The organism is Streptomyces aquilus (assembly GCF_003955715.1).
Lineage (GTDB): Bacteria > Actinomycetota > Actinomycetes > Streptomycetales > Streptomycetaceae > Streptomyces > Streptomyces aquilus.
In genome coordinates this window covers 1-55822 of sequence record NZ_CP034463.1, presented here as the reverse complement: position 1 = coordinate 55822, position 55822 = coordinate 1, and the positions used below count along the sequence as shown (strand labels likewise).

Genomic DNA, 55822 nt, shown 5'->3' with positions numbered 1-55822 from the left:
GGGTCGGGGCCGCCGGGGCCGGTATGACCGCCTTGCTGACCGTTACCGCCGAAGCAGGCCAGGCGACAGGAAGCATCTTCATTCCTTTGGTGCTGGGCGTGCTGGGTATGGGAGGCGGCGTTGCCGTCCTCGCGCTCAGAGGCACAGCCCATGCCGCGTCGAGGGGAGGTCAGCAGATGTCGAAGGTGACGGACTACCTTTTCCACCGAGCCGGATCCATTGGAGCGGAGCCTGAACGACTGTTTGAGGAACAAGTCCGCCCGGCATTGGCGGCTCTCTTCGAGAAGCACGGCCGAGCCGACGCCGCCTTGGCTGGGCCGGCTCCCGTGGTGCCCAGGCTGCGCAACATGGCTGAGACGAGTCTGGTTCTGGCCATTGGCCTTCTTGTTGTCAGCGCGATCGTTTTCGCGGTCGGGTTCGGGGATGCCTGGCATAAGAACACCTGTGTGCCCAGCGCTGTGCAGTACTGCCCGTAGGAAGGTGCTTCTGGTGTCGGCAGATGCCCTTCGGGATCGCCGCGCTCAGCCGCGGGTGCTGGTGTAGCGCACGGCGGGGCCCCATTTGTCCTGTACGGGTGCCATGCACCACTGGCACATCGGGTTCTCTCAGGCTGATGGTGTGGCGCAGGTCGGTGATGGACGCGTCAGCACAGCTCAGCACCGGTGTCTCTGACGCTATCTGGTGCAACAGGTGTGGCGCCATCACTGAATCGAGCGAAGGGAAGCCGCGAGGAAATTTCCGTGGAACCGTCGTGGTCCTGGCTGCCGGGGCGGCGTGGCAGCCAGACGCGGCTCGTAGGTGTGTCGATGCCTCTGATGTGGACGACGCAGGAGTTGCCGCGTAGCCACCCCGCGACGGCCGACGCCCGCCTCTCACCCTTGGCGCTGACAGCACCCGAAGCCCTACAAGTCGCGAATCGCCTCGTGGAGGTGCCGCTGCTGGCGGTACAGGAAGGCGTCGCTGGTTGTCAGCTCCCACCAGCCTTCGCAAACCTCAGGGCGGCAGTGGTTGCGTGGAGTCTGCAGCGGGACGCTGGCGAGCGGCGAGCCGGCAGCAGTCAGGTGACCTTCCTCGTCGACGGTGACGTCGTGCTGGGTGCCGTCGGAGGTGATGACGGAGTACGGAAACCCAGCGCGGATATCCCGTGTGACTTGCATGCCTGGCTCGACGAAGGCCGTGCGGATGTCGTGGCGGATCGTGTTCCCGCAGTAGACCTCCTGACCGTCGCGGTTGAAGCTGTGGAGAATCTCCCGGCCGGTGCCGTAGGGCGGGGTCTCTTGGGTGAGCCGGCGGATCTCAGCGTCGAGCTGCGGCCGGCTGGGCTGATCGGGGTGGAGCCGGTCGTAGTCGTGCGTGGTGTAGTCGTGCAGCGGAAAGTACTCAAGGTCGTCAGTTCCCCGGACCCGGCGCGCCAAGGTGGGGTCGCATCGGTCGATGAAGGCGAAGGCGTCGAGGAGGGTGTCCATGACGAGCTGGCCACCGACCGCGTCCTTGTATGCCTGGACGGCGCCGGGGTTGTTCTTGGGGTTGTTGCGGATGGCGTCCGGCAGATCGTCGAACGAGAGCCATCGGGGCATGACGCGGTAGCCGAGGCCGACACCGCCGACAACACGGTCCGCCGGGACTTCGATTGTGGCGGGCACGTGGGTGTCGGCGTTGCGCAGGATCAGAAGGCCGCGGACCGCGCGTCCCTGCGGATCGTCTTTCTGGAAGTCGAGGTACCGGGTCTGTTCGGCCGCTGTCTGGCTGAGACAGATGACGTCTCGATCTAGGGTGCGGATGGCAGCGAGCGCCGGGGCGACCTCAAGGGCGATGCGCTCGGTGTCCACCTCCATGCCGTGAACACGGCACAGGGATGTGTCGGTCGTCGCAGCGGCTTCCCAGACGTGGGTGATGTACAGGGCGAGGCCGTGCATCTTCTGTTTGCCCTTGCCATGACGATCCGCGTCGTGGGCGGGGAAAAGGCCGAGTGGATGTGAGGCCATGGAGTGCTCCTACGGGACTCCGCCCGTCGGCGAAGAGATCAACGTACCGCAAGCTCCGCGCGATGCCCCGGTTTTCCCGGATGGGGCGTCAGCAGCGCGCCCAACCCTGGTTGGGTGACGGATGACCCGAAGCCCGGCGACGAAGAGCCGTTGCACCTGGTCCAGTTGAACACCGACGAGGGTTACGAGGCCGTGATCTACGATCCCGGCCCGGAGCACACCGTGGTCGGCACGTGTTCGTGCTGGCAAGGTGCAGACCGAGGGAGTCGTAGCCCTGAGGCCCCCCATTCGGTGATCAGAACTTGAGAGGGTGTGACCGTACGACTCGGATTCGAGGGAGACGGAGCACCCCACCTTGATCATCTTGGACACGAACATCCTGAGGGGCTTCGAGCTGCAGAGTCCCAAGGCCGAACTCCTTCGGGCCATCAAAACAGCGGACGTAGGAGGGGTGTCAGTCCCTTGGGCTGCTCTGGAGGAGCTGGCGGGGCAGCGCGCTCGGACTTACCACCTGGCTCATGAGAAAGCCGAAGCGGCCTTGCGGGCCCTCGCCAAGAGCGCACCGACCGGCAACTCCGGCGTCGTTGCACCCCTGGATCACGATCGGGTCCTTCAGTACTGGAGGCAGAGGTACCTGGAGATCGTCGACGTCATCCCGACGAGCGCAAACGCTCTCGAGCAGGCCACGACACGCGAAGCAGCCGTGCTTCCGCCATGCAAAGCGGTCGACATCGTGAACGAGGAAGGCAAGGTCATCAAGACGATCAAGACTGGTGGCCGTGACACCGCGATCTGGCTGTCGGCCGTGGAATACGCCACGGAGCATCCACAGGAGACGGTCTACTTCGTCAGCGAGAACATCAAGGATTTCGGCCGTGGCGAAACCTACAAGTACCCGATGGACAGGGATGTTGAGAAGCTCGGCGACCGCTTCGTACATCTGCTGAAGCTGGAGGACATCCTCCCGCAGTTCTCGGAAGAGATCGACGTTCCTGAGAGCGATCTCGATTCCGCTCTCAGGGGGCAAGGGAACCTGGAGACGATCGCCTTCGAGACGCGCTTCGGCGCGCCTCTGCGCCCCAGCCGCCACCAGACCGGGTGGCGTCGGTTCAGAAGCACTCAACTGGAAGAGCCGACGGGGGCGGAGCTTCCTGAGGGCATCGCGGAGGTGTGGCTCGGGAACCCGAACGTCTCGTTTGCCTCGGTCCGTGATGCGAAGGCATATCGCATTGGTGACCACGTCTGGTGCACAGCATGGGTCACGTGGTTGCTCAGCGGGCACGCTCTTCTCAACCGAACGCTCGACATCGCAGAAGTTGGGTGCGCCTGGGAGACACGAGTACTCGTCTCCCTGACGGACTCAACTTCGAAGCTCGACATCTTGCGGAGCAGCACACCACGAGCCGCGACCGCCCAGGAAGCCGACAACCTCCCCGAGGTGGACCCCCTCATCCTGCCGGACTACATCGCGGAGTTGGATGACCGGATCAGGCGAAACCGCATGAGTCGGAATATGCGGCACTACCTTGGCCAGGCCAGCACCGCGGAGGAAGCACTCGACATGATGCTGGGCTTCGCGCGTCCTAGCCCGCTGCCGCTGCCGACCGCAGAGGTCGAGGTCTGGGTCGAGCCCGACGAGGACTAGGGCCGGATAACCAGCACCGGGCCGGCCCGGGCACGTCAGCCGCGTTGGTTCAGGGCTCGGGTCAGCTCGCGGTTCGCGGCGCGAGCCGCTTCAAGTTCGGCCTGTCGCTCCTCCAGGTCGCGGCTGAGTTCGACGGTGCGTTGTTCGAGGTGGGTGACCGCGGCATGCAGTTCGGCGATGTCGGCCGGAGCACTGAGTCCGGACTCATGCCAGGCCCGTTCGCCGAGCTGACGGGACAGGTGCTCTTCCAGGTGCCGGACGCGGGCGGCCAGACGAGTCGCTCGAGCGTTGGCGTTGGCGAGGTCCGCTTGGAGCGAGGCCGTGGTGACCGTCGGGGCGGATCCGGGGGACGGGCTGGTCGAGCGGCTGCTCGCGGTGTGCAGGTTGTCCAGGAGGTCGCGGTGGCGGTAGAGGAAGGTGCGGTCGACTCGGGCCGCATGGGCGATCGCCGAGGCGGTCAGAGCGGTGCCGTCGCGTACGGCGGCGGCGATCGCGTCCTGGACTCGTTGCCGGCGTCGTTCGGTGCCGGCGTGTCGGCCGTCCTGCATCGGGCTGGTCACGTCGGGGTCCTTGCCGGTCGGACGTCGGGGAGGGGCTGGCGGACTCGGGGCATGCCGAGCATCACGGTGCGGCTACGGCGCACGACGGTGACGGCCTGTTCGATCTGGGCGCGGTCTTCGGGGGTGAGGTCGTCGAGGTCGGTCTGGACGCGTTCGATCAGGCGGCGAATCCGGCGGATCTCTTCTTCGGAGGGCATGGCCTGGGTCCGGGCCCAGTCGTCGGCTTCGAAGGCGGACATGAGGCGTTCGCGGCTGCGGAGCAGGTCGGCGAGGTGGGCCTGGAGGTCGGGGAGGTAGGAGACGTCGGTGGAGAAGTGTTCGCAGCCCAGGCAGCGGAAGCGCAATGGGCAGGCGTGGCCGCCGGCGGCGACGTTGGTGGGTTCGCGGCACACGCCGTAGGGGACGGCGACCTCGCCGATCGCGCGGCGGACGTGTTCGGAGTCGAGCAGGCTCTTCGCCGTGCGCCACACCCGGTCGCCGTGGCGGTCGAACTGCAGCGCGGTGACGCGGTCGACGGCTTCGCGGCGGCGTTCGTCGCCGACGCGGTAGTAGCCCATGGTGGTGCTGACCAGGCGGTGGTCCATCAGCTCTTTCAGGACGTCGACCGGGACGCCGGCGTCGGCGTGCCGCTGGGCGTAGCAGTGCCTGTAGGCGTAGGGGAAGATCCGCTTCTTGTCGAACGGCACCAGCCGCGTGACTCGGGTGTCTGCGTCGGCGGCGACGACGGGGACGAGGATGTCGGGCAGGGACTTCACCCAAGCCCGGTGGTGGCCGGAGACGTCGACGAGTGGCTTGGTGCCCTCCGGGTTGGACTTGGGGCGCGGCAGGAGCCGCAGCCGGGCCGGGGCGGTGGTGGGGAAGCGTTCGCGGACGCGCTGCTGCTGGCGGCGGATGACCGCGGCGGTCTCGGCCCCGATCGGCAGCCGTCGGCCGAGCCGGTAGGCCTTGTGGTTGTCGTAGACCAGGACGTCGGAGCCGTCCGGGTCCTGTTCCAGGCAGTTGAACGGCAGAGTGTTGATCTCGTCGGGGCGCCGCCCGGTGTCGATGAGCAGCTCGGTGGCGACGCGGACCTCGGTGCTGCTCTGGGCCTCCAGCTCGTCGAGGTGGGCGCACAGTTCGCGCAGCACCTCGTCGGGCAGGTCGCGGCCGGCCTCGGTGTCCTCGGGCTCGTCGGGCATGTCCTCCGGCCCGACCGCGAAGTCGGCCGGCATGCCCTCCAGCAGCTGCCCGCGAGCGGTGAGGCCGAGGGTGCGGAAGCGGAGCAGGACCCTGCGGACGAACCGCGTGAAGGCCAGGCGCCGCGCTGGGCTGATCTTCCCGGTCGAGGTGAAGTAGCCCATGCGGTTGGTGAAGGCGACGATGTCGCCGCGCCCCCACGCCGCAGGCACTGCGCCGCGGTCCTCACGCTGCAGGCACAAGCTCTCCGAGAGCATGCCGATGGCCGCGATGATCGCGCGGGCGTGCTGGACGGCGTTCTTGTTCCGGCGCCGGGGAAGGTCGTCGTACACCCAGACCTTCATCGCCTCCCGCAGCGGCACCTGCAGCACGGGCGCGAACGAGATGCGGCCGGTGTAGCCGAAGACCGCCATGTCCCAGACGTCCTTCACGCGCTCGGCTTCCGGCGTCATGTTCAGCAGGCGCAGCGCCCGCTGCCAGGCCCGGATCATCGTGACCTGCTCGCTGCTGTGCCCGTGACCGGCCGGGTCCGTCACCTCCTGCAGCTCCTGCACCTGATGGGCGCGCAGCCGGTCGTAGAGCGGGCGCAGGCACTCGGGCCGTGCCTTCATTCCTTCCTGGGTACGGGCCCACAGCCCGTAGAGGAGCTCGGCGACCAGGCGGTCCGGCAAGCCGCGCAGACTGACCTCGCGGGTGGTGCAGATCGCCTTGTCCGTCCGGCGCCAGTGCGCCTCGTCGAACCCGGGCGCCGACCGTGCCCGGTAGAGGCGGCGCACGTGTGCTTTGCAGTACGGGTCCTGGCGACCGGCTCGGTCGAGGTAGCAGGCGACCACCTCGCACGGCCCGAACGAGGCGTACCCCGTCACGCAAGGATGGGTAAGGAACTCCTCCAGGCTCAAGGCGCTCAAGCTCGTGTTCGTGTGCTGGGCGTGGTGGGCCTGGCACAGCCGGCCGGCGACTGTGTCGCGGGGCCGCTCGCAGCCTCCGACCACGCACAGGCTCTCGCCGACTCCGCGGCTCGTCTCCTTCGGCACGAGCAGAAACTCGTCGAGCGGGAGGCTGGAACCGCGCCACCGCTCCATGCAGCCCCCACACATCGGTCGCGTCAGCACGGTGATCGCCAAGGGGCAGCCCGGCACCGGGCAGTCCGGCAGCCCGATCACCGGATGCCGGCGCGGCCAGGTGATCACGCGACGGTTCCAGTCCCACCCCAACAGGGCCAGGAAATCGGCATCGAGGGCGCGCAGGAGCTCCCCCACCCGCTGGTCTTCGTCCGGCGCCTCGGCCTCGGACAGGGCTGGGGCGCTGGCGGCCGTCACCGGCTGTCCTCCGGGCCGGCCATGCCACGCGGCGATGGCACCCGCTCGATCGCCGCCCGCACCCGCTTCGGATCCGGGAACAGGTACGGCGCCTGTGAGTCGAGGCTCTTCTGCCCGAGCACCGCCTGCACCTCGTCCGGCTGGCCTCCGGCGTCGGTGACGTTGGAGGCGAACGCCCGGCGCGCCATGTGCGCGCCCACCCGCCGGTCCAGTCCGGCCCGGCCGCTGAGCCGTTCCAGGAGCTCGCCGATCGCCTCCGGCGACATTGGCTCTCCCAGCGGCGCCCGGAAGAGGTTCACGAGCAGGAAGTCGCTCCCGCCCATCCCGAGCAGCCGGTGCCGCTCGTCGTAGTACAGGTCGAACGCGGACACCACGAGGAAGTCCAGCGGCGCCACCCACGCGGGCCGCGACTTCGACCAGGCCCCGTTCACGTTCTCCCGCCGCCGCACATGAACGTGAGCGCCCGGGTAGTCGCAGCCCAGCGCCCGGGAGTCCGGCAGCAGATGGACATCGCTGCGCCGCAGGCCCGCCACCTGACCGCGACGAAGCCCGACCCGGCCGACCAGCAGGACGATCAGCCGGTCACGCGCGTTACGGCAGGCGACGAACATCGCCACCAGCGCGGCGTCCGCGGCCCGGTCCACCGTCGTCTCCGGCTCGCGCAGCGAGTGCACCGGACGCAGCCGGTAGAACAGGCCGCCGTCTTCCCCCTGTGCCTCCGCGGGAAGATCCCGGCTGTCGGCAAGCTCGTAGATCTGCCCGAGCACCGACCTCGGTGCCTCACTGACTGACACCGCGTACGACAGCAGACCCCGCACCGCGACCAGCACCCGGTTGATCCGCCGCTCACCGCGCACCGGGACGGCACCGGGCCCGGCCCGCACCACCGGCACCACCCCGTCCCGCGGGGCCGGGGTGTACTTCAACCAGACCATGAACAATCCGAGGTCTCGCCCGGCCTCCGCCCACGCCCGCCCCGTCGATCCGCTCCAGCGCAGGTAGAGCGCGACACTGCCGGCGTAAGCCTTGGTCGTCAGCTCCGCCCGGTCTCGGCCGAACCTCAGATGCCGAAGCCACTGATCAGCTAGAGAGACGACCTCCAAATGGTCATCAAGGACCGTCCAGTACCTCTGCCCGGACGGCATCACCACGGGAAACGCTCGCATCCCAAACTCCTGCCACGAGTCGTGCAACAACCCGCCGCAGAGCCACACCCCCCGAGAACGAGTCCCCGAGGGTCAACGAACCCGCCTCACCCCACGTCACACCACAGCCGGTCCACCCCGAGAGAAATCGGGCAGCCGCCGTTGCCGTAGCGGTGTGTCTTGCGCTGGCATCCGGCACACAGGCCGACCTGGTCGCCGGGGCAGGTCAGCGCGGACGGGTCCGGTTCGGAGGCCGGGGGAGGGGGAGTCGACATCGTGCGTCCTGTTCTGGGCGGCGAAGACCAGCCGCCTTCCCGCAGGATAACCGGCCGAATGACACGACTGTTCGAGCCACGCCGGTGTCAGAATGCCCCAAACCGTGCGTCGGTGTTGCTGCGCCCGGCCCGGCGGGCGGCGGGCGGCTAAGTCGATGATGTGGAGCTGGACGTCGGGCTGGCAGTGGGTGCAGCCGGGCAGGCCCGTGGCGAGCAGGCGGCGGGCTTCGTCGCGGTCGACAGGGCGGCGGCGTTTGCCTGCCGCGTAGCAGTCGCCGGCGTGGACCTGGACGGGCGGGTGGCCCGCGCCGATGCCGAGTCCGACGATCCACTCCGGCGGGGCGGGCCGGTTGCGGCGGCCGCGTTCCTGCTCGCGTTCCCGCTGCCGGAGGGCTTCGATCTTGCGGTCGATGCGCTCGATCCACAGGGCATGCCAGACCCGCAGGGTGTGAAGGCGCTCCAGGTCGGGCGGCAGATCATCGAACACATTGCCGATTCTAGGCCCATGATCCTTCCCCGTGCCCTCGCGTGTTCGATTTTGCGTTCGATAACGTGGGGTGTGGGAGGTGACGGTGATGACCACGAGCGCGGTGACACCGGACCAGGTGTCGACGATCATGCATGTGCGGTGCCCGGACGGGCTGCCAGAGCCCGCCTACCGGCAGCTACTGGAACTGATGGCGGAACTCTCGCCGATCGTCCAAGCCCTGCCGCCGAGCGCGGCTGTGGTGGAGTTGAAGGGGGCTTTGCGCTATCACGGCACCGATGCCCGCCGTCTGGGGGAGATCCTGCGGATCCGCTCCCTGTCCCGCCTCGGCGTCGACGTCCGTGTCGGTATCGGCCCCACGATCACGGTGGCGGCCACCGCCTCCGCCCAGGTCCCGTCTCCGGGCGGCATCCTCGCCGTCGCCCCGGGCGAGGCGGACGACTGGCTGGGGCCGCTGCCGGTGGAGGCCCTGCACGGCATCGGCCCGCGGCAGGCGGCGGTGCTGCGTGACTACGGCATCCACTGTGTCGGCCTGCTCGCGGCCGTCCCGCCCGCCACCGTGCACCGTCTGCTGGGCGGCCGCGCTGGCCGCATCGCCGCGGACCGTGCCCGCGGCATCGACCCGCGCCCCGTCGTCCCCCGCGCCCTGCCTCCGGCCGCCTCCGTGCGGTGTCGCTTCGAGCGGCACGTCCTGGACGGTGCCACCGTGCGTGCCGCCCTGCTCGAACTCGTCGTCCGGCTCGGACGCCAGCTGCGCCGTCGCGACCAGGTGGCCCGCGCCCTGACCCTCACCCTCACCTTCGCCGGCAACACCCGATGGGAGAAGACCCGGCGCCTGGTGGAGCCGTCCGCCCACGACGACGACCTGCGCACCCTCGCCTACCAGCTGATGGACGCCGCCGGCCTGCAACGCGGCAGGCTGACCGGACTGTCGCTCAGGGGTGAGGACCTCATCGGCGCGGACCAGGCCGCCGAGCAGATCAGCCTGGACGACGCCCGTGAAGCCCGCCTGGTCGCCGAAACCGTGGTCGACCGGGTTCGGGACAAGTTCGGTGCGGGCGTCATCGGCCCGGCCGCCGTCTTCCGCCGCGCCTCATGACCCGCACGCCGTCCGCTCCCGATGCTTGTGGGGGTGAGGTCCGTGCTGCTTGAGCCGCCCGGATGGCCAGGCCGACCCGAAGGACTGCCGCACTGGCCCTATGTGCGGGCCGTCGACGACGCGCTCGCTGCACGCGGCATCCCGCCCGGCTCGGTACACGCCGACTGCACCACCCGCGAGTACGGCGGCCTGACCACCTACATGTGGCTGACCTGGGACGCCAGCCGCACCCGCTACCGAAGCAGCGGCATCCGCCTGCACTGGCAGGAACGCCGCGGCTGGTTCTACGCCCTCACCTGCCTCAACACCCGGGAGATCCTTCTCTACGCGCCGCTCGCCCCGCTGCGCACCGTCGTCCCCGACCCGGAGCACGTCACGGACGTCGCCGAACAGCTGGTCCGCTTCCGCCAGATCCCCGACATGGAGTACCGCACGGAGTGGGAGCGAGGAGAGGAACTCCGGGCCGCCGCCCGCGACTTCCGCCGCGCCGTGCTTGGCCTGCCGCCACTCGCACACCCCGAGACGCCCACCGGCCCCGGCGGCAGACCGGACGCGGAGCAGGAGCAGGGCATGCGGCTGACGATCGACACCCTCACCGACACCTACGAACAGGCACTCGCCGCCGTGCAGGCCATCTACGGACACAACGAGGACGCCCCGCACCGCCGCTCACCGACCGACCTCGGGCAAGCACTCCGGCCGACCATGGAAGAACATGAGCGGTGACAGCTCAAGGAAGAAGGGCCCGCCGAGGAACTGACGGGCCCCTACTGCTGCGCCGAAGTACGGGTGAGGGTCTCCTACTTGGGGTTTTGCCCGCAGCAGGCCACGGTGTCGGACTGGCCGGCGGTGGTGAGGGGGGTTACGGCGAGCACTGCTGCCAGTGCTACGAACAAGCCGATTGCTGCTTTGCGCATCGCGTCTCCTTGTCGATCTCGTTACTGCCAGGCCCACCTGAACTGCGCACTCCCGAAGTGACCAAGGGCCTGTCGAAGAGCTGACGGGCCCCTACTGCTGCGCCGAAGTACGGGTGAGCGTCTCCTACTTGGGGGTTTGACCGCAGCAGGCGACGGTGTCGGTGTGGCCGGCGGTGGTGAGGGGGGTTACGGCGAGCACGGCCGCCAGCGCCACGAACAAGCTGATTACTGCTTTGCGCATCGCGTCTCCCTGTCGATCTCGTTCAGCACGTCCGCCGACGACAGCTCTTTACGGCTGTCTGGCGGTTTACCGCAGCCGCGCCCACGTGGTGGCGCGGGAAGGCGGTGTTGCCCACGGCGTCGACCCTAGGGAGAGGGGCCATATGCGACAAGCGAATGTCTCGCATGGCTGCCATCCGGAAACCGCATGAGCCGAGGCTGTCGGGCCCTCAAACCCGCGCAGGTTGGTCGCCTTTGATGGTGACCTGTTAGGGAGCCGCCCCGAACAGTGGCACGTCGCCTAGTGTCATGTCGGCTCGAATGCGGGTGAACCTGACCGGGTGGCGCCAGCGCCCGGGGCTGTCCCGGGCGACGTCCACGGCGACTTCGGCAACTGCTTCGGGTACGACCAGGCGCACCGACAGGTGCTCCCTTGAACTCCACCCAGCGCTGAAGGTGCGGCCTGTCCAGGGATAGTCGGCGCCACCGGTGCGCAGCTGCCCGGCGAGAGTCTGGCGCGCGGTCGTGCTGAGGGTGGTGGTGCGGCCTGCGTACCGGAGCCGGCCGGCGTCGTCGTAGCGGCCGAGCAGGGCGGTCGTGGGGGCAGTGAGGCTGCCGGTGACCGCGCCGACGACTGCCTCCGTGGTGTGGCGCATCTTGTACTTGGTCCAGCCGCGCCCGCCCGGCACGTACCTGCTCGCCAGAGGCCGGAACACCAGGCCTTCGATGCCGACGGCCGGGTAGTCGGCCAGCCAGGCGGCCGCCTGCACCGGGTCGGTCGTGGTCGCACACAGCGACCACGGCGCGGCCAGATGATGCTTGAGGAACAGCTCCTGCAGCGCGGCATAGCGGTCGCTGAAGGGCCAGCCGGTGAGGCCCTGGCCGTTCAGGCGCAGGAGGTCGAACGCAACCAGATGCGCGGGGAGCTCGCCGGCCGCGCGGGTCGCGGCCGCGCCGCGGCGGTGCATGCGCTGCTGCAGCCGCTCGAACGCGAGCCGTCCGCCCTCCCACACGACCAGCTCGCCATCAACCGCCGTGTCGTCGGGAAGCAGGCGAACGGCCTCCTCAATCTCGGGGAACGATGCGGTCAGATCGCCGCCGTTACGGCTGCGCACCGCGACCCGGCCATCAGCCCACCGGCCAACCAGTGCACGGTAGCCGTCCCACTTGAGTTGCGCCGCCCACCCGGCCGGGAGCGCCGGGTCGGTGACGGGCACGGCGCGCATGGGCTCCGGCAGCGACCAGCCGGGTGAGGAAGCAGGCATGCTCAACCCCTTCCACCCTGGGCGGCATCTCCTGCACACCGCCCACCAACGGCCGCGCCGACAGGCTGCGCAATCAGCTGCGCAATCACGCAGACGGCCGGTGCGCAGCGAGTGCGCACCAGGCCGGTCCTGCTGCGCAAGCGGCCGGGAGCTTCGCACGTCTGCGCACTCAAGGGGGCGGTGGGCGGCTATGGCTGGTGCACAACGCCCCATCTGATTGCGCAGGCCTATGACCTGCATGGTCAGCCCTGTGGCTGGGGGCGGGGAGACCGTGGTCGGGCCCATGGTCGGGGTGTGGTCAGGCCCATGGTCGGGCTTGCCGTCCGGTCGACGCCGCACCAAAGCCAGCCCTTGGCAGCCTGTCAGCCTGCCAAGGGCGCAACCCAGGAACGCACTGCCCGGCCTCGGTCATCGGCTGCCAGACGGGTGCAGAGGGCCCCGCACGGAGCAGCTCCGTCAGCGGGGCCGCGAGGATGGGTACCTGTCGCGCGAAATCGGCGCCGGCCAGCCGGGCGGCCGCGCGCAGTGCACTCAGCCGGTTCTCCACCCCGGCGGGGCCGGTGCCGTCCAGGACGAACAACAGACGCGGGAAGAGCGGATACCGCCGCCACTCTTCCTCGAGAACAGCGCTCCCGCGCGGCCGGCCGACAGGAGTCGGTACATACCGATACAGCCGCTCATAGGCCCGGATCTTCGCCGCCACACGCTCGGGCCTCATGGTGGCCCGGTCCACCTCCACGAACGCCCGCAACATCGACCAGTCCCGCTCACCCTCACCGCCGCGCCGGTAGTAGAGCAGGGCGTCGGGAATGACGGCCTCGCCACCCCCCAAGGGGTGGTGCACTTCAGGGATCCAGTCCAAGGGCCGGCACACATCCCCGCAGCGGCAGGCGTCCTGCACGAACGCCAGCGCGGTCTCCGTCACCGTCAACACGTGCCCCGCCCGCAGACGGACCGCCGTACGGTCGGCTCCCAGCCGGGACGGCCGCCAGCCCCGCAACTCCGCGAACCCACCAACAACCTCCGCCCCGTACTCGGTGACGAACCAGGCCCGCATCCGGCCCGCCTGAGGCAACGTCACACGATCAACCAACCCACCCCTCACCCCGCAGCTTCACCAGCCGCCGCCTCGTCTGCTCGATCCGCACCCCCGGCCCGATCATCAGATGCATCTGCTCAGTGGTAGCCATCCGGTGCTGCGCCAGGACCGTCAACGCCAACCGGTCCCCGCCACCCGCATCCCTCTTCACCATGACCCGCCGCCTCCCGTACGGGGCGGCACCACCACCGGCGCCGCGCCTACGGGACAGGCCAGCAGCCGGCCCTGACCAGACCACCGACCATGAAGGCCCGACCAGCATCACGATGCGATAACCCCACCCCCGACCACGCCGTACAACCCCACCCGCGAACGGAATTGAGGGCGTGGCGGCTACCGGCAATGCGACGCCCCGAGTTTCAGGGAAGGTCCGCTGGTTGGGGGTGCTGGCGGAGCCAGTGCTGGAGTTCGCGGTGGCGGTACTGATAGGCGGGTCCGCTGTAGCGCATGAGTCCTGCGGTGACAGCCCAGTCCAGGAAGAGGCCGAGCCGGAACGGCAGACGGCGGCGCGAGCAGAGCAGGAACACCGCATACCGCCGCGAAGCCCGGGCACCGCCCGCGAGTCCGGCCGAAAGTCCGGCCGCGAGCCCCATTGCGAGTCCGGCTGCGAGCCCGGCCGCGAGCCCGATTTCGAGGCCGCCTGCTAGCCCGACTGCGAGCCCGAACGTGAGTCCGAACATGAGTCCGGCCATGGCGTCACTCCTGATGACGGCCCGGGCTCCGAGATTTGTACCCGGCTCACGCGTGAGTCCGACCGTGAGTGCGGTCGCGAATCCGGCTGCGAGCCCGACTGTGGGTCCGGCTGCGAGCCCGATCGCGAGCCAGATCGCGAGCCCGATCGCGAGCCCGAGTACGAGCCCGCCTGCAAGCCAGAACGCGAACTCCCTGCGTCCTTGACGGGTCCTGAGCGGGTTCGCCGTACTTGTGGGCTGGCCGGTTGTGATGGCGAGGGCTCCGGACATGACGGCAAGCGCAGTGATCAGGGCGGCGAGCCCTGTCGGCTTTAGGGGGGCTGTCCAGGCGGACGGGAGGACGGCGAGAGTGGTGAGGACGGCGTCGGTAGTGCGGACGCGGGTGCGTCCGGCGAGGGGCCACAGTTCGTGCAGGAGCAGATCGGTGGCCTCCACAGATGTAGGGGCCGTGGCGGGGAGGGCGCCGGTTGGGTCGAGGTGGGTGGTGAGGTGGTGGAGCCAGCGGTGGACGTCCTTGGGCGCGTACCCGTGAGGGTTGGGCGCGATGCGGGTGGCCGCGGGGATGTACCGGGCCAGTAGATGGTCGTCCAGGGTGCTCGCGTCGAGGAGAGTGCGGAGTTCCCCGGGGTCACCGTCGCGGTGGTAGACGGTGGCAGTCAGACACAGTCGCCAGGGGGTGGAAAGTACCGTCGCCAGGAGTCCGCTGGGGTGGGCAGCCAGGTGGTCGAGTAGGGGCTGCCAGCGGTCCGTTGTGAGGGCGCGGTCGGTGAGGTAGGTGCGGGCGTCGGTGGCGTCAACGGGGGCGATGGTGATGCGGGCGGCATCCAGCACCTCAGCATGTGTGGCTAGAGCGTCGTAGTGCCGGGTGCGGCACGTCAGGATGAGAGGCCCGGCGTCACGGCCCTGCTGGTAGGCGTTGAGCGCGCGGACGACGGCGGTGGCGCGGGGCGCGGCAGGATCGGGGGAGCCATCGACCAGGGGGTCCATTTCGTCCAGGCCGTCTAACACCGGCAGCACCAGATGCTGCCGCACTAAGCCGGCCGCCAGGTCGGTGGGCCAGTCATAGGCCTCCACCAACCGCTGCCGCAGCAGGTCGGGCAGCAACTGGCGTTCAGTGTCCCATCGGGACAGCGGGATACGCACGGGAACGGGATCGTCCTCGGCCCGGCCGTCCAGGAGGGCCAAGAGTAGTTCCAGGGCGAGGACGGTCTTGCCGGCCCCGGCAGCGCCGGTGATGACCAAGCGCAGAGGCTGGGTGGCTCGGTAATAAGAGACGATATCCGGCACCGTCGCCGAATTTGCTCCGTCGGCGGTCAACCGTCCGGCCGCCAACGCCACGGCGGGGCGGGAGACAGCAGGTTGCAGGTCATAGGCAAGGTTGATGCGCCGGGTGTCGTCACCCAGCAACTGCCGCCACACCCCGCTTTCCCCATCCTCAACCTGTTTGGCCAGCGTCGCGGCCCAACCACGGGAACGCTCAGCATCGTTGCCCTCGACCGGATTGCGCAATGCGACCACGGAGACCACGAGCCCGATTACCCCCAGGGGCAGACCCAGCAGCCCGGCGGTGTCACCCGGTTCCAGACCACCGTGCAACAACTGTCGCATCGCATACGCGACACTCGCCACGACCGCCAGGGCACCCAGAGCCCCGAACATCTGCCACCTGCGCCGCCAGCGGCGCCCCCCGAGTCCTGCCACCCCCCGATCATCACCACCGCGAGCTCCCCACAACGGCGACTTCTCCCACTCGTGACCAGGCGGACGGACAACCCGACAGCCCGAGTCTGTCGGTGTGCAACTGACGATCACCGGTTACGCCTGAGTCGTGGTCTTCTGCTTGAGGCGTTCGTAAGGTGTCTGGCCGCCAAGGCCGCCGTGCGGGCGATGGTAGTTGTAGTAGTCCTCCCACTCACGCAGCTTGTCGTTGAAGACCTCGGCGTCGTCGATGATGACGCCCTCGAGGAGCCGGTAGAACTCCTCGGCGTCGATGCGGTGAGAGCGCTCAACCTTGCCGTTCAGGCGCGGTGTTCGCGGCTTGATGTAGGTGTGGGCAATGCCCTTGTCCAATACGTGCCAGTGGAACGCAGACTGGAACTCGGCGCCGTTGTCCGTCTGGATGACCTCGACCTGGAACGGCAGGCGCTGGATGACGTAGTCGAGGAACTGGATCGCGGTCGCTTGGTTCAGCGTTGGGTAGATCCGCAGGACTCGCAGCCGGGTGCAGTCGTCGATCGCGGTGAACTGGAAGTACTTGTTGCGCCCACCGCGGCGGCCCTGAGGCATCGAGGCAAGTGGTTCGATGAACTTCACGTCGATCTGCACCCGATGGCCGGGCAGCTTCTTCTCGTACCGCTTCCATCGGCGGTCGTGGCGTTTGTACCGCTGAGAGGCCGGCAGACGGCCCATGTCCAGGCGGTTCAGGATCCGCCACACGCCCGACTTGCTGATCGTGACGTCGTGATACCGCTTGAGGTACATCGCGATCTTCTCTGGCCCGAAGTGGTAGTTCTGCCGGAGGTAGATGATCTTCCCGACTACCTCAACGTGGGTGGCGTTCGGGCTGTGCTTGGGGGCCTTCGAGCGCGTGCGCAGCCCCTCGATGCCCTCGGCTTGGTAACGGCGGTACCAGATGTAGTAGGCCTGCCGACTGATGCCGAAGTACCGGCAACTCATAGCAACGTTGCCGGTGACCTCTTCGACATGGCGTATGACGGCCAGGCGCCGCTTGGCCTCGCGATCGAGCGGGGTTGTCTTCGACATGTGGATCTCCGTAGGCGTCGGGAGACCCAGGTGTCAACGATGGTCGTCAGTTTTAGACCGACAAGGCACGCCCGCGAGCAACCCCCGCGGGCGCGGGGACGACAGGGCGGGGTGGCTCCGGCCCCCGAGGACTGCCCGAGCAACCCCGCGGGCGCGGGGACGACACTTTGTGACCTGCGGTGATGCTAGTAAGGGGGCTGGTTTTCCTTTGCCTGCATGCCGCTTCTGTGTCTTTGTTGGGGGGTGTTGTCAGTGGCGCGGTCTAGTGTGCCAGGGCGCTTGGGCGGAGGGGTGGTTTCCATGGTGGAGCGTGGGGGTTCTGTCGTCGGGCCGATGGAGGCGACGGGGTTGTCGGCCGGGGGCTGTGAACGGATGTCGCAGCTTTGGGGGAAGTCGGTGGCGAAGACCTGTGGCCGCATGCATTAGTTGCAGGGGCATCTGTTCGACACGGCAGCGGTGGAAGGGCTGATGGGGGATCAGTATCTGTTGCGGGCGTGTTAACCACGCTCCCAGAACCTGACCCCCTCAGATCATCATGTGGGGCCACTTCACGTTCCTGCGGCCAGGCAGGAGGTCTGGCACCTCTTCCATCAGCTACCAGGTGGGCTCGCCCACCATGTTCAGGGCATGTGGGTAGTGCATGGGGTCAGCGGCTTGGAGCGAGCGCGGGTCCGTGCACGCCCCGAGCGTTTGTTCGGCGGGTGTCGCGTCTCGAAGCGAGGTCGGCGGCGGCTTGATGAACGAGAGCCTGGTCGATCAGGCCGAGCCTGGTCTGCAGGTCCTGCGGGGGCCCCATGACTTCGGTCAAGGGGCAGCTGGGGTTGGTGGTTGGTAGAAGGTGCCGTTGCGGAGCATCGCGAAGAGCACGTCGGCTCGGTGTCGGGCGAGGCAGAGGATGGCCTGGGTGTGGTGCTTTCCCTGGGTGATCTTCTTGTCGTAGTAGGTGCGGGAGGCCGGGTCGGCCAGTGCGGCGAACGCGGAGAGGGGTTTCCTCTCCGTGAGGGCTGTTCGCCGCGGATGGACGACCCGGAGGTGCGGGTCGCCGGGGCGAGGCCGGCGTAGGCGGCAAGGTGGGCGGCGGACGGAAACGCGGTGCCGTCGCCGCCGTCGATGAGGATGCGGGCTCCGATCCTGACGCCGATGCCGGGCATGGACATCAGGACTTTGGAAAGAGGGTGGGCCTCCAGGAGTTCCTCGATCCGGTGGGCCAGCAGTTTGCGCTGGTCGAGCACGGCCTGGAGCGAGGAGGCGAGGCTGGGAACGATCAGCGCGGCCGCATCCGTGCCCGGGACGACAACGGTCTGCTCGTCGAGCGCGGTGAACACGTCGTCTATCAGCCGCTCCGCCATGCGGGGCGCTTTCGGCCGGATCAGGGCGACGAGTCGTCGGCGTCCGGCCTTGCGGATCTGGTCCGGCGAGCCGAACTGGTCCAGCAGCCTGAGCACGGCCGGGTGCTGCATGCGCGGGCCCAGGACCCTTTCCAGGTGCGGATGAATGTGCGTGAACAGGCCCCGCAGCCGGTTGGACAGGCGAGTTGCCTCGGACGCCAGGTCGTCGTCGAACCCCACGATCATCTGCAGCTCGGCGATCGTCTCGTCGTCGAGGTCGACCGACCGCAGCGTGTGGGGCCTCGTCCTGGCTGCGTCGGCGATGATGAATGCGTCCTTCGCATCGGTCTTGGCCTCGCCTGGGTAGAGGTCGGCGATCCGCCGCATGGCCAGGCCGGGCAGATAGGCGACATGGCAGCCGAGCTCGCCGGCGACGGCCAGGGGCAGGGCGCCGATGGAGGCGACCTGGTCGAAGATGACGAGGACGGAGCCGTGTTTGGCCTGCAGTTTGGCGAAGACCTCGCGGAGTTTGGGCTCGCTGTTGGGCAGTCTGCGGTCGAGGGTCTTCTTCCCGGCCGGAGTGAGTGCGGTGGCGTGGTGTTCGCCTTTGCCGACGTCCAGGCCGAGGTAGATGTTGATGTCGCCGGTGTCGATCACGTGGGGTGTCCTCCGGTCGTACTCGTCCGGCCCTGCCACGGCACTGATCGCCACATCCACATTACGAAGAGCCTCCCAACCTGCGGAAAGGTCGGTGGTCATGCCCCTAATCAGCGGTCTGTCAGTGCCGCCGGAGTTGGTGACACCCCCCCCAGGCCATGCACTCGACAAGGGGAGGTAGTCATGCCAACTCCGAAGGCCGGTAACCCCGTTGCGGGGCTACGAAGACGGTAATGGGGGGCCTTCGACGCTCGGGGAACCGGTGCACTCTACGAGGGCGAAGGGGACGGGGCGGTTGTCCCGTGGCTGGTTGGGAGGGTTGTCGTCTCTGGTTGTGGGAGGCTCGAGTGTCAAGGCCCTCAGCCGCGGTGAAGGTGCGGGCCTTGGCAGCGGGCCGATTCTGGAACAACTGGAGCAGCATGTACAACGATCACCGCCGGTATTTTCGTTTGATGGTGACGGGTGGCGGTACGGGTGGTCATACCTACCCTGCTTTGACCGCGGTGCGCACGCTGCAGTCCCGTCTCGCGGCACAGGGCGCCGGGCTGGATGTGGTGTGGGTGGGCGAGGCAGACAGTCTGGAGTCTCGGGTCGCGGTGGGGGAGGGGATCCGCTTCGAGTCGGTTGCGGTGGGCAAGATCCGCCGATCGAAGAACCCCATCAAACTGGTGTCCCCGGCGAACATTGCTGACATGAGCCGGGTGCCGCTGGGCGTGTTGCAGGCGAGGAAGGCGATCACCGGGTTCGGTCCGGATGTGGTGCTGGCGACGGGCGGCTATGTGGCGGTGCCGGTCGGTGTGGCGGCGACGCGGCTGTGCCGGGTTCCGTTGGTGGTGCATGAGCAGACGGTGCGGCTGGGCCTGGCGAATCGGACGCTGGCCGGAGCCGCGACGCGGGTGGCGGTGTCCTCTCCGTCCACGCTGCCGCTGTTGCCCGAGAGCGTGCGCGCTGCTGCGGTGGTCACCGGTAACCCGGTGCGGCCGGAGGTGTTCACCGGTCAGGCGCAGAAGGCCATTCATGCGCTGGGCCTGCACGGGTTCGACGCACGGCTGCCGACGGTGTACGTCACCGGCGGCGCGCAGGGTTCACAGCAGGTCAACCATCTGGTGCGGGATGTGCTGCCCTGGCTGCTGGAGCACGCCAACGTGATCCACCAGTGCGGTCCCGGCAACGTCGACGAACTGCGCCGGCAGACCGCTCAGCTGCCCGCTGCGAGTGCGGGGCGCTATCACCTGGCCGGCTACATGGGCGCGGAGTTGCCGGATGTGTTCGCGCTGGCCGATGTGGTGATCTCCCGCAGCGGGGCGGGCACGATCGCGGAGCTGACCGCGCTGGGCAAGCCGGCCGTGTTCGTGCCGCTGGCCACCTCGGCCGGCAACGAGCAGGTCCACAACGCCCGGCATCTCGCTGATGCCGGGGCGGCTGTCGCGCTGACCGGCGAGGTGACGCCCGGACAGCTGCGGGCTGCAGTGGCGCCGCTGCTGACGGATCCCGAGCGGCGGGCGGCGATGGCCGAGCGGGCGCGTGCGCATGGGCGGCCGGATGCTGCGGAGCGTCTGGTGGATGTGGTGCTGGCCGCGGCCGGCAGGTAGCCGGGCCGCGGCCCGCGGTCACGGCAGGTGCCGGTGGGCGCCCTGCTGGATGAGGTCGGCGGCGCGCGCGAAATCGTCCGTGGTGCCGTCGTAGGGGTCGGGGACGTCTTGGTCGTCGAGGTAAAAGGTGATCTTGCCGAAGACGGTGGGGTCGGCCTGCCTCCGGAGTTCGTCGAGGACCTTGTAGTCCATGGCCAGGACGACGTCGGCCCACTCCAACAGCTCCGGCGTGACCTGCGTGGCGCGGTGGCCGGCGAGGTCGAAGCCACGGGCGGCGGCGAGTTCGAGCATCTCCTCGTGGGCGGGCTGACCGGTCCACTTGTCGCTCAGGCCTGCCGACCGGGCGTCGACGGCCCAGCTTCCACGATGCTGGAGGACGCTCGCGGCGTAGGGGGAGCGGCAGATGTTGCCGAGGCAGACGGTCAGGATGTTCCTCACGGCGTCTCCGTTGCGAGGGAGCGTGCGAGGGCCGAGAGGACGTACTGGACGTCGTCTCGGTTCATGGAGGGGTGGAAGGGCAGGCTCATGAGCTGGCGTGCGGACCTCTCGGTGACGGGCAGGGGCCGGTGCCAATGTTTGAACGCCGGCTGGTGGTGGTTGGGCGGGTAGTGCACGCCGACTCCGAGGCCGCTGGCGCGGAGTGCCGCGAACACGCGGTCGCGGTCGGTGAGGTGGATGACGCAGTTGAAGGGGACGGTGTGGTCGATGTCGACGTCGACCAGGCGGACGCCGTCGAGGGCGTGCAGGCCGTCCGCGTAGGTGCGCCACAGCTCCTGCCGTTTGGCGGCGACCTTCTCGAAGTGCTCCAGCTGGGCGAGGCCGATGGCGGCGTTGAGGGCGGACATGGTGGCCCGCAGCCCGAACTCCTGGACGGTGTAGGAGGTGGTGGCGGCGCGCTGTGTCTGGCTTTGGACGATTCCCAGGGCGCGCAGGGTGCGTAGTTCCTGGGCTTCTGGCGGGGTGCGGGGGATGATGCCGCCGCCGGTACCGCAGGTCAGGTTCTTGATGGGGCCGAAGGAGAAGCAGGTCAGGACGCCTGGTCGTGCCCCGACGAAGGTGTCTTTGCAGTGGGAGCCGAAGGCGTGGGCGGCGTCTTCGACGATTGTGATGCGCTGCCGCGTGAGTTCGTCGTGAAGAGTGGAGAGATCAACCGCGCGGCCTCCGTAGAGGACGGGAACGATGGCGCGGGTTTTGGGGGTTAACGCGTCGCGGACATTCGCGGCGTCCGTGCACAGGGTGTCCGGATTGATCTCGACGAACCGGGGGTGTGCGCCGGTGGCGAGGATCGCGTGGATGGACGCGCAGAAGGTCTGCGAGGGGACGATCACCTCGTGGCCGGGGGCAACCCCTGCGGTCGTGAGGGCCAGTTGCAGTGCGGCGGTTCCGGAGGCGACCGCGACCATGTCGGGAACGCCGAGGTAGTCGGCGATGGCCTGCTCGAACCGGTCGACGATGGCGCTGTGTCCGTATTGGCCCGCCTGGAGAGCTTCGGTCAGCGCCTCGGCTTCTGGACCGTGCAGGTACGGACGGGCGTTCATGGTTACCTGGAGCGGCACGGCACCCATCAGGATGCTCCTTCAGCAGGTTCGGTGAGGCCGTGTAGGGGCGGGGGCGGCCAGGCGCCGGTAGCGACGGTCTCGAAGCATTTGGTGAGGCACACATCCGGCGTGTAGGCGAGCCGGGTGTGGTCGACCGGGAGTTCGAGGAGCCCGTTGAGGGTCTGCTCGACGAGGGCGGCGCCTGCCGCGACGGCGAGAGGGAAGCCGCCGGCGAAGCGTGCGTTGACCTCTGTCACCGTCACGCCGCCGTACGCGCACTGGAAGCCCTGGACGCAGCACGGGCCGATCATGCCGACGGCATCCAGGGTGCGTTTGACCAGGTCGGCGGCCTCGTCGTCGTGGAAGGTGCGCCCTACTACGGACAGTCCGGCCTTCACCAGGAGGCGGTGGCGCAGGATGACGGAGGCGTTGCCCGTACGGTCGACGAGGCAGTCGGCCGTGAACTCCTGCCCGAGGATGTGTTCTTGGACGACGGGGTCGGGGACGAGTTCACACAGCACGGCTGCTTGCGCGCGGGTGCGGCACACGTGCACGTTCTGGGTGCCGTGGCCCCGTCGCGGCTTGACGACGAACGGGCCGGGCACTGCGGCAGTGTCGAGCTGGTGCGGCAGCCACGTGGCGGGGGTGGGGATGCCGCGCGCGGTGAGCGCGGAGTGGAAAGCGGCCTTGTCCCCGGTCACGGTCACTGTGCCGGCATCCGGAAGCCACGTCCGCACCCCCAGGGCGGCCAGTGCCTCGCGCTGCGCGATCAGCACCGGCAGTTCCCACTCGATCGTCGATATCAACGCCTCGGGCCGCAGGCGCCGGCACACGTCCAAGAGGCGCGCCCCGAAGTCCGGGTCATCGCTGGACGGCAGGAGGCAAGGCGTCACGCCGGCCAGCACCAGGCCGCAGGCCAGTGGGTTGGCATCGGCGGCGATCACCTGGCAGCCGAGCCGGATCAGGTGACGGGCGAGGTCGAAGCCCGGCGCTCCGCCCGTTCCGGTCACCAGAACGCGCATGTTGGAGATCATCGTCACTTCTTCTCCCCGGTGTCGGTGATGCTGAGCGCAGCCATCGGCGCATCTGTGTTGCGGGATGCGGGCGCCCAGCGCTCGGGGTGAGCCCGGTACCAGTCGACGGTCTGCGCAAGACCGTCCATCAGCGACCAGACAGGCCGGTAGCCGAGGTCGTCACGCGCCTTGGACCAGTCCATGGCGTAGCGAACGTCGTTGCACTTGCGGTCCGGGACGTACGTCACCGCATTCCAGTCGGCTCCGCACAGCCGAAGGAGATGACCGGTCAGTTCCCGGCTGGTCTGGTCGGTGCCGCCCCCGATGTTGTAGACCTCGCCGGGGATGCCCCGCCGCAGGACAAGTTCGATGCCCGAGCAGTTGTCCTGGACGTGCAGCCAGTTCCGCACGTGCTGGCCCTGACCGTGGAGGGTGACCTGCTGGCCCTTGAGCAGATTCGTGATGAACAGCGGGATGATCTTCTCGGGGTGCTGCTGCGGCCCGTACTGGTTGGAGGAGCGGGTCACGCACACCGGAACGCCGTCGGTGAGGAAGGCGGAGAGGGCCAAGAGGTCGCTGGCGGCCTTCGACGAGGCGTAGGGCACGGTTGGGTTGAGCGCGCACTGTTCCGTGGCGCACCCCGTCGGCATCGGCCCGTACACCTCGTCGGTGGAAACGTGCACGAACTTGGTCACGCCGTGGCGGCGGGCGGCATCAAGGAGCGTGTGCGTGCCAAGGATGTTGGTGGTCAGGAAGGTGCCCGCTTCCAGGAACGAGCGATCGACGTGCGATTCGGCCGCGAAATGCACCACCGCGTCGTGTCGCTGCACCAGTTCGTCCACCAGGTGCTGGTCAAGGATGTTGCCGCGCACGAAGCTGAGTTTGGGCGAGGTGAGCACGGCTGCCAGGTTCTCCTTGTGCCCGGCGTAGGTAAGCGCATCAATGACGGTCAACTTGGCGACGTCCTCACACGCCAGCATCCGCGCGGCGAAATGCGAACCGATGAAACCGGCGCCGCCGGTAACCAGGATCTTTTCCATAAGCCTGACCAATCTCGGTCGAGTGATGGCCGGAGCAGGGAGGGGGCGGAGGGCTCTGGGAGGAAGGGAGCCCGCTCCGCACGGGGCACACGGGCAGCCTGCGGACAATGCCCGAGGGGACACTGAGGTCGTGCCGCGGGCTCACGTGCGCGAGCCTCGCAGGGGACGAGCCCCCGTTGGAACGCGGCCCCCTGAAGATCGCGGGCAGGGTGAGCGGGACGATCTGACATCCATGACCCGCCGGAGGAGGGCGACCTCGCGCGGTCAGGGGGCGATGAGGTTCTCGGTTCGTCGAAGCCGAGGGTGACGCCGAGACCCTTGGCGTGGACCGCTTCTGCCGCGCGCGGCTGGGCCGGGCAGTTGCGGCGGGGCCGGCGACCCTCATCGCGGCGGCCTCGGCGCACTCGGTGCCGCCTTATGTGAGCACGGTGCGGCTGAACCCGATGGTGGTGCTGAGCCAGGCGGAGCGTCGTCTCCCCGGGGCCGCGATGTCCTGGTGCCAAGAGATAACGCCTCGGCGAACTGATGCTCCGCGGTTGGTGGCACCTCCAACTCGGCCCAGACGACTTTGCCCAAGGGGTCGCGGTCGTAGCCCCATCTGGAGCTGAGGGCATCGACCAGGAGCAGGCCGCGTCCGCCCTCAGCGTCGCCGTCGGGTCTGCCCATCTCTGGTGTCTCGCGGCAGGTGTCGGCGACGGCGATACGCACCCTGCGCTCAGTCGTGCGCGTGACCAGTACGCGAACGCTGCGGCACCGGGTGTGCTCGACGGCGTTGTTGACGAGCTCAGCCACGATCTGCATGCCCGCCTCGGACATCTCGCTTATGCCCCAGGCGTTCACAGCGGCTGAGACGAGCAGGCGGGCTCGGCGAGCGGATGCCGGTTCGCACGCAAGCGTCTCGGTGTACCTGCGGGCGCCGGACGGGGTAAGTCGGGCAGCGATCATGGTCGCGGTATCCCTCCGGGGTAGGCGCCCGGCCCGACGACGGGGACGTCGGGCCGGGCTCTCCTCTGTGCCGTCGAGGAAGGGGAGCCCGGACCTCGAACAGCTGATACCGAGTCAACGACCCGGGGCTCATGAGGAACAGGAAAAGTCGTGCTCTCACTAACCGCCTTGAACCGGAAGACTTTGCGGTCGCGTGACCTGGAGTCTGGTTCGGCCAGTGCCTGCCGGTTTACCGTCGGTGCCATGGCAGCGAACGCCGTGCTCAAGCGCCGGATGGAGGAACTCGGGCTCACGCAGGACGAATTGGCTGGTCGGATGAACACCGCGCTGGCAGAGATCACCGGCAGGCCCGGCGATGTCTCGGCCCGCACGGTCCGCAACCTGCTCAACGGTACGTCCCGCCGCCCCATCGGCCGTACCTGTGCTGCCCTGGAGCGGGTGTTCGGCTGCTCTGTCCAGGACTTAGGGTTCAGCGCACCACGCACCATGCAGCATCCGCAGGAGGATCCCGTGCGGCGTCGCACTTTCATCGCCTCGGCCACCGGGACCGCATCCGCCGCGGTTCCCCTGCTCGCTCAGCGCCGCACGGTCGGGATGTCGGACGTAGCGCGGGCTGCGAAAGGAATGAACGCCCTCGTCACGGCCGATCAGCATCAAGGTGGACACACCAACCTTGAAATGGCCGCCCTCCGTGGCCGCAACCGAGTGCTGGAACTGCAGCAGCGCAACGCGAGCGAACGTGTCCGTCGGGCCCTGTACGCACTGGCCGCCGAGTACACCGACGCGGCGGCCTGGTCTTGCATCGACGCCCGCAACCTCGACCAGGCACAGAAATATCTGAACGAATCCTCCACGTACGCCGGCCTCTCCCAGGACGGACCCACCCAGATGAGTGTGTGGGTCAGCATGGCGATCTTCGCCGCCCAGCGCCGCAACTGGCCAGAGGCACTCTCAGCAGCACAGGCCGCACAAGCTTCCCCAGCGGCCCGCGCAGACCTGTTCTTCGCTTCCCTGGGGCGCATTCGCGCAGCACTCGCCTACGCGGCACTCGGCGACAGCCGCGCCGCCCTCCGCTCCCTCGGCTCCGCCCAGGAAGCCCTCGCCGCAGCCCCCGAGCGCGAACGCCCGCGCTGGACAACCTTTTACTGCCAAGCCGAACTCGACCACCTCGGGGCCATCGTCAACCACCGCAGCGGCCGCTACACCCACGCCGAAGCCATGGCCCACCGCGCCCTGGCCAAGATCCCGCCGTCCTTCCGCCGCAACCGGGCGCTGGCAACCGCCCAGCTCGCCCTCGCGCAACTCCACCAAGGAGACAGCGAACAGGCCACGGCCACAGCTGCTGACGTCTTCACTGTCATGGCCGGTACGCCGCTCCCCGGCCGGATGCGCACCCTCATCGGCGACTTCCACCGGGCTCTGTTCACTATGGCCCCCTCCGCCACGTACGCACGCGACTGGGCAGACCGTCTGCGAACAGAATGGAGCTGAATGTGATCGAGATGCGCCACTTCCGGCACGGACACCTTCCCGAAGGATTCCGGCAGCTACTTATCGATGTTCATGCCGACGCCTATGCCGACCAGATGGACGACCCGTTCAACCAGCGCTTTGACTGGTTCGTGGAGCACTGGTCGAGTGCCGAGGGATTCACGTGCGTCGTGGCGTACGACGGAGACCAACCTGCAGGCTTCGCCTACGGCGCTCCGGCCACGCCCGGCCGGGAGTGGTGGCGAGATGCCAAGTACGAGCCGAAGGCCGGTCGAACTTCCACGTACTCGGTGTCCGAACTCATGGTGCGCCCCAAGTGGCGCAAGCAGGGCATCTCCGAACGACTTCATGAAGCCCTGCTGAAGGAGCGCACTGAAGACCTAGCTGTCCTCCTGGTCGAGGTGGACCACCCCAAAGTTCAGGCGCTGTACGAGTCATGGGGCTACGTGAAGGTCGGGGAACGACAGCCCTTTGCCGACTCCCCACTGTTCGCCGTCATGGTTAAGGACCTGCCAGGCTGAGGCAGTCCAGCGGGCGTGCGCGAGGGGCTTCGAGGCGGCTGGCGAAGGGGGAGTGGAGAGCGGCGGTTCGCGGCCGGTGAAGATGCCGCACAGGGTCAGTTCGTGGCGGCAGTAATCGGTGAGGCAGCTGGTGAGCACGGTGTGAAACTCAAGCCGTTCCCCAGGATCGTGGATGAAGGGCCGAAGGATCAGCCAGGCAGATTCCGGCTGAACATGGAGGCATGTCCCACGGTCTTGGTCCGCATGGTCTTCACAGGTCGGTCCACGGGCGCGGGTCGCCTCCGGTCAGTGGTGTCCAGACCGGTGTGGTCGGGCCGTGGTGTTCGATGTCTTCGAGGATGGCGGCGCCGAGGGGTACTTCGCGGGCGAGGGTGGCGACGAGCGGGTGTTGTGCGGCCATGGCCTGCAGGTCGTTGATGCGGTCTTCCAGTCTTGCTCTGGAGGCGCCGGTGAGGATGAACAGGACGCGGGGGAAGACGGGGTACCAGCGCAGCCATGCGGGGCCGGTTGCGGGGGTTCGGCGGCGTCCGACGGGTTGTGCTTCGTAGTGGAACAGTCTGGCGTAGTCGATGAGTTTGATGGCCAGGCGTTCGCTGCTCATGGTGGTGCGGTCGACTTCGACGAACGCGCGCAGTTTCCGCCGGTGTTGGCCGTCGATGGCGGTGTAGTGCAGGACGGCGTCGGCGACGAGGCGTTCGCCTTCGCCGATGGAGTGGGCGACTTCGGGGGTCCAGTCCCATGGTCCGTGTTCGTGTCCGTGCCGGCGGGCGTCGGTGGCGAAGGGGAGGTGGGCGCGGACTACGCACAGGGTGTGCGGCGTCTTCAGGGAGGCTGCGGTGCTGGAGGTGATGGGGTAGGGCGGTCGGCCGCGCAGGAGGGGGAGGTCGCGGGTGAGTCGTACCCCGCCCGGGGTGAGGTACCAGGCGTGCGTGCGCGAGCGGTCTGGTTACTGCAGCGGGGTGAGGTCGACCAGGCGTGCGGAGCGCAGTTTGTTGAGGACGCGGGAGATGAGCTGGCGGGGGCTGTCGGGCCGCAGCATCTGCCGGAGCTGGCCGGTGGTGGCGATGCGGTGCAGGGCGAGCGCGGTCAGGACTTGCAGGCGCAGGGGTTCAGCCGGGCTGGGGGCCGGTTCAGCGGCATGAACACCTGAATGGGAACGGGTCATAGAGGCAGCCAACCTCCGTGCCCGGACCATGACCCCGACCGTGGAGGCCTGACCAAGGTCACGGCTGAGCAACGGCCGCGTGGTCGGGGCATGGTCAGGGTTGTGGTCGGGGCGACCGGCTGTGAGCCGTCGGTGCCGACGGGGCGGAAGAAGAAGATGGCGGGTCCGCAGCAGCGGGATCTGCTAGTGCGGCGCGTGGTGGCGTAGTCACGCCATGTCGGACACCGTGCGACAGACGGCCCGCAAGAGACCAACCTCAACCGGGGGCCGCGTTCACGGGGCGGTGCGCCCAGTGCCGCTCACCGCTGGGGCCCATCTCCTGGAGCGCTGGGCGGCCTGTTCGAGGATGCGCCGCCGTGTCCAGCGTCGGCGTCCGTTTTGGCGGCCGGCGTTCTCGGCGATGCCGTCGGTGGTCTTGAGCAGCGGCAGGTTGCCTTGGGAGAGGCTGCTGGAGAAGGAGCTGAGGCTTTTGTAGCCGAGGAGGGCGGCGGCCTCGCTGGCGCCCAGGAGTTCGTCCGGGTCGCCGTCGACGGGAACGTCAGGCAGGGGCGGTGCCGGTTTGGTGCCGGCGCGTCGTCCGCGGCCGGGCCGGCTCTCCAGCCAGTTCAGCAGTGTCTGGACGCGCCACTGCTGGCGGCGGTAGGGGTTGTCGGGGGTGCCGAGTTCTTCGACGACGTCCGGGTCGGGGAAGTAGCCGGGGTGGTCGCGGACGAAGGTGGTGACCTGGTTGGGGTTCTTGTAGCCGAGGAACCTGGAGGCTTCTGCCGCGTTGAGCAGCTCCTGCGGGTCACGGGCGGGCGGCTTGTACCCCTTAAGGCGGGTCGGTGTGCGGTGGGCGAACCACTCGGTGACCTCGGCGTGGTCCCACAGCCGGGCACGGCCGCGGGTGGCGACGGGTTCGGGAAAGGTCTGGCCGGCCGTGTTGTGCTCGCGGCTGGTGTACAGGCTGCTGATCCGGGCGGGTGTCAGGTCGTGTTCGGCTGCGATCTGGGCGGCGTCGGCCAGGCGGGGCTCACGGCGCGAGGTCATGGCATAACCGTCCTTCCTGTCAGCAGTGTGCCGGCCAGCCCGGCGCACAATGCAAATAATGGCAGAAGTCTAGGGAGGGGTCCAGCCCGCGACTTGAGATTCTTCCCAGTGGCCGCGCTGGCGGCGCCCCTCCTATTCCTCGGGGAGCAGGTAGATGCCGCGGCACGCGGCAGCCTCGGCCATCTGCGTGTACGCGATGGCAGCCGGCGTCATCTCCCACTCGGCCAAGGCCAACAGCAAGATCACTTCGGTGCGGTCCTGGGTGGTATCGCAGGGCATACCGGAGGCATCCGCGGCGACCATCAGCTCCGCAGTGGCCAGCCCCTCGAGATGCACTGCCACCTCCCAATGCAGCTCCCGCAGGCCCTGCTGGTACAGCTCGTTCGCCTCGCCCAGGAGCAGCAGCAGGTCCTCGCCGTGGCTGGACGGTGCTGCTGCAGTGAGATCGAGGATGCGCTGGGTGGTCGTCGTCATCATGAGAAGTATCCCTCCAAGGGTCGGTGAGCGGTGTGGTGGTGGGTGGTGTGGTGGTCAGTGGCAGCCGTCGCACCCGGCGGCGCTGTGCAGGATCTCGCCCGGCCCGGTGCGGGCCCCTGAGTCCCATGTGGGCGGCTTGAGCAGGGCGGCGTGGACGTCGCGTTCCATCCGCTCGAAGTCCAGCGGGGGTCGAAAACACTGCGCCTGCCCCCTGCTCGAACCGGGAGGTCCCCTCCAAGGATGGGCCGGCACGGGCACTCCGGACGAAACATTCGAGTACTTCAACCTGCTTCCAAATCCCCAAGCGACTGAATTCCGGGGCGAGTTGCCGCTACGCTGAGTATCTATCTCGCTACTCACCGAAAGGGTGGTCATAGGGGTATGGGGGGAAGCGTGCAGGACGCGGGACGCATGGACGGCTCGGACGAGCGTCTGGTCCTGCTCGACGTGGACGGGCAGCGCGTCTACATGGCCGTACAAGAGCTGGACAGCAGGTACGGCGACGAGCGGGAGGTCTCGGGGCGGGTTCGGCGGCGACTGGACGAGGCCCTGGAAGGGCTGACAAGCACTGCACGGGCCGTGGTGACCCAGCTGCGGCAGAGCGAAGCCACGCGCGTGCGGGTCCAGTTCGGCTGCGAGTTCGCGCTCGAATCTGGATCTGTCGTCGCCGTGGTCGGCAAGGCGCGCACCTCCTCGGCCTTCACGGTGGAGCTGGAATGGGAGCAGCCGCCGACTCCGTGATCCCGGCCGAACTGACCGGCTGGGAGGGACTCCTCAAGGCGGCGACCTTACGGCTCGAACCGCCCTCTGGTGACGTCGGCACCGGATTTGTCATCGCCGACGGCTTGGTGGCGACCTGCGCACACGTCGTCGCCAAGAACGAGCGCACGCTGCCCAAGCGGATACGCGGCAAAGTCGTCGCCCTCGACCGAGAACTCATCCTGGAGCCCGTGCCCGGCTCGTATGTCCGGGACCGGGACGGCGGTCTCGACCTCGTATTGCTGCGCATCGTCGAACCCTCCGGCAGCCCTGCCCCACCCCTTCAGCCGGTTCTCACGTCGAACAAGGTCGAGATCGGCGACGATCTGTGGACGTACGGCCATCCGGTCCGCGGCTTCTTGGGCCAGACCGCCACCCTGCGCTACCAGGGCACGGATCGGCGCAGCGACCGGCCGGGCGGGCCCTGGCTGCCGCACGCGGAGGGGCTCGTGGGCGAGGGATGCAGCGGCAGCGCCGTGATCAACCTCCGTACCGGCGCGGTGTGCGGCATGGTGAGCACCTCCAACCTCAGCACCAGCGTCCATCTGGTGCCGGTGGCGGAGATCCTGGCGCGCTGCCCCGCGGGAGCCGACCGGACGGCCGTCAAAGGCGAATGGCCGTGGCGGCTGAACCCCGGCCAACTGGAAGCCGGTGGCTGGCGGCAGCCGACCGCTCTGTTGCTGGACTATCTGAAGGGCGCCAGGAAGGCGGCCGACGGACAGCACCCGTATCCGATGATCGAGGGAGAGCCGCCCAGGACCCTGTCCATGGTCTACGTCAGTCCGAGCGTCGGCTCGGAGGAGTCCGCCGAGGAACCGGGCCCCTCGGGGAACGAGCGGATCCCGGCCGAGGATCTGTTCCAGCTCGACCAGGACATCCTGCTGATCGGTGCCCCCGGCGCGGGCAAATCGAGCCTGCTCCGGCACGCTGTCACCGAGTTAGCTGCCCGGTGGAAGCCCCCGGACTGGCACGACCTGGTTCCCGTCCGAGTGGACGCCCGGGACTTGGACAAGGACTTTCCGCTGGCCGCGATCGCCGAAGCCGTGGACACTGAGATCCTGCCACCCTCTGCTAGCGGCTGGCCTCGCGAGTGGTTCAAAGGACCCCCGGTACCGGCCACGCGCTGGCTGATCCTTGTCGACGGGCTCGACGAGGTCGGTGGCCCGCAGGCCCGCGAGAGGGTCATCCAGAGGATCACCGCACTGCGCGAGCTGAGTGTGGGCGACAATTATCGCTTCCTGGTGACGACGCGGCCCCTGCCGACCGAGGAGCTGCCCCCCAATCTGCGCCGGTTCGACCTGCTGCCACTGGACCCGCGTCAGCTGTCCGACTTCGCCACCCGCTGGCTGACGGCTCTGAAGGTTCGCCAGCCAGTGGACGCGGCGGCTCTCTTCCTGGAGCGTCTCGAAGCCTCCGGGATGACGGAGCCGGCCAGGACGCCGCTGATGGCGTCCATGCTGTGCCAGCTGTTCAAGGCAGACCAGGACTTGCCGCTGCCGCGCGGTCGCAGCGCCGTATATCGGAAGTTCGTCACAGCGGTCCAGGGCCGGAAACGCTGGAAGCGGAGCGACAGCCCGTGGCCCCAACTGCGACAAGCCGCCATCGAGGAGTACAAAGACGTCGGTGACGCGGCACTGACCGGTCTTCGCGATGCGTTGCCCGATCTGGTCCAGCGTCTCGCCTACGAACGCCACTACGGCAGCAAGGAATCGGCCGTGCAGCTCCTGACCAAGTGGTCGGCCGAACTCGGCCACAAGGGACTGTCGGAGGAGGAATGGGCCGACCTGCGCGGCGTCGCCCTGCCCGAACTCCTCCGTGCCGGCGGGCTCCTGCGCCAGCGGCGCGACGACTTCGTCTTCATCCACCAGACCTTCGCCGAGTACCTCACAGCGCGATGGATCGCCAAGGACACCCAACGCAGCACCAAGGAGTTCCGCCGGGTCTTTGGCCACGACCCACGATGGCCCGCCTGGGCCCTGGGCCTCGCGCGCGACTCCGATCCGGCAGCGACCTCCGTGGTCCGCTTCCTGGTCGACGCCTGGGGGCAGGAGGAGCAACGCGGACTCCAGTCGACGCTCCGCCGACTTGCGGTGCGGAACGGAGGCGCGACCCTCATCGCCACCCTCGTCGCCGACGGCTCGAAGGTCGACGAGGAAGCTCGGGACACAGCCGTATCCGTGCTCCACGACGCTGCCCTTGACCTGGACCACGAGGCAGCGGTGGCCCTGGCCCGGATGGGGGACGAGCGGGGCGTCAAGATCCTCGCCGAAACGGCGGAACAGCACCGCAGCCTGGACTATCGTCTGAACGCCGCACGTGGTCTCGCCGACCTCGGCGACCCGCGTGGCATTAAGGCGCTGCGGGCCATGGCGGCCGACTCCACCGGACGGGGCACCATCGCGGCCGCCGAAGAACTGGTGCGACGAGGCGACCCGTACGGGACCAGTGTCCTCGTCAGGATCGCGAGGGGCCCCGAGGACGCTGCGGCGCTCTGGCTCGAAGCCGCCAGGACCATGCTCCGGCTTCAGCTCTCGAAAGGCACCGAAGTTCTGCTGGCCCGGCTCACCGACACCGGCGCATCGAGCAGCGCGCGGATCCAGGCGGCCCAGCACTTGGACGGACGACATGCCGGGACGATCGCGGAGACGCTGACGGAACTGATCCGTGGCGGACCGCCGCCGGACGACTCCCTCAGGGCCCTCAGCCTGCTGCCGTCGCTCTTTCACCGCAATCCGCAGGGGGACGCCGTGCTCGGCGGCCTGGCCGAGGATCCGCGGCTGCCCGTGCGGGTGCGGATCGAGGCGGCACGGTCCGTCCACGACGCCGAGCGGCGCGAGCGGCTGCTGATGGCCGCAGTTGCGGATCCCGACGCGACTTCCGCACTGAAGTTGCAAGCCCTGGAACACCTACCGGCCGTGAAGGGCCGCCACATCACGGACATGCTGCTGTCGATCGTCAACGATCACTCCGTCTCGATCGACGTCCGGTGCTCCGCCGCGCACCGGCTGCCGTCGTCCCCCGAACCCCGGGCCAGGATCCAAGAGGCTCTGACGGCCCTGCTGACCCACCCTGAACTGCCTCAGCGCCGACGCAGCGCGCTGCTGGAATACACGGCTTCCTGGTGGCTTCCCCCAGCCGCCGGAGGACTCCACGCACCGGACACATCGCCCTGGTGGTCCGTCACGGTCAGCACGATGATCACCGATGGCCCACGGGACGAGGGCGAGTGCCGGGAACTCATCACGCAGTTGGGCCACGCCGGGGCCTGGTCCCAGCTGACGCTGCTGGCCGAGACCCAGCCCCTCTCCGGCAGGCTGCGTCTGCTCGCCGCACGCCGGGCCACGGCCATCACCGCCCGGCAGGGCCCCCGGGGCGATGTGAGACTCGCCCTCGCACGGAGTCTGAGCCTTGATCCGCGCTATCGCCTTCTGGCTTTCGGTGAGGTCGCGTGGGACGTGAGCGTGCGCATGGCCGTCCGCTCGGCCGACCTCACGCGGGTCGTCGCAGACGGCCTGACCGAGTTCGCGCGGGTCGTCGTGGACGCGGTGCGCACTGCGGTCGACTGGGTGCTGACCGCGCTGATCCGGCTGCCCTTCATCGCCCTTCTCGCCGTCCTGCCGTTCGCCGTGGCGGTGGCGGCCAACGCGTTCGGGACCGCCTGCATGGCCCCGGACCCGCCCGAGGACTGGAAGTTGCGGGTGTACTTCGGGGTGACCGCCCTCCTGGTCACCACGCTGTATCTCGGGGCTAGCGGGACCTGCGGAATGAGGCGAAAGGGACGCAAGGTCATTCTGTACGGCCTGCTGGCGGGGGCCGGATTCGGTCTGCTACGGCTGCCGGAACCGGCGATCCTCAACGACATGGGCACGTATCTCGCGGCGGTGATTCCCTGGGACAGACCCTGGCAGATCTGATGCCTCCTGATCACCAGATACGACGCGAGTCCTCCGCCTCCCTCTCCCGCGCATCATGGCCAGCCTGTACAACCTCGCCATCGGCGTCCACCGTCAGGACGGCCACACCAACATCGCGGCCGCCCTACGTCACGCGACTGGCGAAGGCCCCTGACCGCCCTCGGCCTCACCGGATGAATCCGGACAGACCTCGATCATGCAAGGGACCCTGCGCCCAGATCTACGCCGAATACGCTGAACCGCAGCTGGCCGTCAGCACCCCGGGTTCGTGTCAGCTCCATCCCCAAGTCAACGGTGATTTCACCGATTTCGAACCGCACACCCTTATCGCCCGCCCCTTGCGGATCATCGATCCGCGCCTGTGCTTCGGCTATCTGGCTCCGCAACAACGCCACCGCATCCGCCAGGTCCAACCAGTCCTCACCTGCACCGCCCGAACTCATTGTCACCGCCCCTGCGTTTTGCTCCGCAAGCACTTGCAGACACTTTGCTTCCGCCTCCGGCATCGGCCCCGCGCAGGCGCCGCCGTTGTTTACGACTACCAAAACCTGTTTGCCCATAGGGCGGATTCGCAAAGACACCACGACGTGAGGCTGCCTAAGGGCTGTCCCGTAAATGATCTATGGCATGCCGACTGACCAGCGGTGCTGCCCCTCACCCTGTGAGGGTGAGGTTGTGGAGGCGAGCGATGCCGAGCATGGCGTGGTGGACGCCCTCGTCCTTGAGGCGGCAGTCGCGGAGGATCTTCCACGTCTTCATGTGTGCGAAGGCATGCTCGACGCGGGCGCGGACCTTGCGGTGGGAGGCGTTGTGCTCCTCTTTCCATGTCGGTAGTTCGGCCTGGTCGCGTTCCCGGCGGTGAGGGATGACCAGGCCGGTGCCGCGGTAGCCGCCGTCAGCGATCACGGTTGTCCTGCCGACGGCGGCCTTCGCCCCGGACAGTTCCCATGCCTTGCAGTCGTTGCGGTTACCCGGCAGGGGCCGGCCGACGGCGACGACGCGCCGGGTGTCGGCGTCGATGACGATCTGGTGGTTGGTGGAGTATCGGTAGTTCTTCGATCGCTCGGCGATGTTGTGGTCGCGGGTGGGGACCAAGGTGCTGTCCACGATCAGCACGGCATCCTTGCGGAACCGCCGGCGCTGGCGCAGTGCGAGGGCGGGCCCGAGGTGGTCGATGACGCGGTCGGCGGCCGACTTCTCCCGAACAGGAGGGCGAGCTGTCGCAGTGTCATGTTGGTCCGCCAGTACGCGATGACCAGTAGCACGCGGTCCTCCAGCGGGAGACCCCACGGCCGTCCCTTGCGTACCGGGACCGCGCCTTCCTTGCGTAGAGCGGTGATGAGCGTGCCGAACTGCTGCGGGCTCAGCCCGGTGAACGGTCTTATCCAGCGGGGCTCCGATGCCGTGATCACGGCGAGATCATCTCCCGGCCCCGAGGAGCCGTGCTGAGCTACGGGATGTCGGGGTACTGAGGGCGCTTCCGTTTGAGCTTGGCCAGGTCACTGAGATCGATGCCCGTGGCCTTGGCATACTGCCTGGACCAGTCGGCGACGGCCTGTCGGAACAGGTAGTCGGGGCGGCGAGCCACCGGCTCCTCGCCGCGGTTCCGCAACTTAGCGACAGCGGCCCGCTCCAGATCCTGATCACCGCACTGACGAGCCAGAAGGATGGCTTTCGCAAGTCGTGACGGCTCGTTGTTGGCTGGCGCGAACGACCAGAGCCCGTCCCGGTGAACATGGGTGTCCGCCAGGAGCAGCAGTCCCAGGTCGTGGGAGTCGCGGACGAAGCGCAGGGACGGCGGCCCGTAGTAAGTGACGTTGGCGGAGACTTCAGAGGCGAGCGGAGCACTGCCCGCCGGCCAGGGATAGCAGGCAGCGGGAGGAATGTCAGTCGGACCTGCGTCGCCGGACGGCGACTGGTGGTCGATCCGGATGCCCACTCCGCCAAAGCCGTCCATCCGGTCACCGAGACCGCAGTGGTCCGTGTGCACCATCCAGCCGAAGAGCGACCGGTCGTAACGGTCCTTCCAGATCGAAAGCGTGGTGCACAGGCTTCCCCGGACGAACTCCAACTCGCCGCCGTCGATGCTGGTAGGGGCCATCCCGAGCAGCTCAACAAACTGCTCGGCCATCCTTCGTACCGTCCACGGTCGCGTCACGAGGGCATGGTAGGTGCTGCCCACGACGCGCTGACCGACCGGAGCACCAGCGCTCCTGGCAGCTCACCCGCAACTCGAAGATCGATTACGGGACAGCCCTTAGCGTTCGATTTGGTAACGGCTTTGGGAGATGACGGCCTGGCGGAGTTTGGCGGTGAAGTCTGGTGTGCGCGCGATGCGGTCGACACCGCCGGCCTTGCTCTGCCGCAGGGCGCTCTTGAAGTTTTGTTCCAGAGTGCCCGCCATACGGGACATGAGGTCATCGGTGAGATGTAGAAGATCGATGTTGAGCAGGTCCCGCAGGGTGGGCTGCCTCAGCCGAGTGAGCGTGTGGGCGGACATGGCTGCCAGCGGGTAGAGCCAGTTCTCCAGAGTTTCTCCCAGCAGCGGGCGGTCTTCGGCGTACGGAGCAAGGAAGGCTCGTAGGCGGGTGTGGACGTCCAGACAGAGGCGGTAGATGTCCAGGTCGTGGCGAGAGGAGAAGATCTGAGAGTAGTGCTGGTCGTCCAGCAGCAGTGCGTCCGAGTGTCGCAGCGCGGTGTGCGGCTCGCGCTGGACGAAGGCGGTGAACTCCCGAGCCAGCCGGGTCATGCTGACGACCCGATCGAGAGGGAAGCCGAGGTTGCGGTAGTAGCTGGCCCGGCGTTCGTAGTAGTAGCCACCAGCGTGGCCCAGGCTCTCTTCGATATCTTTCTGGATTGCCTCGGTGGCTCGCAGGGCGCCCGCCGGCAGCTGTGTCTGGCTGTTCGTAGCCCGGATGATGCGGTCGCGGGCGGTGCCGGACTCGGGTGCGACCACGATCTTGACCAGCAGAGAGCGATCGCGGTGCTGGCCGCCGCTTTGGAAGTAGCTGTAGATCTCATGACTGGTCTGCAGGCCGTTGACGATCTGCGGCTCTTTGACGACGATCCTTTTGCCTGCGATCTGGGCGGCGTCGGCGACGACGGTGACGCCGTTGTTGAACCACCAGAAGTCCTCGCCCGTGCCGGACTTGAGTGTCTCGCCGATGGCGTTGTTCACCGCGGTGGACCCGGCGTAGTCACGCACGTTTGATTCGAACAACTCCAGGCGCAGGGCTTCGTTGTCCGAGGTGATGAAGCGGTAGTACTCGTCCAGACGGGCCAGACATACGTATCCCTCGCCGAGGGAGGTGCTCATCGGGGTTTCGGTGAACACCAACTGAGCGACGGCCTTGGCGCCTCGGGCGGTGCGTTCGCGGAGATCAGCGGCGTTGAGGTACTCCAGATCTGCCTTGGTGTCCGAAGTGATTTTTGAGAGCTCGCGCCGCAGCCGGTCTCCCTTGGCCTTCACATTGGGGTGCGGCGTCTCGGCGGCCTTGTTCGCGTAGATCACCTTGATGCGTACCTGCGGGAAGGATGACGCCAGCTCTTCGAGGATGTGCAGGAAGCGCCGTGTACGGTCTAGAAGCTTGGCGTTAGTGTGTGCGACCAGGTCATCTTCATCCCGGCTCATGTCCAGCAGAGTGGGCAGGTGGAAGTGGAGCTTCTCGACCACGGTCTCCTGGTAGCCCGTCGAGGTCTTGGCTTGCAGGATCACTAATTCGATCTTGCCGGCGCGCGACGGCAGGAACTGATGGGCGTCAGCAGTGACGTAGCGCTCGTCAACGAAGGTCCAGATGCCGTCGATGCCGCAGTCGTGGGCACCGTCAACGATGCCGTCCATGATTTCGTCGTTGTCGAGGTCCCAGTCCTGCAGAGCCTTGTCGGCAGCGAAGAAGGTGAAGAAGTCGTCCCTGCTCTTGTCCGGTGCCAACTTCCGGTGCTGGTCCTCCAGGATGCGGTCGAGCAGTCGCTGGTCGTTGTTCTGTACGGATGTCATACAGCACCGCCCCCCACCAATGCGTCAAACCCGGACAACGATGTTGGCAGGCTCATGCGGTTGTGAACAGCCCGCGTACTGCGGAGAGTTATGGAGAACCGAACCGCTGTTCTTGCGTGCTAAGGGCGGTCCCGTAAATGATCTCCGAGACACCGCGGGGTGGGTCACCGTGCGGCCCTTGCCTATCCGACGAGGGCAAGGTTGTGCATGCGGGCGATGCCGAGCATCGCGTGGTGGACACCGTCCCCCTTGAGGCGGCAGTCGCGGAGGATCTTCCAGGTCTTCATGCGGGCGAAGACGTGCTCGACCCGGGCCCGGATCTGCTTGTGGGAGATGCTGATCAGCCGCCGGGCGAGCTGGTGGGGGCGGCCGATGTCGACGCGCTCGGTGGAGCGCTTGACCGGTCGGCGCCTGCCGTCTTCTGCCAGCAGGAACAGGCGCCGCACGTGGTAGAGCGCCCAGGGCATGTCGAGTTCGCGCTCGAACGCCTTCAGACATGCCCGGTCGCGGGGCTGGGTCGGGTCGAAGAGCTCCAGGAGGGTCTTGCGGCCGTAGAGCTTGGCGTTCGGGTTGAGGCTCATCGCCGTGTACTCCAGGCGCAGCACCTCGCCGGCGATGTCGGGGTGGGAGCGCATGCGCTCCATGTGGGCGGGCAGCGCGCCCATGGAGGCGGAGAAGCAGCAGAACGTGCAGTACGACTTCGGCCAGTGCACGCCGAACCGCTCCAGCAGGTAGGCCTCGCACTGCTGACGGTGCCAGCCCCAGTCGATGAGCGGGAACTGTCCGGTACGCCCGGGCATCTTCGAGGTGACCTGGTCGCCGAGGCGGCGGCCTTCCTCGTCGGCGTTGAAGCCCATGATCTGCCGGAACGGACGCCCGCCGAAGACCTGCTTGAGCCACCAGTCACCGACGTCGCCCTTGGCCCACAGGGAGCATTTGCGGGTGCCGGCGACCTGGGGCACCGTGCCGACGGACTCCTGGTCGTCCCACAGCGTCCACGGGCCGCGGGCGAAGAGCTTTTCGGGGCGGTGGGAGTCGTCCAGGATGGTGAACCCGTCGGACTGGAGGTGCCCGTTGCGCGCCAGTTGGACGAAGCGCATGCCGTTCTCGCGCAGCAGCGGGAGCATGAACTCGTCGGCCAGGAGCCGGGTTTCGGGCCACTCGCTGCCGGTGGCCATGTAGAGGACGGCGGTGCGGTCGAGGTCGATGCCGTGCGCGTCCGGGGCGGTGAGCATCTTGGCGAGGTAGGCGGTGGAGTCGGCGCCCAGGCCCCAGTTGATGATGGTGTCGAGGTCGTCGTCGGCGGCGCTGAGGCCTGGCAGTGCAGGGGCGTACGTCGTACGGGACATGGCGGCTCTCACTCCTCGAGGGGCCGGTCGGTCAGCCGCTGGGCGGAGACGATGAGAAGGCGGTCATCGGCGGGCCACGGGTCGCAGGACTCCCAGGGGTCGCCCTGGGACAGCACCACCACCTCGCCGGGCGCCGTGACGAGGCAGCACACGCCGCAGCCGCACGATGGGTCGAAGGGCTCGGGGTGGGCGATGTAGGGGGTGGTGAAGTAGTCGGCTCTCTCCTCGCCGACCGCGGCCAGGAGCAGGTCGCCGTGCGCGACGTCGCGGGCGCGGGCCACGCGCGCGTGCGGCAGAGCGAGCGGGAGACGGGGGTCAAGGCTGCTGACGGCGAGCTGCTTGTCGATGAGGCGGGCGTTGCCGCTGGAGCGGACGTCGCCGGTGGCGGGCGCGGCGAGCAGGGGCCGGTGGAGGCCGACCGCGGTCTCGGCTGTGTACATCGCCACGACGTGGTCCAGGGCCTCGACGAGGATCACCGCCCGGGCGAGCGCGGCCAGCAGGACGGCGCTGGCCTTCAGCGTCGCGCCGCTGGCTTCGGTGCCGGGCCGGTAGAGGCTGACGGCCGCACCGCCGCTGTCGAGGACGGAGCGCAGCAGCGGGGCGTGCGTGTGTGGGTGGGCGCCGTCCAGGCCGCGCGGCAGGACGGCGAGGGACGCGGCGCCCGTCTCGGCGGCGGCCTGGTGGGCGGTGGAGTCGATGCCGTAGGCGAGCGTGGCGGTGACTGTGTGATCGGCCTCGGCGAGGGCGGTGGCGAAATCGTGCGCGCGGGTCACGGCCTGCTCGGTGGGGACCCGGTTGCCGGTCACGGCGACGGCACTGCCGGTCAGCCGCGGCAGGTGTTCGCGGCCGCGGACCCACAGGCCCGGCGGGCACGCGGGCCCCAGATCAGCGAGGGCGGTGGGCCACTCCTCATCCGAGGGGATGATGAACCTGCAGGTCAGCTCTGCTTGGGCGAGTTCCTCGCGCGGCCGGTAGGAGGAAAGGAGCCCGCTGCCGTCGCCGCCGAGGCGGCGGTCCCACACCTCGGCCGCGGTGTACTCGTTGAGGTCGGCGGCGAGTTGGCCGGGCGCGAAGTGGGCGGCGAGCGCGGCGCGTGCGGCTCGTTCGGACAGGGCGGGTGTGGGCATGAGAGGCCGGCCTTTCGGGCAGGGCGCGGCACCGGCAGGCGAACCGGTGCCGCGCCGGGGCGGCGAAGGGGAGATGTGCCCCAGGGCCGGCGGGAAGGGGAGCGCCGTCGGCGGCTGGGGGTGGGGCGGGCGGTCTAGGCCCGTTTCTGCTCCCACCACGGGGGGCTGCCCGGTCGGCTGGGGGCCGGGGGTGCGGTGGCGGGCTGCGGCGGCGGGGTTGCGGTGTAGGGGCGGGCGGCGATGGGGCTGGGCAGGCTGGTCTCGGTGTAGGCGATACGCCTGCGCAGGCTGATGCCGAGGTCGTCGACGCTCAGGTAGATCGAGTCGTCCTTGAGACCGGTGATGCGTCCTTTGACCAGGATGCTGACCCCGTCGGTGAGCGATTCGGTGGCGTTGGTGGCCAGGTCGCGCCAGGCGGTGCAGATGTAGGGGATCGGCTCCAGGTCACGCCACTTCTGCGCGGTGGCATCCCACTGCGTGGGGGTCTCGGTGAGACGGAACCGGCAGACGGCGATGCCGTCGCGGGTGAAGCGGACTTCCACGTCACCGGTGACGGTGCCGGACACGTGCGTGACGGACGGGGCCATACGAACACCTCCTATAGCAAATAATAGTGTATCTACGGGTCTGGTCAACCCCCCTGTCGGCACTTCCCGCCGCCGGAGGGTGCGGGACGGCGGGTGAGACGCCGGAAGCGGGCTTTCCACCCGGTCGGCTGCGCCGGGGCCGGAAGCGGGGTGAGGTTGTCGAACACCGTGGTGTCCTCGATCTCCACCACCATCGGGACCGTGCTGTCGGCCCGGACCAACTGCTCGTCGGTGGTGTCCAGATGAACGGAGACCCGTACGGCCTCGCGATCGGCGTCGAGGTAGGCGAACACGAGAATGCCCGCGATCTCCATGCAGGGCAGGCCCTCGTCGTCAGGCCCCCGCATCGCGTGGAACACAGCCGTGCTGTTCGCCTCCGCGCACTCCTCGGCGTCCGAGAGGCTGGGATTACGGGGCGCGAGCACGCAGCGGGCGATGTCCTCGTCGTACAGCGTGTACCCCTCGATGTCCTGCCTCAACTCGTAGAAGAGGTCCACGGCCTTGCGGTCGTCGGCGGGCGGGCGGAGCGGGACACCGTCCTCGCCCGCCACGTCGTCCCAGGCGCTGTGCACGTGCTGCGCCAGCGAGGCAAGGGCGGAGGCCTTGTCGGACCAGAGCGTGACATCGTCGCTGTGCCGGTCCCAGCGGCGCAGCACCCACGCGCGGCCTGTCACTTGCGAGGTGAGGTTCTCCTCGATCGCGAAGCTGAAGCGGTGCAGCCACCCTTCGAGGATGCTGACGGTGTCCGCCCCGGGCCATTGGCCGGTGCGTTCCTGGAGGTCGTCCATCAGGTCGGCCAGATCGAGGACGGCTGCGCCTGCGGGCGTGGTCGGGTCCGGTGTGATCGGCATGGCGGTTTCCTTTTCTGTGCGAGATGGGGCGGTCAGGCCCCGTTCATGAGGCCGTTGAAGAGGTTCATCAGGCGTTGCTGGTCGGGGGTGAGGGTGGCGGTGCGCAGCAGGCGCCGGCGCAGGACGGGTGCGTCGAGGCTGATGCCGGAGGGCATCTCGGGGCGCTCGGGCGGGAAGACCAGGCGGTAGTTGGGGGTGTGGATCATCCAGGCCTCGTACCGGTCGGCGGGGCTGGCGCTGCGGGCGGCGTGCCCTTCGTCCGTCGTTCGGGACAGGCACCGGCAGGACAGATCGGAACACGGCCGTCCGGCCGGGTGGCTGGCCAGGATGGGGCTGCGGCGGTAGTGCGTGCGGCTGCCGTTGAGCATCGGGCAGTGGTCGGCGGTATAGGGCAGGCACTCGGGGTGCAGCGCCGGTTCCGGGGAGCAGCCCTGGAGGACGTCGGCCGGGCGCACCAGCAGGAAGCACCGTTCGTCCAATGGCTGTTCGCAGATCTGGCACAGGCGCCCGAGGAAGGCGGCGTGGGCCTTGTCGGCGTCGAGGACACCGAAGGCGGCGTGACCGCCGTGGATCAGGGTCACGTACGGCACCACCAGCCCGCCGGCGAGCGGACGGTCGGCACAGCGTTGGGGGATCGCATGCATGTGATGAATTCCTTCGGCTCGCGGGACGCGGTTCGCAGCGCGAGGTCGGGCGTCAGCTGCTGGCCGGTGGGGAAGGATCGGCGGGGCCGGCGGTCAGGAGTGCTTCCCAGTGGGCGTAGTGGCAGCCGGTGGCGTCGTGCAGGCGCAGGTGCAGCCAGTTGAGGTTGCCGTCGGCCCGGATGACGGCCTCCGCGCCGATGGCGGCTGCCCGGGGATAGACGGTGCCGTCGTCGGGGGCGGCCAGGACGATGACCAGACCTGGGCGGTGCGGCAGGTGGCGGAGCGTGAAGTCGGTGTAGCTGCGGTCGTCCAGGAGCACGAGCGGAGCGCGCTGGTACTCCTCGGCGCTGAACAGCGGTGACGGCAGGTGCAGGCGGGGGACGGGGCTCGTGCGCAGGCCGACCGGATCGTCGTCACTGCGGTCGCTGATCACCAGCACCGGAGCCTGCGGTCCTTCCCGGGGAGCTTGCGCGGGGGCGGGCATGGCGGTGACACGTCGCTTTCGTGGGGGGCCGGGGCCGGGAATGGGCCTCGGGGAAGGGTGAGTTGGCGGCCTGCGGGCGGGGCGGCCGGGCGGCGGCCGCCCCACCCGCAGGTGTTCGCTCAGCCGAGCGGGTAGAGCACCAGCGCGGGGAGGGCGGTGTCGGGGATGCTGTCCCCGTACAGCTCGCGCAAGGACGGGTCCGCTGTGAGTTCCTCCGGCAGCGGGTAGACATCGCCGACGAGCTCGCTGTGGGTCGGCGCATACCGCGAGTGGCTGTAGCTGGCGAAAGGCGAGAACAGGTTGCCCTCCGCGTCCCGGGACAGCACGACGAGCGTGTCGCCGGGCAGGCCCTTCCAGTCCTCGCGGACCAGATGGCGCACCACGGCGAGGGTCAGGGGGCGGTCGGGGGCCTCGCCGCCCGGGTCGGGCGACGGGGTCTGATGCTGGTCGGTCATGACGGCCTTTCACGTGCGGGCCGGGCAAAGAGCGGTCCGGCCGGTTGATCGGCTGGCTGGGTGGGGACGCCGCCCCGTTGCCGGGGCGGCGTCGTGCGGGCCCGGTCAGTCGTCTTCGGCCGCCTCCAGGCAGGAGAGGGGGATGCCGTTTCCGGGAATCCGGAAGCGGGTGGTGTCCTCAGGGATGCGGTAGCGGGTGTTGCGCGGGTCGCGGCGCAGGGTGCGGGTGGACTCCTCATCGAGCAGGAAGCCCGCGCGGCTGTTGGTGCGGTTGCGTTCCTGCACGGTGCCGGTGAGACCGCGCAGGACGGCCGGGCGCAGGGAGTCGTTGATGCGGGCCTTGCGTCCCGCCACGAGCCCGGCGAATGCTTCCTTGTCGATCGCGGTAAGCCGCTGTGCGGAGGCCTGGACCTTCGCGACCTGGATCGCATCCGGCAGTTGGCCGATGTAGTCGAGGACGTCGTCCATGGTGAGGGTCATGCTGGGTTTGCCTCTCTGGGACACGGAGGGGGACCGGCCGGGCACGGGCGTGCCCGGCCGGGGGCTTGCTGGTCAGGGGTGGGTCAGGCGGCGGTGTCGGGCCGGTGGCGGGCGACTGCCTCGTCCTCGACCTCAGACAGCCGGTAGCTGCCGTTGTCGTCCTGGCCGAGCGTTTCGAGGAGCAGCAGGTAGCGGGCCTGCTGGGCGGTGAGGTGCGACCAGGTCTTGGGCTCGCGGATGTGGTACTCGCAGGCGGCGGCGACGTGCGCGAACAGCGCGTTGACGACGCGTGCCTTGGGCAGCTGCGCTGCTGTCTGCGACAGGTCGGCGTGCTCGGGTTCCTTGATGCCCAGAAAGCGGGCCACGGTCGCGCTCTCGTGCTTGTCGGTCCAGGAGCTGTAGAAGTACGGGACGGTGAGCACGGTCTCCTGCGCGAAGACGCGGGCCGCCTCCGGCAGGGTCTTCATGCGCACGAGCCGGGCGACGAAGTCCTGACGGGGACCGGCGGCGGCCTTCCACGCCCGGTTGCAGGCGATGACCTTGCGCCGCTCCTCCGCCCGCTGCTCGTCCTGCGCCGTCCTGGGCTTCTTCGGCTGGGGGCGGACCTTGTGGCCGTAGGCGGCAGGGTCGGCGCAGTGCCACACCGGCTGGTGCTCGTCGTCGAGGCGGGCGCTGTGACCGGGGCAGCCCTGGTGGTTGTCCTCGGTGAGCGGGTTGCCCAGCCCGGTGGTCAGCTCGGCCAGCGGCCTGGAGGGGTCCTTCTGCCCCCAGCCCGGCTCCCTCAGCAGCGGGATGCCCGCCTCCTTGAGGTCTTCCACGGCCCTGGCCCGGGCGTCGGCGTCTTCCTGCTCGGCCTTGAGGAGCGCCAGCTCCTGGTCCCAGTGGCCGCGCCCGCCGTTGCCTTCCTCCTGGTCACGCCCCAGCGCGCGCAGCAGACGGCGCTCCGCGCCGCTCACGTGCTCGACCTCGGCGAGCTGGGCGGTCTGCTCCAGGTCCATGCCCCCGGCCGCAGCCCGGCGCAGAGTGGCGTCATCGAGCTTCTGCGCCGCCTTGGCGTGCTTGGCGGCGTGGCGGCTGACGCCGAGAGCCCTGGCGGCCTGCTTCCTCTCGATGTCGCTCATGTCGATCAGGGACAGCTCCTGCGACTTGAGGATGTCGCGCTCGCTCATCCCCTCGCGGTGCTTGTTCTCGACCAGGGACAAAAACCGGGTCCAGCCGTCCCGGCCGACCAGGTCCTCGCGCACGTGCGCCTTGATCCTGCGCGCCGGGCGGCCGTCCTGCTCGGCGGTGGCGTTGGCGATCTGCTGCGCCTGTGCACGCCGCCAGCCTTTGAACGCACCGTAGGTGCCGTCGGGGCGGGGCCGGACACTGATGGTCTCCTCGACACCGATCTCCTTGACGGAGGCGATCAGCTCCTCGTCCGGTTCGGTGTCGCTCTCGCGGGCGTTGCACTCGTCGCGCACCACCTGCGCCGGGTCGAGCAGGACGATCTGCGTTGCGGCGGCCTCCTCCTCGGGCGGGACGGGTTCGGTGGACGGGGTCGAGACGGCGGTGGCCATGAGGCGCTCCTTCTCCTTGCCTGATCGGCGAGATGAGGGCGGTTGAAATGTCGCCCTTCGCTTCAAAAGTAATAATAGTGTCTTAAGGGATGGTGTGAATCCACCCCTGAACTGCGGTTTTACGGCCATTCGTGTTCGCGGCGGGGCGATAGCGGGAAGGTGCAGCGGGGGTCCATGCGGACGCAGCGCTCGCAGTGGGCCGTGTTCCAGGTGAACCCCAGGACGGCAAGGGACTGTTCGGTGCCAGGGATGAGGTCGGCGGAGGGCCTGGGGGCGGCGGCGAGGCCGTGGGCGGGGCCGGGCGCGACGAGAAGCACCAGGCTTCCTTCCATGCGAGCGGTCCTGGCCGGGGCGGCCCGCGGGCGGACGGTGGGTCAGTGGGTGACGGTGACGGTGTAGTCGGCTTCCAGGACGGCGAGGGCGGCGCGGATGGACGCACGGGTTTCCGCGCTCGGGACCGAGTAGGTGAAGTCCAGGGCGCGCACGGCGTCATCCAGGTCGTCGTCGCGCATCGGCAGGGCGTACCCGCCGCGGTAGAGGGCGACGGCGGTCGCGGTGGCGACACGGGCGCGGTTGTAGGCGATGGCCTCCGTGGCCGTGACGCCGGTGCCGAGCGCTTCGCGTGCGGTGGGCGGCAGTTCCGCGATCCCGGCGGTGAAACGGCGGGCGGGAATATGCAGACGTGCCGAGCGCAGAGCGCGGCGCGGCGTTCGCAGCATGGCAACTCCTGGGGCTGGAAGCAGGGCGGGGGAGTGTCACCGGGTGTGAGGGAGGCGTGATCAACCAATCACTAATAATAGTGTGAATTGCTGATGTGTGAACCCACCCCTGACCAGCACAAACGGAGAACGCTGAGCACAGCCGCGAAGCGTACGCAGCCCGGGACATGGGCGCCGCGCCGGCGTAGAGCCTTCCAGGCCGGACGGGGCGGTCGCGCTCCAGATGACGGTGGCGGTGTCGGCCGTCGTGGGCTCCGGTGGTGTGGTGTGTGTGCCTGCGAGGGGATTTGAACCCCTGACCACCCACAAGCGGAGCCGCTCTGTTGCTGGGCTGCGCAGGTTCGGCGGCGCCGGTGAGGCGGCCGGTTGATGGTGGGTCAGCGTCCGGCGATCTCGCGAAGAAGGTGCAGCGCGGTGGGCGGGGTGTCGTACCAGAAGGTCTCGGAGGGGGTGAGGCCGAGGGCTTCGGCGGCGACGTCGCGGATCAGGCGGCGTTCCTCGCCTCGTTCCGCGTAGATGCTGGTGCGTGTCGTGTAGGTGTCACCGTCGCCGTCGCCGATGATCTCTGCTTGTTCGTCGTCAGGCAGGGATACGAGCGTCCAGCCGGTGACGTGAGCGGCCCATCCGGCTGCGCACAACGTGGGTCCGCATGCCGGAGCCTGCGTGGGGGCCAGCCGGGTTGTGTGGGGCAGGTGCGCCCAGTGGTTCATGGCGAAGGCGTCGGGCCGCGCCTCGATGGCCGCAAGAACGGCAGACGCCACGGCGGCAGGCGTCGTGGGGATCGGGGCGTACTCGGGGTCGGTCATGACAACTCCAGTGGTGTGGAACGGTGTTGGAGTAGTGCTGGTGGGACTCGAACCCACGACCTCAGGACTTATAAGATCCGCGCTCTGCCAGCTGAGCTACAGCACTGCGATGCTCGGTGGTGCGATCCGGCCGGGCGGGGTGCGGCTCTGGTGCGGCGAGCCGCATGGGGGAAGGGGGGCGTCGCCGTGGCGGCCGGATGCCAGCGGCGACGCTTCGGGGCTGTTCAGTGGTGGTGTCCCGGCGTCGGACCGTCCGGTCCGAGGTCGGGCGGGACGCAGTAGTCGACGTCCGATTCCGGGGGGATCGGGTCACCGGAGTCGATGTCGGTGCAGTAGGCGTCGAAGACTTCTGCGGCGGTGAGGGGCTGGGGCTCTCCGGCTCGCAGCCGCCAGCCGTAGACGCGGTCGGTGCTGCCTGGGGTGCTGGTGCGCATGACGAGTGCGCCGGGCAGGGCTGCGAGTCCGAGGGCGAGGAGCGTGGTGAACTCCAGGGCGTCGGCGTCGGCGTCGCCGAGCCTGGCGGTGCCGTCGGCGTCGGTGTCCGCGTGCAGGACCGCGGTCATGTTTTCCGGCGTCGCCGAGACGCTGCACACCAGGTGCTGGCGGCCCGGGCCGGCTGCGTCGAGGACGCGGGCGAGAAGATCGCGGGCACGGGCGAAGGACTCTCGGCCGATGTCCGCTGTGCAGACGGCGCAGGTGCCGAGGCGGGCCAGGAGGGCGGAGGCGTGCTCGAAGGTGGCCTGGCGGACGGCCTCGCCGATCAGGACCGGGAGGAGATCGGTGAGCGGCTGCCCTTCGTAGGGGATGGTCGGGCCGGTGGCGGCGGTCTCGGAGGTGAAGCGGGTACGGCTTGCCGGGCTGTCGGGGGTGAGGCCGGTGTCGGCGCAGAAGTCGGCGTACTCCTCGGGGTCGAAGAGGGCGAGCGTGGTGTGCATGCCGTGTGCGGTGCGGGCCCTGAGGAGGGCTTCGACTGCTGCCAGGTAGGCCGCGTAGTCGTCGAACGCGAAACTGCGGTAGCGCCGCATGGCACGGAAGTCGTGCTCATCGGTGAGCAGGCCGATGGTGCCGGAGACCTCTCGGCGCAGGAGGTGGCGCATCGTGTGCTCATCGGTGCGTGCCGTCGTATCTCCCGTGTGCGATCGGTCGGCGTACTGCTTGCCCTGGCCGCACTCTGAGGAATGGGAAGTGTGGGTCACGTGCGGGCCCTTCTCGTGGAGGAGTTGAAGGGGGACGCCCTCTATAACCACAATAATAGTGTGGTTACGGTGGAAGGGAATCCCCCGTCTGACCTGCTGTTCTTACTCCTGTGACGCCTGGGCGAATGCGGCCAGCATGGCGGTCACGGATTCGGGGCGGCCGGATGCCTCGACCTGCACGCCGTGCCCGGAGGGACCGACGAGTACGGTCACGCTGTCGACCTGGACGGGGCCGTGCTGGCCGGGCGGCCTGGTGTCGTGCTGCCAGATGATCCGGGTGCGCCGGTACTGCTCCTCGATGCGGGCGCCGGGGAGTGCGCCGGCCACGGCTTCGGTGACGGCGCGGCGGCCGCGCTCCTCCGCCTCCTGCCTGGCGGCGATCTCGGCGGCCTGCTCCACGGCCTCGGCGTGCAGCGGATACAGGCGCCGGGTGATCTCCCGGGCCACATGCCGGGCGCTGCGGGCGGTGACTCCGATCGACGGCGCGAGCATCCTGGCCTCGTCGGGTAGCGCGGCGTGGATCTTCAGCCGGTTGGGGTGGCGGTGGTCGGGCTGGGACAGGCGCAGGGCGCGGCCGTCGCCGTCGATGATGAGCCGTCCCAGACCGCGGTGGTGGTCGGTGAGTTCGGCTGTCCGGCAGTGCGTTCCCAACTCTCGCGCCACGTCGTCGGCGAACGCGTCGAACTCCTCCTGTGTGGTCAACTCGCTGGTCATGGCGGCCTGTTCACTCCTTCGGGTGGCTGGTGGGTGGGTCCGGTGCGGGGCTGGCCGCACCTCGGTCGCGGAGCTCGGCGTCGCGGTGGGCGTCCTCGGCGGTGTAGCCGGTGCCGCACCAGGGGCGGCACAGCTGGCCTGGGGGTGCGCCGCACGTCTCGCACCGGTCGTCGATGTCCTCTGCGCGCCACGGCCGCGGCTCGCCGCTCACTCGCTGCTCTTCCGGATGTGGTCGGCCAGGGCGAGGGGGGAGAGGACGGGGCTCTGGCGGCGCGGGGCGGGTCGGACGGCCCGCCACAGATTCGACGGCTGCCACGGGTCGAAATCGGTTCCGGGGACGGGCTGGATGGACCACTGGCGGCCGCGGTGGTCGGTGGCGGTGTACGTCTGGCGCCGTGGGGTGCCCTGGAGTCCGTTGCTCTCCCACACGAGGCCGGCGGCCGTGAGCGCCCTCCCCAGCTCGTTGCGGCGTGTCTGGGTGATGTGCTCGAACTCGGCCGGGATCAGGTGGAAGTCGGCCATGTCGTGGCCCCGCCACGTCTCCCTGTGGCCGTCCTCGCGGGTGAGCTCATACACCCGGGCCGGTTGCCGGACGCGGCGGCCTTCCCACGTCCAGACGCGCTCGGAGCTGGTGACCTCCCACACGCCCTCCGGGCTGCGCAGTTGCTCGCCCACCCGGAGCGGACGGGGCGGCTGGGTGTGAAAGCTGCGGGGACCGGGCGCCAGGCCGTTGTCCGTCAGGTCGGTGCACCGCCAGCACATCCACACCGTCTCGCCGTGAAGCCGGTGGATGCCCCAGCAGTTCTCGTAGCAGGTCGCGCACGCGAACCGGCAGTCCTCGGAGGCGCGGAGCGTTGCCATAGAGGTCATGCGGGGCATGCGGCTGATGACCAGGCCGAAGTGGCGTCCGACAGGCACGGCATCTCCTTCCAGGGCGGTGGCGAGCGATCCGGGGGCGTGCGGGGCGGCTCAGGGGGCGGTGGTCCACAGGGCCAGGCCGGTGGTGGTACGAGCGCTGACACTGGGGTGCACGGACTCGTCGCGGTAGTCGGAGACCTTCACGTAGCCGCCCTGCTGGGTGTCGAGGCGGACCGGGGCGCCCTCCTCTTCCCAGTGGGCGATGAGTTCGGCGGGGAGGTGGTTGATGTCGTCGACCTCGACCTGGACGGCCCACGCGGTCAGTTCCTCGCCGTACTCCTGCCGCCACTGCTTCAGGACGGTGAAAAGGTCGGCGAAGTCGTCGACCAGCGCCAGGGCACGCGCCTGGCCGGGGGCGGGGTCCTCGGCGTAGGTCGGTTCGTCGGGGCGGGTGCGCTCACCAAGGCTCATCAGCCAACGCATGATCGGGGCTCCTGATCTTTTGTGGCGGGTGGTCACGGGGTGGGGCGGGCGGGTGCGTTGCCCAGGTAGGCGGTATCGATCTCGGCGGGCCACGCGCCGTCGACGCACGGGAGCTGCTCGCACCAGCGCCAGTCGTGGCCGTGAGGGCAGCGGGGCGCCCGGTAGGTGACGTGCACGACGGCCGAGTACGTGTAGTGCGCGTGGTCGACCGGGTCGGCGTACTGGTGCTGGACAGCGTTGGAGTCGTCGAGGTGCTCGGTGATTTTGGCGACGGTGACCTCGTGGCGTCTGCCGTCAGCTCCGGTGGCGATGTAGCGGTCGCCGGTTTCGAGGGTGCGGGCGTACTGGCGGCCGGTGGTCGGGGCCATCTCAGGGGTCCTCCGTCGTGAACTCCTCGGGCACAGTGGCTCCTTCGGTCGGCAGCGGAGCGGCTGCGGGAGGGAGTCGGGGGGGCGTCGCCCCTCAGCTCTCCGCGGGCGCTGGGTTGGCCCGGATCACTGCCGTGATGGCCTTGATGGACGGGGTGTCGTGCTGGCCCCTGCGGTCGGGCGTGACGCACAGTCCGGACCGGGTCCGGCGCGCGACGCCTGGAGCGACGAAATAGGGCAGGTCGTACTGCCACCTTCGGCCCCCGTCGGCCGGTCGACCTACACGGAGGTTCAGGAGGAAACCCCCGTCAAAGGGTGCCCACGCCTGCTGTGTCTGCCAGCCGTGGGCCTCCGCGAGCGCGAACAGGACAGCAACCGGCTTCGGCAGGGCGTAGCCCTCGGGAGCCGTGTTCGTGATGCCTGCCTCCAGTCGGCCCTGCGTGACATCACGGACGTGCCGCTCGGCGGGGGTCAGAACGCTGTCGCGCTCCAGGGCGGCGGCCAGGGTGACGGTCCGTCCGCTGTAGCGGCAGGTGATCCCGACGCCGTACGCGTCACGGATCACCGCACGCCGTGTGCCGTCTATGTCCCACGTCGACCTCGGCTCGTGCGTGGTCAGGACGCCGTTGCGGACGCTCGTCGTATTGCCGCACGGGCACAGCGTCTCCACGGTGCGCAGCAGTTCGGACCACACGTTCGGCAGGAGGATCGCGGGATCGTGCTTCTCCCCAGTGGCGAGCTGTTCGAGCATGGTCGGCACGATGTTCTCCTCAGTCCCTGGTCTCGATCAGTTCGGGGGTTGTCACGCGCCCCCCTCGCACTACTAATAATAGTGTACTTTGAGGGAGTGTGAACCCGCCCCTGACCTGCGCCTTCCCCGTCTTTCAGGCGGTGCCGGCCAGGGCCGGGCGACGGCGCGGGCGCCTGCGTTGCTGGGCGCGCAGCAAGTCGGCTTCCTCCTGGGCGCGGCGGGCGCGCTCGTGCTCCTCGGCGGCCGCGCTGACGCAGTAGGGGGCCCACCACTGCAACCCTCTGATCTTCTGGGTCAGTGAGTCGGGGAGGTTGGCCAGCATCAGCAGCAGGACCGGGTTCGGGGAGAAGGAGAGCCACCGTGGGGCGGTCCGCCATGCGGCCTCGGCTGCCTTCCGGGCGGGGAGCGCGGTACGGGCTTCGCGCTCCAGGCGGGCGGCTTCGGCCTGGTGGTAGGAGGCGGACCAGGTGAGGAAGCGCAGCAGTCCGGGGGTGTCGCGCTGGCGTGAGGCCTCCAGGATCGCGGGCAGGTCGGCGCGCTGTGCGACGTGCTCGGCGCAGCTGCGCAGGACGGCGGTGAGTACCGCTTCCGTCTTCTCCGACGGCGGGTGATCAGCGGTGGTCGACAGCGGCTGGACCGAGACGTGGGGGCGGTCGGCGTGGTCGCGGGAGGGGGTCAGGCTGCCGTGGTGGCCGGTGTGGCCGCGGGCCAGCCGCGGGAGGTTGTCGTCGGGGGCGGTGGTCGTGTAGGCGTTCACGGGGCCGAGACAGGCGCGGACGGCGGTGAACCGGTCCCAGCGGTTGGGGCCGGTGGTGCCCATGGCGTGCACGCTGCCGCGCATCGCCCCGCCCAGCTCGAACACGACGGCGTCGTCCGCGCGGTGGTCGGCGGTGGCGCGTACGGGGCCGGCGGGCGTGTCGATGGTCAGTATCGGGCGGGTCATGGGCTGCGGCTCCTCGGGATTCGACCGGGTGGGCTGAGGGGGCGTGCCGCCCCGTACTCGTCGAAGGGGAGGGTGCGGGCGCGGGGCGGCAGTCGGCCAGTGGCGCGCTGGCCGGGGCGGCCGTCCACGCCCCCGTACCGGGGGAGGGGCGTGGACGGCGTCTGCGGGGTTACTCCTGCGGCGGCTTGTGTCGGCGGAGGTTGCCCCGGTCGGTCAGGCTGGGGCGGCGGCCACAGGGGCAGTCCGCGTACCGGCGGCCGTGCATCTTGAAGAACTTCCCGCCGAGTGCGTGGCCGTTGACCTGCCCGGTGGTGCCGGGGACCGGGTCCTTGTTGGTGCAGTAGCCGTCCGGCGTGACGGCGGGCTTCTCGCTCATGAGCGCTCCTTCGCGGCCCCGTGGGGGCGGTGCAGGACGGGGGCGTGACAGACCACGTGCGGCGCGGCGTCGTCTGGGGGGAAGGACATGGCGGCCTGGTGGAGGTCGGCCGTGTCCATGGGGTGCAGCCATCCGGCCCGTACCTCCCACCCGCACGTGCGTAGGCCTGCGTTGGCGGTGGTGGCGATCAGGACGGCGTCACGCACGGTGCTGTTCTCCAGGGCGAACGTCAGCAGTACGAAGAACTGCACGTACTCCTCGGCGGAGTGATCCACGCGGCAGGCACCCGGCTCGACGGTCACGTACAGGTCGGCGCTCACCTCCGTGCCGTCCGTCCGCTCGGCGTTGATGTGCAGCTCGTGGCTCCCCTCACCGAGGGCGGGGAGCAGGGTGGTGAGTGCGTGCTGGGCGTGGCCCATGGCGGATGTCGTGGCGGCGTTGTCGGGCCGTGGGAGCTCAGGCATGGGGGTTGTTCAGGTCGGAGTCGGGGAGTTGGAGGAGGACGGGGGCGGGGTAGACCTCGCGCTCTACGGCCGCCACATCGGGGCACGGAGTGACAGCGGCCTGGAGGCCGTCCGTGTCCAGGGGGTGCAGCCACCCGTCACGCACAGACCAGCCGCACGCACGGGGGTTGGGCTCGGCGGCCGTGGTCGCGATCAGGACGGCGCTGCGCATCGTGCTGGCCTCCAGTGCGAACACCAGCAGCATGCGGAAGGCGCAGAACTCGTCTTCGTCCAGGACGGCCAGGCGCAGCGGCTCCATGCCGATCGAGAGATCGGTTCGGCCCGTGACGAACGCGTTGTCTGTCCGCTCGGCAACGAGGTTCAGCGTGTGCTCACCGTTTCCGAGTGCCTGGAACACGGCGGAAAGGGCGGTCAGGGTGCGGCTCATGGCGGCCGCGATGGCGTCGTCTCCGGGGTGGGTGATCTCCGGGCGGGCAGACATGAGGACTCCTTGCGGGGCGGGGCGGTGGGCGGTGGGCGACAGAGGCCGGCGCACTGCGCCCCTGGGCACAACAGGCTTCTTGTGGGCGCGCGGTCTGCTCCGCCGACGCGTCGCGCTGGCGCTACGCGGCAGGGGGCCGGGCGGGCGCGCTCCGCGCTCCCTGCGGGGCTGGGTCGCGCGCTCCGCGCTCTCGGGCCGGGTTGGGCCCGTGCGGGCCGGGCTGGGGGAGTTGCCCGGCCCGCACGGGGGTCTGTCAGCCGTGCGCGGCGGCGGCCGTGAGGGCGGGGAGGGCGAGGGCTTCGAGGGTGGCGGCTTGGTCGGCGTCGGTGAGGGTCTGCGCGGTGGAGGTGACGGCCTGCATGACGCCGCCGGCGGTCATCTGACCGCCCCGGATGAAGTGGGCCAGGATGCGGTCCTTCGTCTCGGTGTTGATGCTGAGTGTCTTGGTGACGTGTTCGATGGTCTTTGTCGGCTCGGCCAGCGTCCGACTGGCGGCGGCTTCCATCTCGTGCACCTTGGCCTCGACGTACTCCTGGGACAGGAAGGTGCGTACGGCGTCGGTGGTCTTGGAGGTGATCAGTTCCAGCGTCTTGCGCTGGGTCTGGCCGGACCAGGACACCACGCCCTCGTCCTGCTTGCCGCCGAGGTGCACGGCGCGCATGACGTCTTTGGTCTGGGTCAGGCCGTTGCGGCAGACCTGGATGACCGCGCGCGGGGTGATGGTGTAGGCCCCGGCGCCGACCTCGCTGTTGGTGATGACGAACCCGGCCGAGATCATGGGGAGTTCGTCGCCGCTGCGGCCGTCGAACGGGGAGCGGTAGCCGCGCAGCAGGGCGCGGGCCTGGATGGCGACCGCTTCCGATTCGACGCGCACATACATGCGCCGGTCGCTCAGGTCGCACCCCGTGATTCGGGTGGGGTGGCCGGACTGCTGCACCCCGTCCAGGGCGGCGAGCAGCATGTCGAGGTTGTCCATCAGCTTGTAGCTGTCGGACAGCAGCGCCCGGGCTACCCCCTCACCGGGCATGGCGCCGCTGTCGTCGCTGCGGAACGCGCGGAGCATGAAACGGCGCTCCGGCTCCTCGCGCAGCCAGGCGTTGACGTTCTCGTCCAGCAGCGGCACGTTCTCCGCCCGCATGCGGCGCAGGTAGGCGAGCGGGATGCGGAGCTTGTCCGCGATTCCCTCGTCGGCAACGGCGGTGGGCCGGTAGATGCCGTCGACCCGCGTGACACCGCTTGCCGTGATCTGGGACTCGACACCTTCGACGTGCACGTTGCCTTCACGCATGCGCAGCGCGGACGCGGGGGCGATGACGTCCAGCTTGCGGCGCTGTCCGTCTTCCAGGATGCGGACCAGGTCGGACAGGTCGGCGTTGCGGGCGCCGGTGGGGGCTACGTTCGTGGCGCGCTCGGCGAATTGCTGAGTCATGCGGTGTTCCCCTTCGCTGTTGGTAGCTGCGGGTTGGATGGCGGAGTCACCACCCCGCAGCAAAAGTAAATAATAGTGTGATGCAGTGGGATGTGAACCCCCCTCTGAACTGCCGGACTCGGGTACCGCGGATGCTGAACGGGCCGGTTCGCACCGGCCCTGCTCGCGGCTGAGGGCCTCGGCCCACCATGCGCCGACGCGGTCAACAGGGGCGGTGGGCGTCAGTCTGACGGGTGGCCCGCGGCCTGCCGGTCCGCGGTCGCATCATGCGGGCGGCGGCCCCGCACGGCTGCTGCGGTCTGCCGTCCGGCGCCCCGCGCGGGGGGAGGGCCCGGCCGGCTGGATGGCGGCCGGCGAGTCCGGCCGGGGGCCGCGCCCTGCCGGGGAGGGGGTGCAGGGCGCGGCAGCTGGGGGTTGCCGCTACGCGGACCGCGGCTCGGTGGTGCCGGGCGTGGCCGTGAGGGCTTCCTCGATCAGGGCGTCGAGGGCCTCGTCGACACGCCGCCGGGCCCTGGGACCCAGGCGGCAGCAGCTTTCCTCATCGATCTGGTCGAAGACGGCCCTGCGGGCCGGGCTCGGCGGGGTG

General features: G+C 69.1%; 52 protein-coding genes, 1 tRNA gene and 4 pseudogenes (1 of these 57 cut by a window edge). 9 read left to right on the top strand and 48 right to left on the bottom strand.

What is annotated here, in order from left to right; translation table 11 throughout:
• Positions 1-476, top strand: partial view of a hypothetical protein gene (locus EJC51_RS00290; protein WP_126269133.1) — the 3' portion only. Its footprint begins 211 nt before the window's first position; 476 of the gene's 687 nt are visible here — the last part of the coding sequence; its start codon lies beyond the left edge, outside the window; its stop codon occupies positions 474-476.
• A 426-nt stretch (positions 477-902) separates the two neighbouring features.
• Here the strand turns inward: EJC51_RS00290 and EJC51_RS00285 are convergent, their stop codons facing one another.
• Positions 903-1985: a hypothetical protein gene (locus EJC51_RS00285; RefSeq protein ID WP_126269132.1), complete on the bottom strand. Its 1083-nt coding sequence runs from the start codon at positions 1983-1985 to the stop codon at positions 903-905.
• Between the two features lie 364 nt (positions 1986-2349).
• Between EJC51_RS00285 and EJC51_RS00280 the strand changes: the two genes are divergently transcribed.
• Entirely contained in the window at positions 2350-3630 is a 1281-nt protein-coding gene (locus EJC51_RS00280; RefSeq protein ID WP_126269131.1) for a PIN domain-containing protein, read from the top strand.
• A gap of 35 nt (positions 3631-3665) precedes the next feature.
• Here EJC51_RS00280 and EJC51_RS00275 read toward each other — a convergent pair whose 3' ends face one another.
• The 4 genes from EJC51_RS00275 to EJC51_RS48380 all read right to left on the bottom strand — a co-directional run bounded on the left by EJC51_RS00275 (position 3666) and on the right by EJC51_RS48380 (position 8724).
• A complete protein-coding gene (locus EJC51_RS00275) occupies positions 3666-4190 on the bottom strand; it encodes a hypothetical protein (protein ID WP_244362280.1) in 525 nt (174 codons plus the stop codon).
• On the bottom strand, positions 4187-6685 hold the full coding sequence (locus tag EJC51_RS48145; RefSeq protein ID WP_208870669.1) for a tyrosine-type recombinase/integrase: 2499 nt from the start codon (positions 6683-6685) through the stop codon (positions 4187-4189). The genes EJC51_RS00275 and EJC51_RS48145 overlap by 4 nt, the downstream gene beginning before the upstream one ends.
• Positions 6682-7851 carry a tyrosine-type recombinase/integrase gene (locus EJC51_RS00265; protein WP_166682789.1) on the bottom strand — a complete coding sequence of 390 codons (1170 nt, stop codon included), beginning with the start codon at positions 7849-7851 and terminating at the stop codon, positions 6682-6684. Before EJC51_RS00265 ends, EJC51_RS48145 begins: the two co-directional genes overlap by 4 nt.
• A gap of 96 nt (positions 7852-7947) precedes the next feature.
• Positions 7948-8724 carry a DUF6233 domain-containing protein gene (locus EJC51_RS48380; RefSeq protein WP_244362277.1) on the bottom strand — a complete coding sequence of 259 codons (777 nt, stop codon included), beginning with the start codon at positions 8722-8724 and terminating at the stop codon, positions 7948-7950.
• On the opposite strand from EJC51_RS48380, the gene EJC51_RS00255 reads away from it, so the two are divergent.
• Both EJC51_RS00255 and EJC51_RS00250 read left to right on the top strand, forming a co-directional pair.
• The gene (locus tag EJC51_RS00255) at positions 8681-9691 is read left to right on the top strand and encodes a DNA polymerase Y family protein (protein WP_126269129.1); all 1011 of its coding nucleotides are present in this window, start codon (positions 8681-8683) and stop codon (positions 9689-9691) included. The genes EJC51_RS48380 and EJC51_RS00255 overlap by 44 nt on opposite strands.
• Positions 9692-9733: 42 nt before the next feature.
• Positions 9734-10417: a DUF6292 family protein gene (locus tag EJC51_RS00250; protein ID WP_126269128.1), complete on the top strand. Its 684-nt coding sequence runs from the start codon at positions 9734-9736 to the stop codon at positions 10415-10417.
• A 679-nt stretch (positions 10418-11096) separates the two neighbouring features.
• Here the strand turns inward: EJC51_RS00250 and EJC51_RS00245 are convergent.
• The 6 genes and pseudogenes from EJC51_RS00245 to EJC51_RS00220 form a co-directional block, all read right to left on the bottom strand.
• The gene (locus tag EJC51_RS00245; RefSeq protein ID WP_126269127.1) at positions 11097-12092 is read right to left on the bottom strand and encodes an ATP-dependent DNA ligase; all 996 of its coding nucleotides are present in this window, start codon (positions 12090-12092) and stop codon (positions 11097-11099) included.
• Positions 12093-12390: 298 nt separating this feature from the next.
• On the bottom strand, positions 12391-13173 hold the full coding sequence (locus EJC51_RS00240; protein ID WP_244362275.1) for a replication-relaxation family protein: 783 nt from the start codon (positions 13171-13173) through the stop codon (positions 12391-12393).
• 4 nt (positions 13174-13177) lie between these two features.
• Positions 13178-13345, bottom strand: coding sequence for a replication-relaxation family protein (locus tag EJC51_RS48375; RefSeq protein WP_244362272.1), 168 nt, complete (start codon positions 13343-13345; stop codon positions 13178-13180).
• Positions 13346-13550: 205 nt separating this feature from the next.
• Positions 13551-15584 carry an NACHT domain-containing protein gene (locus tag EJC51_RS00235; protein ID WP_126269126.1) on the bottom strand — a complete coding sequence of 678 codons (2034 nt, stop codon included), beginning with the start codon at positions 15582-15584 and terminating at the stop codon, positions 13551-13553.
• A 114-nt stretch (positions 15585-15698) separates the two neighbouring features.
• On the bottom strand, positions 15699-16646 hold the full coding sequence (locus tag EJC51_RS00230; RefSeq protein ID WP_126269125.1) for an IS481 family transposase: 948 nt from the start codon (positions 16644-16646) through the stop codon (positions 15699-15701).
• Positions 16647-17450: 804 nt separating this feature from the next.
• Positions 17451-18631, bottom strand: a pseudogene (locus tag EJC51_RS00220) (IS110 family RNA-guided transposase).
• 419 nt (positions 18632-19050) lie between these two features.
• Here EJC51_RS00220 and EJC51_RS00215 point away from each other — a divergent pair.
• Positions 19051-20223, top strand: coding sequence for a UDP-N-acetylglucosamine--N-acetylmuramyl-(pentapeptide) pyrophosphoryl-undecaprenol N-acetylglucosamine transferase (locus EJC51_RS00215; protein WP_126276726.1), 1173 nt, complete (start codon positions 19051-19053; stop codon positions 20221-20223).
• Between the two features lie 18 nt (positions 20224-20241).
• Here the strand turns inward: EJC51_RS00215 and EJC51_RS00210 are convergent, their stop codons facing one another.
• The 5 genes from EJC51_RS00210 to EJC51_RS00190 all read right to left on the bottom strand — a co-directional run bounded on the left by EJC51_RS00210 (position 20242) and on the right by EJC51_RS00190 (position 24759).
• A complete protein-coding gene (locus EJC51_RS00210; RefSeq protein ID WP_126269124.1) occupies positions 20242-20661 on the bottom strand; it encodes a low molecular weight protein-tyrosine-phosphatase in 420 nt (139 codons plus the stop codon).
• Entirely contained in the window at positions 20658-21788 is a 1131-nt protein-coding gene (locus EJC51_RS00205; protein WP_126269123.1) for a DegT/DnrJ/EryC1/StrS family aminotransferase, read from the bottom strand. The genes EJC51_RS00210 and EJC51_RS00205 overlap by 4 nt, the downstream gene beginning before the upstream one ends.
• Complete coding sequence (locus tag EJC51_RS00200) at positions 21788-22795, bottom strand: ATP-grasp domain-containing protein (protein ID WP_244362269.1); 1008 nt, start codon at positions 22793-22795, stop codon at positions 21788-21790. Before EJC51_RS00200 ends, EJC51_RS00205 begins: the two co-directional genes overlap by 1 nt.
• Positions 22796-22797: 2 nt before the next feature.
• Positions 22798-23814, bottom strand: a complete 1017-nt coding sequence (gene rfbB, locus EJC51_RS00195) for a dTDP-glucose 4,6-dehydratase (protein WP_126269122.1) — start codon at positions 23812-23814, stop codon at positions 22798-22800.
• A 381-nt stretch (positions 23815-24195) separates the two neighbouring features.
• A complete protein-coding gene (locus tag EJC51_RS00190; RefSeq protein WP_126269121.1) occupies positions 24196-24759 on the bottom strand; it encodes an ATP-binding protein in 564 nt (187 codons plus the stop codon).
• 243 nt (positions 24760-25002) lie between these two features.
• On the opposite strand from EJC51_RS00190, the gene EJC51_RS00185 reads away from it, so the two are divergent.
• Positions 25003-26250 carry a helix-turn-helix domain-containing protein gene (locus tag EJC51_RS00185; protein ID WP_126269120.1) on the top strand — a complete coding sequence of 416 codons (1248 nt, stop codon included), beginning with the start codon at positions 25003-25005 and terminating at the stop codon, positions 26248-26250.
• 11 nt (positions 26251-26261) lie between these two features.
• Entirely contained in the window at positions 26262-26771 is a 510-nt protein-coding gene (locus tag EJC51_RS00180; RefSeq protein WP_425276834.1) for a GNAT family N-acetyltransferase, read from the top strand.
• Positions 26772-27021: 250 nt separating this feature from the next.
• On the opposite strand, the pseudogene EJC51_RS00170 reads toward EJC51_RS00180, so the two are convergent.
• From EJC51_RS00170 to EJC51_RS00160, 3 genes and pseudogenes are all read right to left on the bottom strand, one after another.
• Positions 27022-27936, bottom strand: a pseudogene (locus EJC51_RS00170) (replication-relaxation family protein).
• A 273-nt stretch (positions 27937-28209) separates the two neighbouring features.
• Positions 28210-28965: a hypothetical protein gene (locus EJC51_RS00165; RefSeq protein WP_126269117.1), complete on the bottom strand. Its 756-nt coding sequence runs from the start codon at positions 28963-28965 to the stop codon at positions 28210-28212.
• Between the two features lie 132 nt (positions 28966-29097).
• Positions 29098-29442 (bottom strand): hypothetical protein, encoded by a 345-nt coding sequence (locus tag EJC51_RS00160; RefSeq protein WP_126269116.1) that lies wholly within the window; start codon positions 29440-29442, stop codon positions 29098-29100.
• Positions 29443-29823: 381 nt separating this feature from the next.
• Between EJC51_RS00160 and EJC51_RS00155 the strand changes: the two genes are divergently transcribed.
• Together EJC51_RS00155 and EJC51_RS00150 are read left to right on the top strand one after the other, a co-directional pair.
• Complete coding sequence (locus tag EJC51_RS00155) at positions 29824-30183, top strand: CU044_2847 family protein (RefSeq protein WP_126269115.1); 360 nt, start codon at positions 29824-29826, stop codon at positions 30181-30183.
• Positions 30159-34115, top strand: a complete 3957-nt coding sequence (locus EJC51_RS00150) for a trypsin-like peptidase domain-containing protein (RefSeq protein ID WP_126269114.1) — start codon at positions 30159-30161, stop codon at positions 34113-34115. The genes EJC51_RS00155 and EJC51_RS00150 overlap by 25 nt, the downstream gene beginning before the upstream one ends.
• A 194-nt stretch (positions 34116-34309) precedes the next feature.
• Here EJC51_RS00150 and EJC51_RS00145 read toward each other — a convergent pair whose 3' ends face one another.
• From EJC51_RS00145 to EJC51_RS00005, 29 genes and pseudogenes are all read right to left on the bottom strand, one after another.
• On the bottom strand, positions 34310-34699 hold the full coding sequence (locus EJC51_RS00145) for a trypco2 family protein (protein ID WP_166682788.1): 390 nt from the start codon (positions 34697-34699) through the stop codon (positions 34310-34312).
• Between the two features lie 70 nt (positions 34700-34769).
• Positions 34770-35527, bottom strand: a pseudogene (locus EJC51_RS00140) (transposase).
• A 38-nt stretch (positions 35528-35565) separates the two neighbouring features.
• Positions 35566-36246, bottom strand: a complete 681-nt coding sequence (locus EJC51_RS00135) for a hypothetical protein (protein WP_126269112.1) — start codon at positions 36244-36246, stop codon at positions 35566-35568.
• A gap of 126 nt (positions 36247-36372) precedes the next feature.
• Positions 36373-38112 carry an AIPR family protein gene (locus EJC51_RS00130; RefSeq protein WP_126269111.1) on the bottom strand — a complete coding sequence of 580 codons (1740 nt, stop codon included), beginning with the start codon at positions 38110-38112 and terminating at the stop codon, positions 36373-36375.
• A 182-nt stretch (positions 38113-38294) separates the two neighbouring features.
• Positions 38295-38444 (bottom strand): annotated as a pseudogene (locus EJC51_RS48140) (transposase); the annotation flags it as partial.
• Positions 38445-39469: 1025 nt separating this feature from the next.
• The gene (locus EJC51_RS00120) at positions 39470-40588 is read right to left on the bottom strand and encodes a DNA-processing protein DprA (protein WP_126269109.1); all 1119 of its coding nucleotides are present in this window, start codon (positions 40586-40588) and stop codon (positions 39470-39472) included.
• Between the two features lie 134 nt (positions 40589-40722).
• On the bottom strand, positions 40723-41175 hold the full coding sequence (locus EJC51_RS49110) for a single-stranded DNA-binding protein (RefSeq protein ID WP_126269108.1): 453 nt from the start codon (positions 41173-41175) through the stop codon (positions 40723-40725).
• A 44-nt stretch (positions 41176-41219) separates the two neighbouring features.
• A complete protein-coding gene (locus EJC51_RS00110) occupies positions 41220-42026 on the bottom strand; it encodes a hypothetical protein (protein ID WP_126269107.1) in 807 nt (268 codons plus the stop codon).
• A gap of 32 nt (positions 42027-42058) precedes the next feature.
• Positions 42059-42670: a cell envelope biogenesis protein OmpA gene (locus EJC51_RS00105; RefSeq protein WP_126269106.1), complete on the bottom strand. Its 612-nt coding sequence runs from the start codon at positions 42668-42670 to the stop codon at positions 42059-42061.
• Positions 42671-42722: 52 nt separating this feature from the next.
• Positions 42723-43109, bottom strand: coding sequence for a CpaE-like family protein (locus EJC51_RS00100; protein WP_126269105.1), 387 nt, complete (start codon positions 43107-43109; stop codon positions 42723-42725).
• A gap of 164 nt (positions 43110-43273) precedes the next feature.
• On the bottom strand, positions 43274-43609 hold the full coding sequence (locus tag EJC51_RS00095; protein ID WP_126269104.1) for a hypothetical protein: 336 nt from the start codon (positions 43607-43609) through the stop codon (positions 43274-43276).
• 105 nt (positions 43610-43714) lie between these two features.
• Entirely contained in the window at positions 43715-44089 is a 375-nt protein-coding gene (locus EJC51_RS00090; RefSeq protein WP_126269103.1) for a hypothetical protein, read from the bottom strand.
• Between the two features lie 83 nt (positions 44090-44172).
• Positions 44173-45648 carry a ParB/RepB/Spo0J family partition protein gene (locus EJC51_RS00085; protein WP_126269102.1) on the bottom strand — a complete coding sequence of 492 codons (1476 nt, stop codon included), beginning with the start codon at positions 45646-45648 and terminating at the stop codon, positions 44173-44175.
• Between the two features lie 119 nt (positions 45649-45767).
• Positions 45768-45980, bottom strand: a complete 213-nt coding sequence (locus tag EJC51_RS00080; RefSeq protein ID WP_126269101.1) for a hypothetical protein — start codon at positions 45978-45980, stop codon at positions 45768-45770.
• A gap of 42 nt (positions 45981-46022) precedes the next feature.
• Positions 46023-46367, bottom strand: a complete 345-nt coding sequence (locus tag EJC51_RS00075; protein WP_126269100.1) for a hypothetical protein — start codon at positions 46365-46367, stop codon at positions 46023-46025.
• 377 nt (positions 46368-46744) lie between these two features.
• Positions 46745-47173 (bottom strand): hypothetical protein, encoded by a 429-nt coding sequence (locus EJC51_RS00070; protein ID WP_126269099.1) that lies wholly within the window; start codon positions 47171-47173, stop codon positions 46745-46747.
• Positions 47174-47205: 32 nt separating this feature from the next.
• Positions 47206-47279, bottom strand: a tRNA-Ile gene (locus EJC51_RS00065).
• A gap of 118 nt (positions 47280-47397) precedes the next feature.
• Entirely contained in the window at positions 47398-48270 is an 873-nt protein-coding gene (locus tag EJC51_RS00060; RefSeq protein WP_126269098.1) for a hypothetical protein, read from the bottom strand.
• Between the two features lie 201 nt (positions 48271-48471).
• Complete coding sequence (locus EJC51_RS00055; RefSeq protein WP_126269097.1) at positions 48472-49083, bottom strand: hypothetical protein; 612 nt, start codon at positions 49081-49083, stop codon at positions 48472-48474.
• Positions 49084-49093: 10 nt separating this feature from the next.
• Positions 49094-49294: a hypothetical protein gene (locus tag EJC51_RS00050; protein WP_126269096.1), complete on the bottom strand. Its 201-nt coding sequence runs from the start codon at positions 49292-49294 to the stop codon at positions 49094-49096.
• A complete protein-coding gene (locus EJC51_RS48360; protein ID WP_244362267.1) occupies positions 49291-50001 on the bottom strand; it encodes a hypothetical protein in 711 nt (236 codons plus the stop codon). Before EJC51_RS48360 ends, EJC51_RS00050 begins: the two co-directional genes overlap by 4 nt.
• 51 nt (positions 50002-50052) lie before the next feature.
• Positions 50053-50424: a hypothetical protein gene (locus EJC51_RS00040; protein WP_126269095.1), complete on the bottom strand. Its 372-nt coding sequence runs from the start codon at positions 50422-50424 to the stop codon at positions 50053-50055.
• Positions 50425-50456: 32 nt separating this feature from the next.
• The gene (locus tag EJC51_RS00035; protein WP_126269094.1) at positions 50457-50792 is read right to left on the bottom strand and encodes a hypothetical protein; all 336 of its coding nucleotides are present in this window, start codon (positions 50790-50792) and stop codon (positions 50457-50459) included.
• Positions 50793-50886: 94 nt separating this feature from the next.
• The gene (locus tag EJC51_RS00030; protein ID WP_126269093.1) at positions 50887-51552 is read right to left on the bottom strand and encodes a hypothetical protein; all 666 of its coding nucleotides are present in this window, start codon (positions 51550-51552) and stop codon (positions 50887-50889) included.
• Between the two features lie 124 nt (positions 51553-51676).
• Entirely contained in the window at positions 51677-52486 is an 810-nt protein-coding gene (locus EJC51_RS00025) for a hypothetical protein (RefSeq protein ID WP_126269092.1), read from the bottom strand.
• Between the two features lie 169 nt (positions 52487-52655).
• A complete protein-coding gene (locus EJC51_RS00020) occupies positions 52656-52862 on the bottom strand; it encodes a hypothetical protein (protein WP_126269091.1) in 207 nt (68 codons plus the stop codon).
• Positions 52859-53326 carry a hypothetical protein gene (locus EJC51_RS00015; RefSeq protein WP_126269090.1) on the bottom strand — a complete coding sequence of 156 codons (468 nt, stop codon included), beginning with the start codon at positions 53324-53326 and terminating at the stop codon, positions 52859-52861. Before EJC51_RS00015 ends, EJC51_RS00020 begins: the two co-directional genes overlap by 4 nt.
• Positions 53319-53807 carry a hypothetical protein gene (locus EJC51_RS00010; RefSeq protein ID WP_126269089.1) on the bottom strand — a complete coding sequence of 163 codons (489 nt, stop codon included), beginning with the start codon at positions 53805-53807 and terminating at the stop codon, positions 53319-53321. The genes EJC51_RS00015 and EJC51_RS00010 overlap by 8 nt, the downstream gene beginning before the upstream one ends.
• 253 nt (positions 53808-54060) lie before the next feature.
• Entirely contained in the window at positions 54061-55236 is a 1176-nt protein-coding gene (locus tag EJC51_RS00005; protein ID WP_126269088.1) for a DUF932 domain-containing protein, read from the bottom strand.
• Positions 55237-55822: the final 586 nt, after the last annotated feature.

Bases quoted from the DNA above. Each gene is read 5' to 3' on its own strand.
- EJC51_RS00090 (WP_126269103.1), bottom strand. From the start codon at position 44,089: ATGACCCTCACCATGGACGACGTCCTCGACTACATCGGCCAACTGCCG.
- EJC51_RS48375 (WP_244362272.1), bottom strand. From the start codon at position 13,345: ATGGTGAAGAGGGATGCGGGTGGCGGGGACCGGTTGGCGTTGACGGTC.
- rfbB (WP_126269122.1), bottom strand. From the start codon at position 23,814: ATGGAAAAGATCCTGGTTACCGGCGGCGCCGGTTTCATCGGTTCGCAT.
- EJC51_RS00010 (WP_126269089.1), bottom strand. From the start codon at position 53,807: ATGTCTGCCCGCCCGGAGATCACCCACCCCGGAGACGACGCCATCGCG.
- EJC51_RS00120 (WP_126269109.1), bottom strand. From the start codon at position 40,588: ATGCCCACACCCGCCCTGTCCGAACGAGCCGCACGCGCCGCGCTCGCC.
- EJC51_RS00015 (WP_126269090.1), bottom strand. From the start codon at position 53,326: ATGCCTGAGCTCCCACGGCCCGACAACGCCGCCACGACATCCGCCATG.
- EJC51_RS00075 (WP_126269100.1), bottom strand. From the start codon at position 46,367: ATGCTGCGAACGCCGCGCCGCGCTCTGCGCTCGGCACGTCTGCATATT.
- EJC51_RS49110 (WP_126269108.1), bottom strand. From the start codon at position 41,175: ATGGCCCCGTCCGTCACGCACGTGTCCGGCACCGTCACCGGTGACGTG.
- EJC51_RS00230 (WP_126269125.1), bottom strand. From the start codon at position 16,646: ATGTCGAAGACAACCCCGCTCGATCGCGAGGCCAAGCGGCGCCTGGCC.
- EJC51_RS00265 (WP_166682789.1), bottom strand. From the start codon at position 7,851: ATGCGAGCGTTTCCCGTGGTGATGCCGTCCGGGCAGAGGTACTGGACG.
- EJC51_RS00025 (WP_126269092.1), bottom strand. From the start codon at position 52,486: ATGACCCGCCCGATACTGACCATCGACACGCCCGCCGGCCCCGTACGC.
- EJC51_RS48380 (WP_244362277.1), bottom strand. From the start codon at position 8,724: ATGATCGTCGACACCTGGTCCGGTGTCACCGCGCTCGTGGTCATCACC.
- EJC51_RS00135 (WP_126269112.1), bottom strand. From the start codon at position 36,246: ATGGCCGAGCAGTTTGTTGAGCTGCTCGGGATGGCCCCTACCAGCATC.
- EJC51_RS00110 (WP_126269107.1), bottom strand. From the start codon at position 42,026: ATGCCGATCACACCGGACCCGACCACGCCCGCAGGCGCAGCCGTCCTC.
- EJC51_RS00070 (WP_126269099.1), bottom strand. From the start codon at position 47,173: ATGACCGACCCCGAGTACGCCCCGATCCCCACGACGCCTGCCGCCGTG.
- EJC51_RS00245 (WP_126269127.1), bottom strand. From the start codon at position 12,092: ATGCCTGCTTCCTCACCCGGCTGGTCGCTGCCGGAGCCCATGCGCGCC.
- EJC51_RS00165 (WP_126269117.1), bottom strand. From the start codon at position 28,965: ATGACCTCGCGCCGTGAGCCCCGCCTGGCCGACGCCGCCCAGATCGCA.
- EJC51_RS00020 (WP_126269091.1), bottom strand. From the start codon at position 52,862: ATGAGCGAGAAGCCCGCCGTCACGCCGGACGGCTACTGCACCAACAAG.
- EJC51_RS00060 (WP_126269098.1), bottom strand. From the start codon at position 48,270: ATGCGCCACCTCCTGCGCCGAGAGGTCTCCGGCACCATCGGCCTGCTC.
- EJC51_RS00180 (WP_425276834.1), top strand. From the start codon at position 26,262: ATGCGCCACTTCCGGCACGGACACCTTCCCGAAGGATTCCGGCAGCTA.
- EJC51_RS00205 (WP_126269123.1), bottom strand. From the start codon at position 21,788: ATGGGTGCCGTGCCGCTCCAGGTAACCATGAACGCCCGTCCGTACCTG.
- EJC51_RS00160 (WP_126269116.1), bottom strand. From the start codon at position 29,442: ATGATGACGACGACCACCCAGCGCATCCTCGATCTCACTGCAGCAGCA.
- EJC51_RS00040 (WP_126269095.1), bottom strand. From the start codon at position 50,424: ATGCGTTGGCTGATGAGCCTTGGTGAGCGCACCCGCCCCGACGAACCG.
- EJC51_RS00190 (WP_126269121.1), bottom strand. From the start codon at position 24,759: ATGATCGCTGCCCGACTTACCCCGTCCGGCGCCCGCAGGTACACCGAG.
- EJC51_RS00215 (WP_126276726.1), top strand. From the start codon at position 19,051: ATGTACAACGATCACCGCCGGTATTTTCGTTTGATGGTGACGGGTGGC.
- EJC51_RS00095 (WP_126269104.1), bottom strand. From the start codon at position 43,609: ATGACCGACCAGCATCAGACCCCGTCGCCCGACCCGGGCGGCGAGGCC.
- EJC51_RS00080 (WP_126269101.1), bottom strand. From the start codon at position 45,980: ATGGAAGGAAGCCTGGTGCTTCTCGTCGCGCCCGGCCCCGCCCACGGC.
- EJC51_RS00150 (WP_126269114.1), top strand. From the start codon at position 30,159: ATGGGAGCAGCCGCCGACTCCGTGATCCCGGCCGAACTGACCGGCTGG.
- EJC51_RS00085 (WP_126269102.1), bottom strand. From the start codon at position 45,648: ATGGCCACCGCCGTCTCGACCCCGTCCACCGAACCCGTCCCGCCCGAG.
- EJC51_RS00285 (WP_126269132.1), bottom strand. From the start codon at position 1,985: ATGGCCTCACATCCACTCGGCCTTTTCCCCGCCCACGACGCGGATCGT.
- EJC51_RS00185 (WP_126269120.1), top strand. From the start codon at position 25,003: ATGGCAGCGAACGCCGTGCTCAAGCGCCGGATGGAGGAACTCGGGCTC.
- EJC51_RS00255 (WP_126269129.1), top strand. From the start codon at position 8,681: ATGACCACGAGCGCGGTGACACCGGACCAGGTGTCGACGATCATGCAT.
- EJC51_RS00035 (WP_126269094.1), bottom strand. From the start codon at position 50,792: ATGGCCCCGACCACCGGCCGCCAGTACGCCCGCACCCTCGAAACCGGC.
- EJC51_RS00130 (WP_126269111.1), bottom strand. From the start codon at position 38,112: ATGACATCCGTACAGAACAACGACCAGCGACTGCTCGACCGCATCCTG.
- EJC51_RS00055 (WP_126269097.1), bottom strand. From the start codon at position 49,083: ATGACCAGCGAGTTGACCACACAGGAGGAGTTCGACGCGTTCGCCGAC.
- EJC51_RS00105 (WP_126269106.1), bottom strand. From the start codon at position 42,670: ATGCATGCGATCCCCCAACGCTGTGCCGACCGTCCGCTCGCCGGCGGG.
- EJC51_RS00005 (WP_126269088.1), bottom strand. From the start codon at position 55,236: ATGACTCAGCAATTCGCCGAGCGCGCCACGAACGTAGCCCCCACCGGC.
- EJC51_RS00200 (WP_244362269.1), bottom strand. From the start codon at position 22,795: ATGATCTCCAACATGCGCGTTCTGGTGACCGGAACGGGCGGAGCGCCG.
- EJC51_RS00155 (WP_126269115.1), top strand. From the start codon at position 29,824: ATGGGGGGAAGCGTGCAGGACGCGGGACGCATGGACGGCTCGGACGAG.